Raw genomic sequence first — 55648 nt, forward strand, 5'->3', positions numbered from 1 at the left:
CAGCCACAAAGGCATGAAGCGCGCCGAATTCGACGCGATCATCGATGCGGAACTGCGCAAAGCCGGCGTCGAATATGTCGCGCTTGCCGGTTATATGCGCCTTCTGTCCGCCGAATTCGTGACAAGCTGGGCCGATCGGATGATCAACATCCATCCCTCGCTACTTCCCAAATATAAGGGTCTCGACACCCATGCCCGCGCGATCGAGGCCGGTGACCGCTTTGGCGGCTGTTCGGTGCATGTCGTCACGCCCGAGCTCGACGATGGCCCCGTCCTTGGTCAGCTTCCGGTCGCCATCCTGCCGGGCGACACGCCCGACACGCTCGCCGCCCGTGTGCTGATCGCCGAGCACCAGCTCTATTCGCGTGTGCTTGCCGATTTCGTGACGCGCGAAAGCCGCCCCGAATGGCTGCTGGAAAAAGTTCGCGCACTGGCGCTTGGGCTTCCTGAGGCAACCGAAAAGCTCTCGCACGGCACGCCTGCCTTTCACATCGCAGGCGGCAAGTTTTTCGCCTATTTCAGCCACGACCATCATGGCGACAGCATCACTTCGGTTCTGGTGAAGACGACCGGGCCGGAAGAACAGGCCATGCTGATCGATGCCGATCCCGACATTTATTACAAGCCGCCTTATCTGGGCCCTTCAGGCTGGGTCGGCATGCGTCTCGACGGCGGCGATGTCGACTGGGCGCATGTTGAGGAGCGCCTCACCGCAAGCTGGCGTATGGTGGCGCCGAAGAAGCTGGCGGCGTTTTTCTGATCGGATGAATTTGGCCTGCCCGTGCCTCAGACCGGGCGGGCCAGCACCTTGTCGTAAAATTCCCGGCCACCGACGGTGAAGTAGCGGTCGCCAATCTCCGAAAAGCCCATGCGCGCGTAAAAGCCCTGCGCCGGCAGATTCTCCGAGTAAACACCAAGCAGCACGCGCGTCTTGCCCATGGCGCGCGCAGCATCAAGCGCGGCATCGACCATACGACGTCCCAGCCCTCCGCCCTGGAAGCGGGAGAGGATGTAGATGCGCTTTATCTCGATATCCCCCGCCTGCAGCTCGACTGGGAGATCGGGCGTGGTCAACATTTGATAGCCGACAGGGGCCGTCGTGCTTGTCTCCGCGATCCAGCAGCGGCTTTCGGCATCGCCAAGCGCCTTGGCGTAATAGGCCGGGCCATGCTGCCCCTGGCAATGGGCGACGATATCCGCGCCACCAATCTGGTGTGCATAGCTTTCAAGGAAAGTCGCCGAGCCGACAAGCGAAAGCGCCTCGGCATCAGCCGATGTGCAGGCGCGAAGGGTGATGGGTGCAGTCATTGGGAGAAAACGGCCCGGCATAACCGCCGGGCCGTCCATCAAATTCAGCCAACGAGTTCTTCGGGCTTGAAGAAGTAGGCGATTTCGATCGCTGCGTTCTCGTCCGAGTCCGAACCATGGACCGAGTTTGCTTCGATCGACTCGGCGAATTCCTTGCGGATCGTGCCGGGTTCAGCGTTTTCGGGGTTGGTCGCGCCCATGATGTCGCGGTTGCGCTGAACGGCGTTTTCGCCTTCCAGAACCTGAACGACCACCGGCCCCGAGATCATGAAGCTGACCAGATCGTTGAAGAAAGGGCGTTCCTTGTGGACGCCATAGAAACCTTCGGCCTGTTCCTTGGTCATCTGGATGCGCTTCGATGCGACGACGCGCAGGCCGGCATCTTCAAGCTTCTTGGTGACCGCGCCGGTCAGGTTGCGGCGGGTGGCGTCGGGCTTGATGATCGAAAAAGTGCGATTGGCGGCCATTGCCGTAATCTCCATTGAAACGGGTTGCTGGGGGTTTTCCCGCGCGCCTTAGCGGCGCTTGCGCCTCATCGCAAGATTGTTGCTTTGGCAATCAGGCAGCACGGCTCCACTTGCCATTCTCATCCTGCCGCCAGAACCGGCGCTCCAGATCCTCGCGGTCGCCCAGAGCGCGCCATGCAGTTCGCGCCCCTTCCACCGTTTCCTCGTCGAACAGAAAGAACACGCGTTCGAACGTCAGCGCATCGTCGCGCCACTGCCCGTCGGCCAGCGCGATATTGCGGGCACCGTTCGCGGCACCGTTCGCGGCATCGGTCGCCATCTGCGCGCTCAGCAATATCGGCTGTTCGGCATCGACATCCTGCCCCGCTATCGCATGGGGCAGAAATCCGTCATCCCGGTAGCTCCAGAGCGCGCGGTCCAGCCTGTCGAGTACGGCCGAATGATCGGCCACGACAAGCAGGCGCGCGCGCTCCTCTACCAGCCGCTCGGCGATGCGCGGCAGCACCTGTTCGACCGGAAACGCCGAGAGCTGGTAGAAGTCGACTTTCATTCGGGCTTACTGCTCGAAATTCTCGGCGATGAACTGGTCAAGCAAGCGAACGCCATAACCGGTCGCGCCCTTGTCCCAGAGCGGACCCGGCTTATCGGCCCACACCATCCCCGCAATGTCGAGATGCGCCCATTTCACGCCGTCTTCAACGAAGCGCTGCAGGAACTGCGCCGCCGTGATTGAGCCCGCACCGCGCGGCCCGACATTCTTCATGTCGGCGATCGGCGAATCGATCAGCTTGTTATACGCATCCGACAGCGGGAAGCGCCAAAGCGGGTCGCCAGCCGCCTTGCCCGCCGCGAACAGCTGGTCGGCCAGTCCGTCGTCGTTCGAGAACAGGCCACCAAATTCAGTGCCCAACGAAATGATCATCGCGCCCGTCAGGGTCGCCAGATCGACCATCACCTTCGGCACATATTTCTTCTGCACCCAGGTCATCGCATCGCACAGGACAAGCCGGCCTTCGGCGTCGGTGTTGATGACTTCGATAGTCTGGCCCGACATCGACGTGACGACATCACCGGGGCGCTGTGCGTTGCCATCGGGCATGTTCTCGACAAGGCCGCAAATGCCGATGACATGCGCCTTCGCCTTGCGCAGCGCGAGCGCCTTCATGGCGCCTGCAACGGCACCGGCACCGCCCATATCCCACTTCATGTCTTCCATGCCGGCGGCGGGCTTGATCGAGATACCACCGGTATCGAAGGTCACGCCCTTCCCAACAAAAGCAACGGGTTCCTTGGCGGCACCACCCGTGCCATCCCAGCGCATCGCCAACAGACGCGGCGGCCGCGCGGAACCACGCGCCACGCCAAGCAGCGAACCCATGCCGAGCTTTTCCATCTCGTCCCAGCCAAGGACTTCGATCTCGACGCCCAGCTCCTTGAGCGCCGCGCAACGTTCGACGAAGCTTTCGGGATAGATGACATTGGCAGGTTCGGCCACTAGCGTGCGGGTGAACATGATGCCTTCGGCGAGCGCCGACCAGCGCGCCCACGCGGCGTCGGCTCCTGCAACACCGACGACGATCACTTCGTCCAGCGACGGACGCTGCTTGTCGCTCAACCGGGTACGGTACACATCATGACGCCAGCTGCGCAGCACCGCGCCGAAGGCGACGCGGGCGGCGTCATCCGCGCTGGCGCCAGCGCCCGACAGATCGACGACGAGGCGCTTTTCGCCGGAAGTCAGCAGGCGCGCGGCGAGCGCTGCACCAGCGCGCTCCCATGCCGAACCTTCAACTTTGTCACCCAGCCCGACCGTGATCACACGGCGCATCGTTTCACCCTGCGCCACCATCGTCTCGACGATTGCGGCGACATCGCCGTCGACGCGGGCGGCAGCCGCCGCCGCGCTCACCAGGGCGACCGCCGATGCATCGAGGCGGGGAAGATTGCCGGCGACCAGCCCACCCTTGCGAACCGGATAAGCCAAGGCGAATTCACCGTCGGGCTGCGCTTCAGCAAAAAGGACACGCATTTAACTCAGACCTTTCGAAACTTTTGATTGATCGCTTACTAGGCCGATGTTCGCCCGCTGGCAAAACCCGATTTGGATGGCCATTGCCTCACCCGAAGACGTTGCAGCAAAACGTTTAGAGTGCGATACGCGGCCTGCTGCGAACAAAGCGATATGCATGGGGAACAAGTGACGCGTCTAAACCTCTATTTCTCGGCAGCACTTCCCCTTGCGATGTGCGTGGCGACCTCGCCCGCATCGGCGCAGGACATTGCCCGTCAGCCAGAAGCGGCTCCGCCCGTGCTCGGCGACACGCCGACGCCTACCCATGAAAATGAAGTCACGTTCAGCGCCACCAATCTCGAATATGACAATGACGCGGATGTCGTCACCGCGTCCGGCGATGTGCGGATGTTTCGCGAAGGTTATCGCCTGCGCGCCGAAAAGGTCGTCTGGAACCGCAAGACAGGCCAGGTACAGGCGCAGGGCGATGTCGCCGTCGTCAGCCCTGGCGGGGATACTGCTTATGGCGACACCGTCGACCTGACCGACACGCTGCGCGACGGCGTGGTCGAAAATCTTCTCGTCGTCCTTGAAGATGGCGGCCGTATGGCGGCTCAACGCGGCACGCGCGAAGGCGATGTGTTCACGCTGCAGCGCGGCGTTTTCTCGCCCTGCCGTGTGGTCGATGAAAATGGCTGCCCGCGTGCGCCGAGTTGGAAAATCACCGCCGATCGCGTCACCTATGACGCCAAGGCAAAGCGCGTTCGCTATGTCGGCGCACGCATGGAATTGTTCGGTATTCCGATCATTCCGCTGCCCGGCCTCCGCCACCCCACCGGTAACGAAGCAGGATCGGGTCTCCTCGTCCCGAACATCCGCCTCGATCGCGTCAACGGGCTTGAGGTCGCCACCCCTTATTATCTCCGGATCGCGTCCGACCGCGACCTTACGATCACGCCGCATCTCTACACCGATGCCCTGCCGATGGTCGAAGCCCAGTTCCGGGCGCTGACCGACCTCGGAGCGTTTCAGGTAACCGGTTTCGGCACATATGGCCGCCGCCAATCGCTCGACACCACCGTTCCGGACACCAGCACGCGCGATTTTCGTGGCTATTTCGATGCGAGCGGACGGCTTCAGCTCGATCCCTATTGGAGCCTCAGCGGATCCGTGCGCGTGACAACCGACCGCACTTTCCTCAGGCGCTACGATATCACGCGCGAAGATCGCCTGCGTTCCACGATCAATGTCGAGCGGATCGACGACAGCAGCTATTTCTCGCTCGCCGGCTGGGCTGTGCAGACGCTGCGCGCGGGCGCGCGTCAGGGGCTTCAGCCGATTGCGCTTCCTGTGATCGATTATCGCAAGCGCCTCACCGATCCGCTGCTCGGCGGCACGATCGAATTTCAGGGCAACACCCTTTTCCTCACGCGCACGCACGGGCAGGACACGCAGCGTGCCTTTGCCGGCGTGCGCTGGGATCTGCGCAAGATCACGCCGATGGGGCAGGAAATCACCTTCACCGCCGCCACGCGGACCGATGCCTATCACACCGATGAGGTGCTGAGCACGCTCACCGAGGCTTATCGCGGCGATCCGGGCTGGAATTTCCGGTCGGCCAGTTCCTTTGCGGTCGACGTCCGCTGGCCCTTTGTCGGCCAGGCCTTTGGTGGCACGCAACGCCTCACGCCACGCGTGCAGGTTGTTGCATCCCCGGTTACCGGCAACATGCGCGTGCCCAATGAGGATGCCCGCGCCGTCGACCTCGAAGACAGCAACCTGTTCGCGCTCAACCGCTTCAACGGCTATGATCGCTATGAGAATGGCGCGCGCGTCACATACGGCGTCGAATGGGCACTCGACCGCCCCGGCCTTTCGATTTCCAGCATCGTGGGCCAGAGCTATCGCCTGACCGACAACAATACGCTTTTCCCCGATGGTACCGGGCTTTCCAGCCGCACGTCTGACATTGTCGGGCGCACCAAGGTCAAGTTCCAGAACCTTGTCAGCCTCACCCACCGTTTCCGCCTCGACAAGGATAATCTTGCCATTCGCCGGAACGAAATCGACGCAACGGTCGGCAGCAATTCCACCTATGCCACGGTCGGTTACATGCGGCTCAACCGCAATATCGGGCCAGAGCTCGAGGATCTGCGCGACAGCGAAGAAATTCGTCTGGGCGGCCGTGTACAGCTTGCACGCTACTGGTCGGTATTCGGGTCGACCACGATCAACCTCACCAATTCAAAGTCGGATCCCACCAGCATTGCCGACGGTTTCGACCCGGTCCGGCACCGGCTGGGCCTTTCCTATGAGGATGAATGCCTCGAGATCGGCGTAACCTGGCGACGCGATTATGCGAATGCCGGTGATGCGCGCCGGGGCAACTCTTATCTGTTCCGGGTAGCATTCAAGCAACTGGGTCGCTAAGCCTTCGTTCAGTCGCGCTGCTGCATGGGTGGCGCGAGACCAGATTTCATTGGAGTGAGCCACAGGATGATGGCAGGTTTTTCCGGTCCCCGAATTCGCCGCACCGCGCTTCTTCTTGCAGGAGCGATGCTCGCGGGGACCGCAATGGCACAAGGCGCGCCGGACGCTGACCAGACGCCCGGCAAAAAGCTCGACGTGCCGCAGAACGTAACCATTTTCGGCAAGACCGATCCCAATGTCTACAAGCCGACAGCGATCGTGAATGGTGAAATCATCACCTCCACCGATGTCGACCAGCGCCTCGCGCTCGTGCTGCTGGCCAATCAGGGCCGTGCCACCGCCGAGGAAACCGATCGATTGCGCCTCCAGGTACTCCGCAACCTGATCGACGAAACGCTGCAGATCCAGGAAGCCAAAGCGGCCGAAGTGGCGGTCGCGTCCGAGGAAGTGGACCAGCGCTATACGATGGTCGCGCAGAATTTCCGCCGCACGCCGAAGGAAATGTCCGAATATCTTCGTACGCAGGGTTCCTCGGATCGCTCGATCAAACGCCAGATCGAAGGCGAGCTTGCCTGGCAGCGCGTTCTCGGCCGTAAGATCACGCCCTTCGTCAACGTGGCGCAGGAAGAAGTCCAGTCGATCATCGACCGGTTGAACGCTTCCAAGGGTACCAAGGAATATCGGATCGGCGAAATCTATCTTTCGGGTACCCCCGAAACGATGCAGGAAACGCTCCAGAACGCGCAACGCATTATGGAACAGCTCCAAAAGGGTGGCTCTTTCGCCGCCTATGCGCGCCAGTTCTCCGAAGCGTCCACCGCCGCCGTCGGTGGCGATCTCGGCTGGATCCGCGCTGGCCAGCTGCCCGCGCAACTCGCCGAAGCCGCGCAGACCATGCAGGTCGGCCAGCTGGCAGGCCCAATTCCGGTTCCGGGCGGTATTTCGATCCTCGTCATGATCGACGAGCGCCAGGTCCTCACCGCTGACCCGCGTGACGCTGTGCTCAGCCTCAAACAGCTTGCCATCACCTTCCCCAAGGGGATGACTCAGGCGCAGGCCAGCCCGCTGGTTGCGCGCTTCGCCGAAGAAACGCGCAAGATCACCGGCTGTGGCGGCGCCAAGGCCGTGGCCGACAAGGTCGGCGCCGAGATTGTCGACAATGATCAGGTTCGTGTCCGCGATCTGCCGCCCCAGCTTCAGGACATTCTTCTGAAGCTTCAGGTCGGCCAGACGACGCAGCCCTTCGGTTCGCTTGAAGACGGCGTTCGCGCGCTCGTGCTTTGCGGCCGCGACGATCCCGAATCTGCAAACGGCCCCTCCTTCGACGCGATCATGGCGCAATTGGAAGACGAACGCGTCAACCGCCGTGCGCGGCGCTATCTGCGCGATCTTCGCCGCGACGCGGTGATCGAATATCAATAAGGAGCGCCCTCTCTTGAACCCTATCGCCGTATCGCTTGGTGATCCGGCAGGGATCGGACCGGAAATCACGGCGAAGGCCTGGGCGCAGCGCGCGCACCACGGCCTTCAGCCGTTTTTTGCGGTGGGTGACCCGCGCTCGGTGGAGGCCGTCTGGGATGGCCCGCTGGTGCGGATCGCTAACCCGGACGAAACCGCAGACGCTTTCGAACATGGCCTGCCGATCATTTCGCTCGACGCCGGTGGCACGATCACACCCGGTCAGCCCAATGCCGAAGGCGCACGCTGCTCGCTGGATGCGCTGGAACTCGCCGCCGGTATTGCCCGGTCGGGTGCCGCCGGCTCACTGGTCACCGCCCCGGTCTCCAAGAGCCAGCTCTACGAAGTCGGCTTCCGCCATCCGGGCCAGACCGAATTCGTCGCCGAGCGCTGCGGGGTTGCCCCTGAAAACGCGATCATGCTGCTTGCAGGCCCCTCGCTCAAAGTGGTGCCACTGACGACGCACATGCCCTTGAAGGCGGTGCCGGCCGCGATTTCGATCGAGATGATCGTCAACAAGAGCCTGGTCACCGCCAAGGGCCTGACGCGCAATTTCGGGTTGGAGGCACCTCGCCTCGCCTTTGCCGGGTTCAATCCCCATGCCGGCGAAGGCGGTGCGCTCGGCACCGAGGAAATCGAATATCTGATCCCGGCGATCGAAATCCTTCGAAACAAGGGGCTCGACGTAGTCGGCCCGCTTGCCGCAGACACCATGTTCCACGCGCGCGCGCGCGCCAATTACGACGTCGCCATGTGCCTATATCATGATCAGGCTCTGATCCCTTTGAAAACGCTCCATTTCGACGAAGGCGTCAACATGACGCTCGGCCTTCCCTTCGTCCGTACCTCACCCGATCACGGCACGGCCTTTGGTATTGCGGGGCAAGATATTGCCGAGCCCGGCGCCATGATCGCCGCGCTGCGCATGGCCGCCACCGCCGCTGCCCACCGCGCCGTCTGCCCGCTGTGAGCGACCTTCCCCCGCTGCGCGACGTGATTTCGCGCCACGGCCTCAATGCGAGCAAGGCGCTTGGCCAGAATTTCCTATTCGATGAGCAACTGCTCGATCGCATCGCGCGCATTCCGGGCGATCTGGAGGGCGAAAGCGTCTACGAAGTGGGGCCCGGTCCCGGTGGGCTGACGCGCGCGCTGCTGCGCGCGGGCGCCAATGTCGTCGCGGTTGAGCGCGATCATCGTTGCATCCCGGCGCTGGCGGAGCTTTCGGCGTGGAAGCCCGGAAAACTGCGCGTGATCGAGGATGATGCCCTCAAGATCGACGAAGCCCACGAGGCCGGCCACGCGCATATCGTCGCGAACCTTCCATATAATGTCGGCACCGCGCTGCTGGTCCGTTGGCTGGCATCTGAAAGCTGGGCGCCCTGGTGGAAATCGCTGACGTTGATGTTCCAGAAGGAAGTTGCCGAACGCATCGTCGCGCGCCCAGACAGCTCGGCTTATGGCCGCCTCGCGGTGCTCGCCCAATGGCGCTCGACCGCCAAGCTTGCGATGAACGTCCACCGTTCGGCATTCACACCGCCCCCCAAGGTGATGTCCGCCATCGTCCATATCGAACCCGCGGAAGCACCTGAGGGCGCAACGATCGGCACCATCGAACGGCTGACGGCCGGGGCATTTGGACAGCGACGCAAGATGCTGCGGCAAAGCCTGAAATCGGTTCCGGGCGCGCTTGAAGCTCTCGAAATGCTCTGCATCGACGCGACACGCCGCGCCGAAACGCTCACCGTCGAGGATTTCGTGTCGATAGCCCGCGCCATCGACACGAAAGCATGATCGCTTAGTTCTTTTCTTCGACCGGCGGTGTCGTGGGCGCGTTCTTCGCGGTCAGCACCGTCTGGGGCGGGCCCTTTGCAATCACCGCTGCCAGTTGCACCTGCTCGTCGCAGCGGTTGAGGCAGAGCTTTTCTATCCGCGCGAGATTTTCCTTCGCCTTTTCGACAGCGCCCTTGGCCACCATCGCCTCGCCCTGCCCGGCCAGTGCGCTCAGGTCATTCGGCTCGATCTTCAGGGCCTCACGGTAGAGGCGGATCGCCTTGCCGTTCAGTTCCTGCTTCTGCGCAATACGTGCAAGGCTGACATAGGCGGAACGATTGCGTGGATCGCGGACCAGCGCGCTTTCGATAAGGTCGTTGGCGCCGTCCAGATTGCCTTCTGCGGCCAGGGCATTGCCCTGCACCACCAGTTGCACCGAGCGTGGATCGAGTTGTGTGTCGGACTTCTGCCCGCTCACAACACTTGAAACGCAGGCCAGGCCCAACGCAAGGGCGCAGGTTACGGGCGTATAACGCATAACGATCTCCAAAAGCGGCGAGCGGCCTCCGCCCATCACGGCTTGCGAAGCCTCGCGACGTAAAATCCGTCGGTCCGGTCCCGTGCCGGGGTAAGCAGGACGCCGTCTCCCCATATGCGGCCAGCATGGTGCAAAGCGGTTTCCGGCGTCAAGGCGGAATGGCGCGCGCGCAGCGCTGCGATCTGATCACGCCCCTCGCTATCGAGCACCGAGCACACCGCATAGACCAGCAGCCCGCCCGGCTTCAGCAGCGGCACCGCAAAATCGATAATGCGCGATTGCAGCGCGTTGATCGCCGCAAGACGCTGCGGCGTCAGGCGCCAGCGCGCTTCGGGGTTGCGCCGCCAGGTGCCCGCGCCCGAACAGGGCGCATCGACCAGCACGACATCAGCCTGCCCCTCAAGGTCGCGCAATGCCTCGGCCTCGCGGCCACCGTCGAGCAAGCGGGGTTCAATGTTGGTCACACCGGCACGCTCGGCACGCGGCACCATGCGATCGAGTCGCGCCTTCACCGTATCGCAGGCGATGAGGCGCCCCTGACCTTCCATATCCGCGGCCAACGCCAGCGTCTTGCCGCCTGCACCGGCACAAAGATCGACGACCGTCATCCCCGGTCGCGCCTCGCAAAGCGCCGAGATGAGTTGGCTGCCCTCGTCCTGAACCTCGATCGCGCCACTCGCCCACAGGGGGTGCGCTTCCACGGCAAAGCCTTCGGGCAGGCGAACGCCCTGGTCGGAATAGTCGGTGGGCGTCGCCCCATCGATCGCGGTGAGCACGGCGTCCCGATCCGATTTCAGGCGATTGACCCGGATATCGAGCGGCGCGCGCCCAAGCAGCGCTTTCGCCTCGTCGGGGCCAAGTGCCTCGATATCGCGTTCCAGCCAACCGGGAACAGCCCGGCCTTCCGCAATCGCCTCGCCAGCAACCGGGGGCTGCGGTGCATGTGGCGATCCGTCGAACAAGGCCAGGAGTTCGAGATCCTCCCCGGCAACACCCAGCAGCGCGGCGCGCCCGGTTGCAGGACGGTCGCCACTACGCCGGATAGCGCGATAGACGAGATCGCGAACCGCACGCCGATCCTTCGACCCGGCATAACGCCGGACCTTAAAATAGCGCGCGATCAATGTGTCCGCAGCAGCACCGCCATCGCGTGCTGCGACGATGATCTCGTCCAGCAGGTCGATGGCGGCCTGCGCCCGTGCAGCGGGCGTCATCTACTCAGGCTCCTGTTCGGGGCGCCCCCTTAACGGGTCGGGTAGTTGGGCGCTTCGCGCGTGATAGTCACGTCATGGACGTGGCTTTCGCGCAGACCCGCATTGGTGATGCGGACAAAGCGTGCGCGCTTCTGCAGATCCTCGATCGTGCGCGAACCCGTATAGCCCATCGCCGCCTTCACGCCGCCAACCAACTGATGGATCACGTCGCGCGCCGGGCCCTTATAGGGCACCTGCCCCTCAATACCCTCGGGGACAAGCTTGAGCTGATCCTTGATATCCTGCTGGAAATAGCGGTCAGCCGATCCACGCGCCATCGCGCCGACCGAGCCCATGCCGCGATAAGATTTGTACGAGCGGCCCTGATACAGGAAGGTTTCGCCGGGTGCTTCCTCGGTGCCCGCAAGCAACGAGCCAACCATGACGCACGATGCACCGGCGGCGAGCGCCTTGGCAACGTCACCCGAGGTACGCAGACCACCGTCGGCAATCACCGGAACGCCCGACTTGGCAGCTTCGGCAGCCGATTCCATGACGGCGGTGAGCTGCGGAACGCCAACACCGGCGACAACGCGGGTGGTGCAGATCGAGCCCGGCCCAATGCCGACCTTGATGCCGTCGGCACCCGCATCGATCAGCGCGCGCGTGGCTTCTGCGGTTGCCACATTGCCCGCTACAACCTGAACCGAGTTGGAAAGCTTCTTGATCCGCTCGACTGCAGCCGAAACCATCTTCGAATGGCCGTGCGCCGTGTCGAGAACGATAAGATCGCATTCGGCGTCGATCAACGCTTCGGTGCGTTCAAATCCCTTGTCGCCCACGGTCGTCGCTGCGGCCACGCGCAGGCGGCCCGAGGCGTCCTTGGTCGCGTCGGGATAGTTGACGGCCTTTTCCATGTCCTTGACGGTAATCAGGCCGATGCAACGATAGGCATCGTCCACCACCAGCAGCTTTTCGATACGTCGCTGATGCAGCAGGCGGCGCGCTTCGTCCTGGCTGACGCCGGGCTTCACGGTCGCCAAATTCTGGCTGGTCATCAGCTCAGCCACAGGCTGACCAGGATTTTCGGCGAAGCGCACATCGCGGTGCGTGAGGACGCCCACCAGCTTGCCGCCATTTTCAACGACCGGGATGCCCGAAATCCGATGCCGTTCCATCAGCGCCATAGCTTCGGCCAGCGGACGATCCGGCGCGATCGTGATCGGGTTTACTACCATGCCGGATTCGAAACGCTTGACCTGGCGCACCGCGTCAGCCTGCTCCTCGATGGTCAGGTTGCGGTGGAGCACGCCCATCCCGCCAAGCTGCGCCATCACGATCGCCATATCGGCTTCGGTAACCGTATCCATCGCCGACGACAGGATCGGGATGTTCAGCCCGATATTACGGGTGATCTGAGTACGGGTATCCGCCTGACTGGGCATGACTTCCGATTCGCCGGGGCGAAGCAGAACATCGTCGAACGTGAGACCGAGGCTGATGTCCATGCGGTCTTATACTCCTTTGACGCTGATTGGGGCGGTGCTGATGGCGAACCGCGCGAGGGTTTCGAAAGATGTGGCCGCCCGGTTCCAAGCATGGAGGATAACAGACCGCTTCCGGCGAACGCACCCGCGCGCCATCGCAACTGCCCCTGAATGTCCATGATTTCGGCGGGACGATGCCAGCAGCCCGATATTCGAGCGCGGCGTCACCGGTGAAAGCCTCTTCATGGAAAGCCACTGACAGCAAATGCCATCAACTGCAAGGGGCCAGCCTGCATTTATGCTTTGCGCCAGGCATCGGTGCATGCACAATCCCACGCGGAATATGGGGGAATGTGGATGAGCCTTTTCTTTATCATCGTTGCGGTCCTCGCAATCGCCTTCGTTTTCGCGGGCGTCACCGTGGTGCGGCAAGGTTACAAATATACGATCGAACGCTTTGGGCGTTTCACCCATGTGGCGGAACCGGGCTTCAACCTGATCGTGCCCTTTGTCGATCGGGTCGGCCGCCGGGTGAACATGATGGAACAGGTTCTCGACATTCCCGGACAGGAAATCATCACGCGCGACAACGCGATGGTTGCGGTGGACGGCGTGGTATTCTTCCAGGTGCTCGATCCCGCAAAGGCGGCGTATGAAGTGTCAGAGCTGCAGATCGCGCTTCTCAACCTCGTCACCACCAACCTGCGCACCGTGATGGGCTCGATGGATCTGGACGAGACACTTTCGAAGCGCGACGAGATCAACGCACGTCTGCTTTCCGTCGTCGATCACGCCACCACGCCGTGGGGCGTGAAGATCACCCGCGTTGAGGTGAAGGATATCCGGCCGCCCGCCGATATTTCGAACGCCATGGCCCGTCAGATGAAGGCCGAACGCGAAAAGCGCGCGGTGATCCTTGAAGCCGAAGGCGCGCGTGCAGCGGAAATCCTGCGCGCCGAGGGGCAGAAACAGAGCCAGATCCTCGAGGCAGAGGGGCGCCGCGAAGCGGCGTTCCGCGACGCCGAGGCCCGCGAACGCTCGGCCGAAGCGGAGGCGCGCGCGACGCAGATGGTGTCGGAGGCGATCGAGCAGGGAAATACCCAGGCGATCAATTATTTCGTCGCCCAGAAATATGTCGAGGCGGTGTCCCAGTTCGCCAGCTCGCCCAATGCCAAGACCATCCTCTTCCCCGTCGAAACCACGCAGTTGATCGGCACGATCGGCGGCATTGGAGAGATTTCACGCGAGATCTTCGGCAAGGACACGCCCCCGCCCTCACCGACGCCGCCGCGCACCCGCCGCCCCGGCCCCTTCGAGCAGGCCTAAACGATGGCAGGCACTTTTTCGCTGGAAGCCCATTGGGTCTGGATGATCCTCGCCGCGATCCTCGGTGTAGCTGAAATCCTAGTTCCCGGGTTTTTCCTGATCTGGCTGGGTCTCGCCGCGCTGATAACAGGCGTCGTCACGTTGCTGATAGGCATCGGCGAACCCGCACAATTCGCGCTGTTCGCGGTCCTCGCCATCGCGGCCGTTTATGCGGGGCGGCGCTGGTTCGTGCTCAATCCCATCGAAACGAGCGATCCCAAGCTGAACGACCGCGTCGCACGACTGATTGGCGAGATTGTCGTCGTCGAAGATGCGATCGTGTCGGGATCTGGTCGTGTGCGCGTCGGCGATGGTGAATGGAACGCCACGGGCCCCGACACCCCCGCGGGCGTGCATGTGCGCATTATCGGGGCGAAGGATGGTCGCCTGATCGTCGAGCCGATCAGTTCGGAACCCGCGGGAAGGCCTTGATATCCGGCGTCAAATAGCCGCGTCTGGCGGCGATCGAAAACAGCCGCTCACGCGAATAGAAACGAAGCGGCCAATCGCGTCTACCCAACGGTGAGGCAAGCAGCGCATTCACGCTCGCGTGCAGCGGCTCGCTCCCCGGTCGCTCGGCAAGATGCAGCCGGACACCGATGATGAAGCTCTGGGTAATCGTCTCGTGATAGCCATTATGGTCATCGTTCACGCCGCCCAGAGCTTCGTTGAAGCGGCGGATGATGTCGGGCAGCGCGTTTTCAGTGCAGATGTCCGGGCGTTCGCGGACCAGCCACAGACAGGCCGCCAGATGCGCTTCATGAGTCCATTCGGGGCGGGTCAGTGAGCAGGCGAGCAGCCCCTCGCCGATATGACGAACGGCTGCATCGCTTTCAAATAATCTTGGGCAATATTCCGTCATTCCCGGGCCTTTTATGATCCGGCCCGGGAAGAAACCGGGCCTTATGCCGCCTTGGGTGCGGCGTTGCGGACGCCCTCATCGACATGTTCTTCGAACTGGGCGAAGTTATCGATGAATTGCTGCACCAGCTTCTGGGCAGTGGCGTCATATTCGGCCTTGTCGGCCCATGCTTCGCGCGGATCGAGGATTGCGCTGTCGACACCCGGAACCGCGACCGGTACCTGGAAACCGAAATTCGGATCGGTGCGGAATTCGGCATTGTTCAGACTGCCGTCGAGCGCCGCGTTCAGAAGCGCGCGGGTTGCCTTGATCGGCATGCGGCTGATTCCGGGCATTGTGGCCTTGCCACCGGTCCAGCCGGTGTTGACGAGCCAGCAATCGACACCGCCCTTGGCGATGCGTTCCTTGAGCAGGTTGCCGTAAACCGACGGGTGACGCGGCATGAACGGCGCGCCAAAGCACGTCGAGAAGGTTGCTTCGGGTTCGGTGACGCCGATTTCGGTGCCGGCCACGCGCGCGGTGTAGCCCGACAGGAAGTGGTACATCGCCTGTTCCGGCGTCAGCTTCGCGATCGGGGGCAGAACGCCGTACGCATCGGCGGTCAGCATGATCACGTTCTTGGGAACAGGGCCCATGTTCTTTTCCGACGCATTCGGGATGAAGTCGATCGGATAGGAACCACGGCTGTTTTCAGCCAGGCTGTTATCGTCGAGGTCGAGCTCACGGGTCACCGGGTCGATCACCACGTTTTCGAGCACGGTGCCGAAACGCTTGGTGGTGGCGAAGATCTCGGGCTCGGCTTCGGCCGAAAGACGGATCATCTTCGCGTAGCAGCCGCCTTCGAAGTTGAACACGGCGGTGTCCGACCAGCCATGCTCGTCGTCGCCGATCAGCGTACGGCTGGCGTCGGCCGAAAGCGTCGTCTTGCCGGTGCCCGAAAGGCCGAAGAAGATCGCCGTGTCGCCGTTCGGGCCGATATTGGCCGAGCAGTGCATCGGCATGATGCCATCGACGGGAAGCTTGTAGTTGAGAATGCCGAAGACCGACTTCTTCATTTCACCGGCATAGGCGGTGCCGCCGATCAGGATCAGCTTTTCCGACAAGTTCACAGCGATCACGGTTTCCGAACGGGTGCCGTGGCGCTCAGGATCGGCACGGAAGCTGGGAAGATCGATGATCGTGAATTCGGGCGCAAAATCGGCAAGATCGGCCGCTTCGGGGCGGACGAGCAGCGTGCGGATGAACAGGTTGTGCCACGCGAATTCGTTGATCACGCGCACCTTGACGCGATGTTCAGGCTGTGAACCGCCGAACAGGTCCTGCACGAAAAGTGTTTCCTTTTCGGCAACCGCCTTGAAGAAATCTTCCTTCAGCGCGGCGAAGTGCGCGGGCGTCATGTCGACATTGGTCTTGCCCCACCACACGCTGTTTTCGGTTTCGCCATCGCGCACGATGAACTTGTCCTTGGCCGAACGGCCGGTATGCTTGCCCGTGGCAACGACCAGCGGACCGTCCTTCGCCAGAACGCCTTCTCCCCGGCGAACTGCAAATTCCACAAGCGGTGCCGTCCCGAGGTTCCAGTGCACTTCCGCACCTGTTTTGATCCCTTGGTCGGCAAGCGTGAATTTGGGTGCGCGATCGGCCACCGTATCTCTCCTGAGCTCAGCAATATAGAACACCCCGGCCGAACGACCGAAGGGCGAAAACGAGACGCGCATATCTCCTGTAGCCCCTAGCGTCAAACGTCCAACTCAAAGGCGCTGTAATCCGTAAGAATTGCCCGACGAACCGGCTTGTTCTAGAGGGGAACCGAACATTGGGAGCTTCAGGATTCATGTCCGCAACGATCGCGCTCGTCGATGATGACCGCAACATCCTGACATCTGTTTCAATCGCCCTTCAGGCCGAAGGCTTTGTCACCCGGCTTTATACCGATGGGGAAAATGCCCTGAAGGCACTCATCGAGAACCCGCCCGACCTCGCTGTATTCGACGTCAAGATGCCGCGTATGGATGGCCTCGAACTGCTCCGCCGCCTGCGGGAAAAGAGCAATTTGCCGGTCATTTTCCTGACATCGAAGGATGACGAGCTCGACGAAGCGCTCGGCCTCGCCATGGGAGCAGACGATTATATCGCGAAACCCTTTTCGCAGCGCCTGCTGATCGCGCGCATCCGTGCGATCCTGCGGCGGACCGAACTGGCGACGCAGAGCACGGACGAAGAGCCGGAAGAGACCGAACTGCTCGTCCGCGGGCGGCTGGAAATGGACCCCGCCCGCCACCGCGTTCTGTGGAATGGGGAAGAAGTGACACTTACAGTCACCGAATTCCTGATTCTCGAAGCGCTGGCGCGCCGCCCCGGCGTCGTCAAATCACGCGATCAACTCATGGATGCGGCCTATCAGGAGGATATGTATGTCGATGATCGAACCATCGACAGCCATATCAAGCGCCTCCGCCGCAAATTCCGTCAGGCAGATGACCAGTTCGATGCAATCGACACTCTATACGGACGAGGCTACCGTTTCACCGAAGAATGAGCCCAGCGACCTCGCGCTCCGCTGGTCGGGGCGCCTGTCGCTCACGCGCCGCATTCTTGCGGTAAACATCTTTGCGCTCGCGCTCCTCGCGGGAGGATTTTTCTATCTCGACAGCTACCGCGCACGCCTGGTCGACGACCGGCGCGAGCAGGCCGCCAAGCAGATCACGATCATGGCCCGCGCCATTGCGATCGCCGGGCCGGAAGATCAGGACGCGCTTGTGCGCGGCTTCGCCCAGGATGGTGAAGGCCGTATCCGCCTCTACGATCCCAGTGGAAAGCTGATCGCCGATAGCTGGAAACTTGGGCCACCCACTTATGTACTGCGCGATCCGGCCACCGAACCGTGGCAACGCCATGTCGCGCGTTTTCTCGACAAGGTAATCGACGGCGTCGTTCGCGCCGAAACGGTATCGAAATATGTCGAGCCCGCCGTCGACACCACCAGCGCCTGGCCGGAACTGGTTGAGGCGGTGGCCGCAACCGCGCCCGCCACGCGCCTGCGCTACGCCCCCGATCGCACCCCGATGCTCTCGGCCGCAGCCCCGCTCCCCGCCGGCGCGGGCGCCGCGATCCTGTTTACCGAGAATGAGCGCGATATTACCCGCATTGTTCGTGCCGAACGCCTCCGGCTCGGCATCGTCATCGCCGTCGTCGCCTCGGTATCCATCCTGCTGTCGCTCTTCCTTGCACGCACCATCGTACGCCCGCTTCGCCGGCTGGCGCGAGCCGCTGTCCGCGTTCGACTGGGGCGCGCACGCGACGTGGAGGTGCCCCGCCTCCCCTCGCGCGCCGACGAGATCGGCATGCTCGCCCGCGCGCTTGCCGATATGAGCCATGCGCTCAATTCGCGGATCGACGCGATCGAGGCCTTTGCTGCCGATGTGACGCACGAACTCAAGAACCCGCTCGCTTCGCTCCGCTCGGCAGTGGAAGGGCTTCAGACCGTCAAGGATCCAGCACTTCAAGCACAATTGCTTGTCATCGTTCAGGACGATGTTCTTCGCCTCGATCGCCTGATCAACGATGTCGCCGACGCCTCACGTCTCGATGCCCAGCTTTCGCGCGCAGCGTTCGAACCGGTCGATCTTGGTAGCCTGATCGAATCACTGCTCAAGGCCCGCGAGGCGCGCGGGCTCGATGGCACGGTTCGGGTGGCCTATGCCCGGCCCCGCAAGGGCAGCGCGCTTGTCTCAGGCGATGCCTCCAAGCTCGCCCGCGTGATCGAGAATTTGCTCGATAATGCCGTGTCCTTTTCGCCGGCCACCGGGCTGGTTCGCGTCGATGCCACGCGCGACGGTGATCATATCCTGCTGACCATCGAGGATGAAGGCCCTGGCGTGCCGCCGCCGATGCGCGAAGCCATTTTCAGACGTTTCCACAGTGATCGGCCAGAACATGATGGTTTTGGACGACATTCTGGTCTTGGTCTGGCCATAGCCAAGACGATCATCGACGGGCATAACGGACAGATTGCTGTTCACGACCGTTCCGATTCCCGGCAGGGCGCACGGTTCGTGGTCACCCTTCCTGCTGCGGAGCATTGATTGATCATGGCCGGGTCGCCAGAAGAATTGCTGCATGCCTCAACCGTTGTAATCGATGGGCAGGCCGTATTGATCATGGGCCCTTCGGGCAGCGGCAAGTCGGACCTTGCCTTGCGCCTGATCGATCGCGGTGCCGGTCTGCTCAGCGATGATTACACCCGCGTCGCATTCCACGACGGCGAACTGGAGGCGGCCCCTGCCCCCAATATCGCCGGAAAGATCGAAGTTCGCGGTGTCGGCATCATCAAGCTGCCCTTCGTCCAGAAGGCGCAGGTCGCACTCGTCGTTACGCTTGGCGACTCGATCGAACGCCTGCCTCAGAGCGACAAATCGATCTCGATTTTGGGCAAAGAAGTGCGCGCAGCCATGCTCAACGGCTTGGAGCCATCCGCGCCGATCAAGGTTGAGATGGCGCTGCGTCAATGCCTCACGGAGGCCTCGTCATGAGCCACACGCGCCCGAAACGCATCCTGCTGGTTACGGGCATGGCCGGCGCCGGCAAATCGGTGACGATGAACTGCCTTGAGGATCTTGGCTGGGAAGCGGTTGAAAACCTGCCCCTCGGCCTGCTCGAGCGGCTGCTCGCAACCACCCAAGCGCTCGACGCCGTTGAGGATGATCGCCCGCTTGCTCTCGGGATAGATAGCCGCACGCGCGGTTTCGACGCCGAACGCATCATCCACCGCATCAAGCAATTACGCGATCAGCACGGGCTGGTCGTCGAAACCCTGTTCCTCGACTGCAGCGGTAGCGAACTGCAGCGCCGTTTTTCGGAAACCCGGCGCCGCCACCCGCTGGCGCAGGACCGCCCCGTCGGCGACGGCATCGCGCGCGAGCGCGAACTGATGGAACCGCTGCGGCACTGGGCCGAATATGTGATCGACACCAGCGAAACGTCGAGCAACGAACTGCAGCAACGCATTCGCGCCCGTTTCAGCGGTGCCGCCAGCGATGAACTGACGCTCACCGTCATGTCCTTCGGTTTTGCGCGCGGCGTACCGCGCAGCGCCGATCTGGTGCTGGATATGCGTTTCCTACGCAATCCGCATTGGGACAATGATCTGCGCCCGATGAGTGGGCTCGATGCGCCGGTAGGCACCTATATTGCCGAGGACGAGACCTATGCCACCGCAATGGAGCAAATTGAATCGCTCCTGAAACTTCTGCTCCCCCGCTATCGTCATGAAGGAAAATCCTATCTGACGATCGCGTTCGGATGCACAGGCGGGCGCCATCGTTCCGTGCATGTCGCTGAACGCGTTGCGCAACGGTTGCGCTCTGAAGGATTTTCGCCCACGGTCACCCACCGCGATCTGCGCTCGACTCCATCCGATGCGGTGGAAGGCAAGCCGGGCCGCGGGTCGTGATTTGAGGATACGGAAGTTTTCATGATCGGTTTGGTGCTTGTTACCCATGGCCTTCTTGCGAAGGAATTCGTGGTCGCCATGGAGCATGTCGTCGGGCCTCAGGAAGCCATTGCTTCGATCTGCATCGGGCCTGATGACGATATGGACCTGCGCCGGCAGGATATCGCCCAGGCGATCGCCGATGTGGACAGCGGCAATGGCGTAATCCTGCTGACCGATCTTTTCGGGGGAACCCCCTCCAACCTCGCGATTTCGTTGATGAAAACGGGACATGTCGAGGTGATTGCCGGGATCAACCTGCCGATGCTCATTCGGCTCGAAGGGGCACGGCGGACGATGAATGTGCGCGATGCAGTGGCCGCCGCGCGCGAGGCTGGCCGCAAATATATCAGCGTCGCCTCCGAAGTTCTGGGAGAATCCGCTTGAGCATCATCTCGCGCACTGTCCTGATTTCGAACAAGCGCGGCCTTCACGCGCGCGCCAGCGCCAAATTCGTGACCCTCGCCAGCCAGCAGAGCGCGAATATCGAGGTGGAAAAGGACGGCTCCACCGTCACCGGCACCTCGATCATGGGGCTCATGATGCTGGGCGCGGCCATGGGCGATCAGGTAACAATCAAGGCAAGCGGCACCGACGCGCATGCCGCGCTCGAGCTTCTGACCGAGCTGGTTGAGAACAAATTCGGCGAGGAATAACCGCGTGCCACGCGAAATTACCGGCTTTTCAAACCCACTGATCAAACGTGTCCGCAGCCTTCGGGAAAAAAAGCATCGCAAGCGCGAAGGCCATTTTCTCGCCGAGGGGCTGCGTATTCTCACCGAAGCCGAACAAGCCGGGCATTTGCCCGTTCTGCTGTTCTACGCTGCGGAATCGGCCGATCATCCGATCGTGCGGCGCCTTATCGCGGCAACCGAGGCCAATGGCGGTGAGGTAATCGAGACGATCCCCGACATCCTGCACAAGCTTTCGGGCAAGGAAAATCCGCAGACAGTGATCGGTGTCTATCCCGATCAGTTGACCCCGCTGGCGGCTCTCGATCGCTCGAAATCCGATATCTGGCTGGTGGTCCAGTCGATGCGCGACCCCGGCAATCTGGGCACGATCCTGCGCACGGGCGATGCCGTCGGCGCAGGCGGCGTGATCATGATCGACGATTGCGTCGATCCCTTCTCGGTCGAGGCGGTGCGCGCGAGCATGGGTGCGCTGTTCACCCAGTCGATCACCACCGCGCGCTGGGAAGAATTTATGGAATGGCTGCGCAGCGGCCCCGGCCAGTTGGTCGGCACCAGCCTCAACACCACGCATGACTATCAGGGGCCGCGCTACGACAGCCCTACCTTCCTGCTCGTCGGTAACGAAGCGAAGGGCCTGCCGCTCGACTATGAACAGAGTTGCGACCTGTTGGTGAAGATCCCCATGCTCGGCAAAGCCGACAGCCTCAATGCTGCGGTTGCGACCGCAGTGATGGCCTATGAAATCCTGAACCAGAAACGGGACCGCGGCTGACGGGAACCTTTGCTCCAGATCATTGTTGAGGCGATATGAAATATCGCTTTGCCAATATCTTATCATTCACCGCTGCCATGGCCGCACTCAGCGCCTGTGCGACCGTTCCTTCGGCTGACACGCCCGATTCCGGTGGCGGAGAACAGGTCTATCGAGCGGTGGGCACCGAACCCGGCTGGACGCTCTCGATCACCTCCAATCGCCTCGACTATGCCGGCGATTACGGCGAAACGCGGATCAGCCTGCCCCGCCCCGAACCGCGCACCAGCTTCAACGGCCATCGCTACGAAATCAGCGAAGGTGGGCATAGCCTGACGGTGGACATCACACATGCCCGGTGCAGCGACGGTATGAGCGACCGGATCTATGCCGACAAGGTCATGGTCATCGCCGACGGCAAGACCGTAAACGGATGCGGAGGAGACATCGTGCCCCCCGGCAAGCTCGACAAAAGTTCCTGGAAAATCATCTCGATCGGCGGCACGCCCGTAGGCGATACAAGCAGAGCCAGCCTCGCATTTGCCGATGGGCGCGTCAGCGGGTCTGGCGGTTGCAACCGGATCGCCGGCGGCTATTCCGAAACGGCGGACACGCTGAAGGTCGGCATGCTCATGTCGACCCAAATGGCCTGCCCCGGGGCCTTGATGGAACAGGACGATCGCCTCACTAAAATCTTGTCGGGCGAGGTTGCCATGCGTTTTGAGGGGGGCGACCGGCTGATCCTGACCGGGGCGAATGGCAAGGAGGCGGTGCTTCAGCGCAGCCACTAAGGCTGCGCCCCGTTCTCCCTACTCGACAGGATCGCGCTCAACCACGGCCGCGTCTTCAAGCGCGGGCACACGTTCTACGGGCTGGCGCGCCAGTGCATCGACGCTTTCGAGCGCTTCGATTTCCTTGGCGCCCGCCTCGATATTCAGGTCGCGGAACTTGCGCCCGGTCACGAGCACCCGGCCTTCAAAGCTCGACACGAACTTGTTGTAATTGTCGACGGCGCTGTTGAGGCCAGTGCCCACGCGCTTGAGATGGCCAGTTGCTGTTGCGAGCCGTTCGTACATCTCCTTGCCGAGCGCGCCGATCTGCTGTGCTTCTTCGGCCAGTTTTTCCTGGCGCCACACACTCGCCACCGTCCGCGCAATCGCGACCAGGTTGGTCGGCGTTGCCATCAGGACGCGGCGTTCGAACGCCCATTCCCAAAGATTGTCATCCTGTTCCAGCGCGGCGGACAGGAAATGTTCTCCGGGAATATACATCACCACATAATCCGCCGCGTGGCCGAAGCGCTCCCAATAGCTCTTTTCGCTCAACTGCTTCACATGGGTGCGGATTGCATTGGCATGCATCTTCAAGTGGCCAAGCCGCGCGGCGTCATCGACTTCCTGAGCCGCATCGAGATAGGCGTTGAGCGAACATTTCGCGTCCACCACCAGCTTGCGCCCGCCCGGCAAGCTGACGATCACGTCGGGACGAAGCCGCCCTTCCTCGGTATCCACCGAAACCTCGGTACGAAAATCGGCATGTGCGGACAACCCAGCCTGCTCGAGCACGTTGCGCAGCGACTGTTCGCCCCAGCGGCCGCGCGCCTTGGGGCTGGAACGCAGCGCATTGACGAGCTTCGCTGCCTCTTCCTTCACCTGCCCCTGTCCGACGCGAACCTGCTCCACCGCCTCGCGCAGCCCCGCATAGCTGTCGACGCGCTCCTTCTCGACGCGCTGAAGCCCCTCTTCATAGCGCTTGAGCGTGGTTTCGACGGGCATCAGCAACGCCTTCAATTGCGCTTCGCTCTTTTCGCCCGCCTGATGGAAACGCTGGTCGGCGCGCTCCAGAAACTGGCGTTGCGCCTCGCCCAAGAGCTTCGCACCGACTTCGCTGAACTGCGCGGAAAGTTGCTCCTTCGCCTCAAGCAAGGCGCGGATCTGATCGGCCAGCGCCTGCTCGCGCGCTTCCGCCGATGCGCGCAGACTTGCAGCCTCGGTCCGCGCTGCCTCGCGTTCGCTGATAGCCGACGACACTTGCTGCTGGAGTTGCGGCACCGACCGCGCACGTTCCTCAGCCGCTGCCAAGTCGGTGATCGCCTTGCGGAAATTGTCGAGATGCATGTCACGCTCGGCACGCGTTACAGCCGTGCCTCGCCCGCCCAGAAACCAGCCTAGGGCAACGCCAATGGCCATGGCCAATATCGCAGCGATCATCGTCTCAACCATTTCCACCAGCCCGCAAAGAAGAACATTTTAGGAACCTTTGCCGTGTTGGGATGCTCTTGGCAAGCACCCCGACGGCGCGGCACGCCCATCTAGCACCCATCTCACGAAAAAGGCAGAACAGCATCAAGGGCCTAGCGCACGCAGTTCGGACGCGGCAGGATCGCGACCATGCGAATCCACTTTCCCCTTGTCGCCCTGCTCGCAACGCTCAGCGCGTGCAACTCATCGCCATCGGATCAAGAACAGGCCTCCAACCGGGCGGTGAACACCGCCACGGTCGATGCGAACGCGACAAACATGACAAATGCGACCAGTACGCCGGCTGACGGCCTGCGTTTCATCGGCCGCTGGGCGGCCGCGCCCAATCTGTGCACCGACGGTGCGTGGAACTTCACCGAACGCGGGCTTGAAACAGCCGGCGAGGTTTACTGCGAATTCGAGCATATCGAGGCCGTTCCCGAAGGATATGACATCGATGCGATGTGCACGACCGAAGGTGATGAGCAGAAGGAGCAGTTGCGCCTGCGTCTTGGCGCGGACGCCAAAGCGATGAAGGTGGAAACCAAACGGGTGCTTGGCCCCGTGGACCTTGCACCCTGCGGCGCGCCCTAACGTATAGGATATTTTATCCCGGTGCCATTCTCGGCACCGGGACTATCGGACTGATTACGCGACCCGCTTGCGCGCCTTTGCCAGCTTCTTGAGGATCATGTCCTTTTTCAGCTTGGACAGGTGATCGATGAACAGAACGCCTTCTAGGTGATCCATCTCGTGCTGGAGGCAGGTCGCCAGAAGACCGTCCAGACGCTCTTCATGCTGCTTGCCGTCGCGGTCCAGCCAGCGCGCGGTGATCTTTTCGGGGCGCAGCACATCGGCATATTGATCGGGGACCGAAAGGCAGCCCTCAGTATAGACCGACTCTTCTTCCGACGGATCGAGGATTTCGGGGTTGATGAAAACCATCGGCTTGCGCACGGGCTTGCCGTCTTCTTCTTCCGGTTCCTGAAGATCGATCACCAGCACGCGCTTGGGCACGCCCACCTGAATGGCGGCAAGACCGATGCCGGGCGCATCATACATGGTTTCGAACATGTCATCGATCAGCGTGCGCAGTTCGTCATCGACGGTTTCGACCGGCGTGGAAATGACGCGAAGCCGCGGATCGGGCGTTTCAAGAATGGGAAGGATGGCCATGGCGCCTAGCTAGTCGCGCAAGGCCCGGTTTTCAACCGTTCGCACAGGCACTGACGGCGATTTCAGCGGGACCCGGCTTTGCATACGCGCAAATTTACGCCTAGGCGAAACCCATGGATAACAGCAATCGCACGGTCGCGCTGGTCGTGGCCGCCGGCAAAGGCGAACGCGCCGGGGGGGCGACACCCAAACAGTTCGTGCCGCTGGCCGGAAAGCCTGTCGTCGCGCACAGCGTCGATCGGTTCATCGCCCATGCCGGTATAGATGCTGTCTTCGTGGTGACGGCGACCGAGCGTTTCGGAGAGATGGCACAGACACTTGGCACCCGCGCGGTAAAGCCGCTGGTCGCAGGCGGCGCCTCGCGCCGGGAGTCTGTCGCCGCCGGGCTGGCTGCAATTGCCGCAGACGGCGGCGCTGCACGGGTGTTGATCCACGATGCGGCTCGCCCGCTCCTCCCCCATGTCGTTATCGACAGGCTTCTTTTCGCACTGCGCTCCGGCGAAGCCGCCATCCCGGCACTGCGCGTCGCGGATACGCTCGCACGGGCAAACGAGACCGGAGATCTTGGTCCCATCGTGCCGCGCGACGAACTCGTCCGCGTACAAACGCCGCAGGCCTTTCACTTTGCGGCCATTGAGGCGGCCCATACCGCCTGGCCGGATGACGCCGAGGCGACTGACGACGCGCAAATGGCACGCGCCGCGGGATATGACGTTGCAATCGTTTTCGGGGACCCGATGTTGGAAAAGATCACGACCGCCGAGGATTTTTCGGGTGCAGAAGCGCGGCTTGCGACGCAGGCGTCCTTCCGTACTGGCATGGGCTATGATGTACACCGTCTGGTCGCCGGTGAGGAACTCTGGCTCGGCGGCATCAAGATCGCGCATGACCGTGGCCTTTCGGGGCACAGCGACGCCGATGTCGCGCTCCATGCCCTGACCGATGCGCTGCTGGGTGCGGTCGCCGCCGGCGATATCGGCCAGCACTTCCCACCATCGGACCCGCAATGGCGCGGGGCGTCGTCGGACCGTTTTCTCGTCCATGCCGCCGGGCTCGTCGCGTGCGCCGGAGGGACGATCGAGCATGTCGATCTGACGATTATCTGCGAAGCGCCCAAGATCGGCCCGCACCGCGATGCGATGCGCGCGCGGATCGCGAGCTTGTTGCAGGTCGATCCGGCGAGGGTTAGCATCAAGGCAACGACGACCGAGCGACTGGGTTTTACCGGGCGAGGCGAAGGCATTGCAGCGCAGGCCGTCGCGACGGTCAAGCTTTTGGGGGAATGATGAAAAACTGGCAAAAATCGGCAGTGGCAGTCCTCGCGTTGGCAGCGTTCCCTGGGCCCGCGCACGCCGCCAATGCCTCCTGTCTCTCGGGTGAGGAAGCGCAGGCGATCGCGCTCGCGCTGCTGCCCGAAGCGCTGGAGGCAACCGCCCAGACCTGCGCGCCGACCCTGCCCGAAGGCTCGCTGCTGAAGCGCGCCGATGCGCCGCTGTTCGAACGCTACCGCGCAAGCCGCGAACCGGCGACGCCGCTGGCTCAGTCGGCCATAGCGCGCATTACGGGCATGGCCGGTAACAAGCAGGTGGCCGCCGCCAGCCTCGATCTCGTCCGTGCGATGATCCTTCCCAGCCTCTCCAAGGAAATCAAGACCCAGGATTGCGGTGCGATCAACAGGATGATCGAATTGCTCGAGCCCCTGCCCCCGGAAAATCTTGCGGGCGTTTTCGCGACGATCCTGCAGATCACGGCGCGCGATGAAGCCCGCAAGGCCGCGCGCGAAGGAAAGCAGCCTGCCGACAAGAGTGGCCTCAATATCTGTCCCATTGGCGAAACGCGGTAACGCATCATGGATCAAATTCTTCCCGATGAACTGGTGGCGCTGGCCCGCAAGGTGATCGAGGCGAACCGCGCGGCGGGTCGCACCATCGCGCTCGCCGAAAGCTGCACGGGCGGGCTGGTTAGCGCTGCGCTTACCGAAATTCCGGGCTCATCCGACGTGTTTGAAGGCGGCTTCGTAACCTATTCGAACGAAGCGAAGATCAAGCAGATCGGGGTCAGCCTCGACGTTCTCGAAACCTTTGGCGCGGTTTCGATCGCGGTGGCCTGGGGCATGGCGCGCGGCGCGCTGGAACGCTCCGGCGCCGATGTTGCCGTGGCGATCACCGGGATTGCCGGGCCTGACGGTGGCACCGAGAAAAAGCCCGTCGGAACCGTCGTTTTCGCGCGCGCGGAAAAGGGCGGAGACCCCGAAAACGTCGTCGCCGACAGCCGCCAGTTCGGGGATCTGGGGCGTGCCGGCGTCCGCCGTCAGGCGGCGCTCGTCGCGCTCGAACTGCTGATGCCCGACGCGGCCCCCGCGCCCACATCGCTGCCGTAAAGAACGGCGGCGCGTTCCTCGAACGCGCCGATCATCTTGCGCAGGGCCCGGTCGAACATCTGGCCCGCCAGATGTTCGAAGATCGCGGACTTGAACGCGAAATCGACGCTGAAATCGACGAGCGTGCCACCCTGCTCGTCCGGACGGAAAGCCCAGTGATTGTGCAGATGCTTCAGCGGCCCGTCGAGATAGTCGACCTCCACACTGTGCGGCCTTTGCTTGATGACGCGCGAGGTAAAGCTTTCGCGCAGCGCCGAAAAACCGACGATCAGATCGGCGATCATCTCGGTCTCGGTGTTCGAGCGCACGCGTACCGCGCTGACCCAGGGCAGGAATTCACCATAGCGCGCGACGTCCGACACCAGATCATACATCTGCTCGGGGGAATAGGGCAGATGGCGGGTTTCACTATGACGCGGCATCAGCCCCTCGCCAATTTCGCTTCGCGGGCCGCACGCAAACGCTCGAAATCGTCGCCAGCGTGATAGCTCGAGCGGGTAAGCGGCGAGGCCGCCACCAGCAGAAAGCCCTTGGCACGTGCGATCGCGGCATAAGCGCTGAATGCCTGCGGGGTGACGAAATCCATCACCTTGGCATGCTTGGGCGTGGGCTGGAGATACTGGCCCATGGTGAGGAAATCGATATCCGCCGAGCGCATGTCGTCCATCACCTGGTGCACCTCGAGTCGTTCTTCGCCCAGCCCGAGCATCACACCCGATTTGGTAAAGATCGACGGATCGTGCCGCTTCACCGACTCGAGCAGGCGCAGCGACGCATAATAGCGCGCGCCCGGGCGGATCGTCGGATAGAGCCGCGGTACGGTTTCGAGATTATGGTTATAGACGTCGGGGCGCGCGGCCACGATCGCCTCGACAGCAGCCTGTGTCTTATTCCGGAAATCCGGGGTCAGGATCTCGATGGTGGTCTTCGGCGTTGTCCGGCGAAGTGCCTCGATTACCTTGACGAATTGGCTGGCGCCGCCATCGGGAAGATCGTCGCGATCGACCGAGGTGATGACGATATGCTCCAGCCCCAGTTCGGCGGCGGCGTCAGCCGTGTGCTGCGGTTCAAGCGGATCCACCTTGCGGGGCATGCCCGTCTTCACATTGCAAAATGCGCAAGCGCGGGTGCAGACATCGCCCAGAATCATCACGGTCGCGTGCTTTTTGGTCCAGCACTCGCCGATATTGGGGCATGCGGCCTCTTCACAGACGGTCGACAGATTAAGTCGTCGCATCAACGCCTTGGTTTCAGAAAAGCCTGCGCTTGTGGGGGCTTTTACGCGGATCCAGTCGGGCTTGCGGATACGGACGGGACGCGATTCGGGGATCGGGTTGGGGTCAGCTTCGCTCATGGGGCGCAGATAGCGATTTAAAGAAGCAGTTGCCACCCCCGCCATCTCCGTTCTAGGGGGCCGTTTCATGTCAGACTTCTCAGACCTCGTCGCCGGCTATCATCGCTTCCGCTCCACTGGCTGGGTACAGCAGCGCGAGCGATGGTCTGAACTAGCTGTCGGCCAGAGCCCCAAAGTCATGGTCATCGCCTGCTCGGACAGCCGAGTCGATCCCAGCCAGATCTTCGATGCCTCGCCGGGGGAGATCTTCGTCGTCCGCAACGTCGCCAATCTCGTCCCCCCCTTCGAAGTGGGCGGCGGCCGCCACGGTGTATCCGCAGCGCTCGAATTCGCAGTAACTCAACTCAATGTTTCCGAAATCGTTGTAATGGGTCATGGCCAGTGCGGCGGCGCGAACGCCGCGCTGTCGCGCCGCTTCGAACATGCCGCTCCGGGGGAAGGCGGCTTCATCGCGAACTGGATCGGCTTGCTCGACGATGCCCGCGACCGCGTGATCTGTGAACATGGCACCGGCCCCGAGGCCGCGCGCGCCATGGAAATGGAAACGGTGAAGGTCAGCATCGAAAACCTGCGCACCTTCCCGTGCATCCCCATTCGCGAAAATGCCGGATCGCTCCGCATTCACGGCGCCTATTTCGCGATTGCCGATGGGCTTCTCCACCTGCTGGACGAAAAAACGGGCGCCTTCAAACCCGCTTGATGGAATTTCGATACGTTTTCTCGTCTGAAAACATTAATGAAATTTTTTCTAAGCACGCTTATTTTGACTGTTGCGCCAAAGCTCGTTAAGGGCCAAGGCGCAATTTCCATGAGAGGGTGGAGTAGATAATAATGCGTTTGCTCGTAAGTTCAGTTTCCGCACTGCTCGCGCTTAGCGCGCTGACGACTCCTGTCGCCGCTCTGGCGCAGGCATCGGCCAAGAATGGCGTCACGATGTATTCGTCGGACGGCAAGCGTCTCGGCAAGATCAACCGCGTCGCCGACGGCGTCGCCACGATCATCTTTGACTCGCGCTTCGTCCGCGTTCCCCTGAGCTCGCTGACCGACTCGGACGGCAAGCTCGTGACCAGCCTCGATTACGCGGCGGTCCGCAAGCTCAAGTAAGAGCTTGGCCAGATTGCGGGCGAACATGTGTTTCGCCCGCCATCCAGCCATTAGAGACGACTAAGCGCCCCTCCTGTCGTTTCCGCCCCCCCTTGGGTGTTTTCAGGCGCCTTTTCCTAAAAACATACTGTTCGCCATACGGTGGCAATCCGGCCGCAAATCAGCACCTGCCGGCGTTCGACCGTGCGTGATGCCTTTTTTACAAGGCTCAGATGTTCTGGTGCAGCCAAAGAAAAACGCGCCGGAAAGCGTGATGCTCTCCGACGCGTTCGATTGGCTTTGCCATGAGGGGCTTAGCGCGTGAGCTTCTTGTAGCTCATCCGGTGCGGACGATCCGCCTCGTCGCCAAGGCGGCGGCGCTTGTCTTCTTCATAGGCTTCGAAGTTACCCTCGAACCATTCGACATGGCTGTCGCCTTCAAAGGCGAGGATGTGCGTTGCAAGACGATCGAGGAAGAAGCGATCGTGGCTGATGACCACGGCGCAGCCCGCGAAGTTCTCAAGCGCTTCTTCAAGCGCGCGCAGCGTTTCGACGTCGAGATCGTTGGTCGGTTCGTCGAGCAGCAGCACGTTGCCGCCCTTGCGCAGCATCTTGGCCATGTGGACGCGGTTGCGCTCACCACCCGAAAGCTGCCCCACCTTCTTCTGCTGGTCGACGCCCTTGAAGTTGAACGCGCCGACATAGGCGCGCGACTGCACCTCATGCTTGCCGAAGGTGAAGATGTCGTGCCCTTCGGACACTTCTTCCCACACATTCTTGTTGGGATCGAGCGCATCGCGGCTCTGATCGACATAGCCGAGGTGAACCGTGGGGCCGATCTTCAGTTCGCCGCTGTCAGGCTGTTCCTGGCCGGTGATGAGCTTGAACAGCGTGGTCTTACCCGCACCGTTGGGGCCGATCACGCCGACAATGCCGCCCGGGGGAAGCATGAAGCTCAGGTCTTCGAACAACAGCTTGTCGCCGTAGGATTTGGTGAGGTTCTTGGCCTCGATCACCTGGCCACCCAGGCGCTCGGGCGTCTGGATAAGGATCTGTGCCTTACCGGGCGCGCGCTCATTCTGCTTTTCGACGAGTTCGTCGAACGCCTTAATACGCGCCTTGGACTTGGTCTGGCGGGCCTTGGGGCTCTGCCGGATCCATTCCAGTTCTTCCTTGATCGCCTTCTGGCGACCGGCTTCTTCGCGGTCCTCCTGCGCCATGCGCTTGGCCTTGGCTTCAAGCCATGCCGAGTAGTTGCCTTCGAACGGAATGCCGCGGCCACGGTCGAGTTCGAGCACCCAACCCACGACATTGTCGAGGAAGTAGCGATCGTGGGTGACGAGGATGACGTTGCCCGGATAATCGATCAGGTGCTTTTCGAGCCACTGGACGCTTTCGGCGTCGAGGTGGTTGGTCGGTTCGTCGAGCAGCAGGATGTTGGGCTTTTCGAGCAGCAGGCGGCACAGCGCGATGCGGCGCTTTTCACCGCCCGAGAGATTTTCGACGCTCCAGTCGCCCGGCGGGCAACGCAGTGCGTCCATCGCGATTTCGAGCTGGTTGTCGAGCGTCCAGCCATCGACCGCGTCGATCTTTTCCTGAAGCTCGCCCATTTCCTCCATCAGCGCGTCGAAATCGGCGTCGGCCGGCGGATCGGCCATGATGTTGGAAATTTCGTTGAAGCGATCGACAAGGTCCGCCACCGGGCGCACGCCGTCCATCACATTCTGCTTCACGGTCTTGGTCGGGTCGAGCTGCGGTTCCTGCGCCAGATAGCCGACGGTGATGCCTTCACCGGCCCATGCCTCACCCGTAAAATCGGTGTCCATGCCGGCCATCACCTTCATCAGCGTGGACTTACCCGCGCCGTTGACACCGATGATCGCGATCTTGGTGCCCGGATAGAACTGAAGATTGATATTGTTGAAAACGGGCTTGGGCTGGCCCGGGAAGGTCTTGGTCAGACCCTTCATCACAAAGCTGTACTGCGCGGCCATCGGCACGGAACTCCGTTAAGAAACACTGCTGAAATTTGGGCGATGCCCTAGCCGAGCGACGTTCGCTTGGCAAACAGGGGATGAAGGCCCTGCAATCGCGATCCATTTGGGGTTCACGCGCGCGCGCGTCAACAGTAGAGACCATGGGCATGAAAAAGCTCATCCTTCTCGCGGCCGTACTGCCGACGATCGCCTTTGCCGCCCCGGACCAGACCGCCCAGTTGCGCGACGCCGCGCTGAAGGATGATGTCGCCTGGGACATCACCGAGGGCCTCACCACCGAAATCGGCCAGCGCATGCCCGGCACCGAAGCGGAAGCGCGGGCACGCGACTGGGCGGTAAAGAAGCTCGCCGGACTCGGCTTCGCAAATGTCCGGATCGAGCCCTTCGACATGCCCGTCTGGGTGCGCGGCGAAGAAAAGGCCGAGGTCATCGCCCCCTTCCCTCAACCCCTCACCATCACCGCGATCGGCAATAGCGGCGCTACGGCGAAGACCGGGCTTGAGGGCGAAATCGCCTTTTTCCCGACCTTCGAAGATCTGCAGGCCGCGCCCGATGCTGCAGTGAAGGGCAAGATCGTCTTCGTCAGCCATGCGATGAAGGCCACGCAGGACGGATCGGGCTATGGCTATTATGGCAAGGCGCGCTTTGTCGGCCCCAATGTCGCCGCGCGCAAAGGTGCTGCCGCCATCATCATCCGTTCGATCGGCACCGACAGCCACCGCACGCCCCATACCGGCAACACAAATTTCGACGCCGATGTGAAGGCGATCCCGGCCGCTGCCTTGTCCAACCCCGATGCCGACAATCTCGAACGCATGCTCAAGCGCAGCCCCAATGTGCGCCTGAAGCTAACGCTCACCCCCCGGAACATCGGCGTGCGCCAGTCGGGCAATGTCGTGGCCGAAGTACCCGGAAGCGATCCCGACGCCGGGATCGTGCTGATCGGCGGCCATCTCGACAGCTGGGATCTGGGCACAGGCGCCATCGACGATGCCACCGGCGTTGCGATCACCGCCGCCGCTGCCAAGCGCGTGATGGATGCCGGCCAGCCACGCCGCACCATCCGCGTCGTCTGGTTCGGGGCCGAGGAAGTCGGCGTGTTCGGCGGCAAGGCCTATTTCGAGCGCCACAAGGACGAGAATCACGCCATCGCCGCGGAATCGGATTTCGGGGCGGACAAGGTCTGGCGCTTCTCGACGAAACTGCCCGACTCGGCCGCTGGGATTAATGATCGACTCGCAAAGGCGCTGTTTCCGCTCGGAATCGTGCACGGAAAGGACGTTGCCGGGGGCGGTGCGGATGTCGGCCCGGTGATCCGTTCGGGCGTGTCCGCCATCGACCTGGATCAGGACGGCACACGCTACTTCGATTTACACCATACCGCCGACGATACGCTGGATAAGGTGGATCCCGAGGCATTGCGACAGAACGTCGCAGCATGGACGGCGATGCTCTCGATCGTGGCCAATGCCCCTGAGAATATTGCCTTCAACCGGCCGTAACAAAGAATTTATCGTTGACCGTCGCAGAATCCCCGCTATCTGGGTGGCTCGCGAACGGCACACGGGCCGGTACGCGAATTTTTTTGCTTGGGAGCAAATCGAATGAAGAAAGTAACGTTCGTTCTCGCTGCCGCCGGCCTGATGTCCCTGGCCGCCTGCAACGGTGAAAAGCCGGCTGAAAACGCAGTCGAAAACGCTGTTGAGAACGTTGAAGACGCTGCTGCAAACCTTGACGCAGCTGCTGAAAACGTCACCGAAAACGTTGCTGCAGACGCAGCGAACGTAGCTGACAACGCTGCAAACGTTGTCGAAAACGCTGCGAACGTTGTCGAAAACGCGACCAACGCGCAGTAATTACGTTTCCGCCTTTCGGGGCGGAGCAACGTGATGAGAAACGGGCAGTCCTCACGGATTGCCCGTTTTCTTTTGTCTACTAAGAAACTTTGAATGTTGTATCGCAGCCCCTCATCGGCGCTTTTGGGGCGCTCCAACTAACGGCTCCATGGCCGACCATGTTATCGCTTCTGGAGCCTTGGGCAGCAGCGGGGAGATTATCGGATGTGCGGCATAGCGGGCTGGTACCGCCGATCGGGAACGGTCGACGAAAGCCAGATTACAGCGCAATGCGACGCGATCTTCCATCGTGGCCCGGACGATAGCGGCGTTTTCGTCGACGGCGATTTCGGCTTCGGCATGCGGCGGCTCAGCATTGTCGATCTGGCGGGCGGGCACCAACCGATCATCAGCGATTGCCGCCGCTATATCATCGTCTTCAACGGCGAAATCTATAATCACCTTACCCTGCGCCGCGAGCTATCCGCAGCCGGGCGCAATTTCCGCACCCGCAGCGATACCGAGACCATATTGGTCGCCTTTCAGCATTGGGGGGACGACGCCTGGGCACGGCTCGAAGGTATGTTCGCCGTCGCCATATGGGATCGTGAGACGCGCCGCCTTCGGCTTGCGCGCGATCCGCTCGGCATCAAACCGCTTTATCTCGCCCGCCATGCCGGCGGCCTAGCCTTCGCCTCCGAGCTCAAGGCGCTCGCCCCCATTCCGGGCCTTGCTTTCGACGTCGACGCGCGCGCGGCGCATGATTTCTTCAGCTTCGGCCATATTCGCAGCCCCCGTTCAATCTACCGCGACATCTCGACGCTCGCCCCCGGACACCTGCTGACGCTCGATCCCATGGGCGAACCGGCGGTTCGCGCCTTCTGGGAACCGCGCTACAGCGTCGCCGAGGCGCGCAGCGAGCAGGACTGGATCGAGGAATTCCGCGCGCTTTGGCTCGAAACCGTCGAATCGCACATGCTTGCCGATGTTGATGTCGGGGTATTCCTGTCAGGCGGCGTCGATTCCTCGGCAGTCGCCGCCGCGATGAAGCGCCTCACCGATCGCCCGATCAAGGCGTTCACCATCGGATTTCCCATCGCGCGTTATGACGAGACCCCCTACGCCGCCGAGGTGGCGCAGCATCTCGGGCTCGATCATGTCTGCCGCGTGGTCGATCTGCGCGCGGCGCAGGATATCCTGCCGCAAATCCAGCACTGCTATGACGAACCCTTTGCCGATCCCGCTGCCGTGCCAACCTGGTATGTCAGCAAGATGGCGGCCGAGCATGTGAAGGTCGTCCTCGCCGGCGATGGCGGCGACGAACTCTTTGCCGGCTATAAGCGCCACCGGAACGAGGCGCGCATGGCACGCAGCCGCGGGCTGATGGTCGCCGCAGGCCCGCTTGCCGCCGCGATCGACGCGCTACCCGCCACGCCTTGGCGCAGCGTCAACCATCTGCGCCAGCGGCTCCGCCGCTTTCGTAATTCGGCTCTACTACCCGACGGCTTTTCGCGCTTCTTCGCCAAGACGCAGATCACATCGCCCGACCTGCGCGAGATGCTGTACGGCGAACGCCTTCGCGATTTCGTCCAGCGCGACGAATATGAACGGCTGCGCGCGGAATATTTCCCCGATCCCGAGGCAATTTCAAGCGATCCGCTCGAACAGTTCCTGTTCGCCGACATGACGCTCAACCTTCCCGGCGCCATGCTCACCAAGGTCGACCGCGCCACCATGGCGCATTCGATCGAGGCGCGCGTCCCCTTCCTCAGCCACCGCATGGCGGACTGGGCGATGCAATTGCCGCTCGACATGAAGCTGCACAGCGGCACCGGCAAATATGTCGTGCGCAAGGCGGTCGAACCCTGGCTTTCCGAAGGCATCCTCGATCGCAAGAAACAGGGATTCCAGATGCCGCTCAGCCAATGGTTCGCTGGCGACTTCGGCGCCTATGCGCGCAGCCTGTGGCATGATTCCGGCGCGGCACACTCAGGCTGGCTGGCGCCGCAAGCCGTGGAGCGGCTGTTCACCGAGCACCGCCATGGTATGCGTGACCACGGCAAGCTGCTCTATGCGCTCGCCATGTTCAGCCTGTGGTGGGCCAATCGCCCCAATGCGTCCGCGAACACCGCGCCATGAAGCCGTTCGCCGTCATCTATTCGGTTGACGACGAAAGGCGCGAAATCTAAGGCCTTTGCAAGGTCCGGGGAGTAGCGCAGCCTGGTAGCGCATCTGCTTTGGGAGCAGAGGGTCGCAGGTTCGAATCCTGTCTCCCCGACCATTAATCACCCACATCAAAATCCGCGGTCGCGGCGATCATTAATGATCCAACCGGAGCAGGTTGGATTGCACGGCCCGAACGAGATCGGCTTGCCGCGCCAAACCCATCCTGCCCAGCGCGCGTTTGCAATAGGTGCGGATCGTCGCAGCCGTCACACCCATTTCCACCGCCGCATCAGCAAGTGTCATGCCATGCGCCAGATAATGCGTCAGCCGCGCCTCCGCCCAGGACAGGCCGAAACGACGGCGCAGCGCTTCTATATCCAGTTTTGGAAGCGAGGTGGAGCTTTCGACATGCACCATATAGGCCGCGCCGCAGCCGATACCGTCCATCGTGCCGCTCCGGGGCGTAACTAGAATGAAGAATGGCTGCCCCGCCACTTCCTCTTCAAACAGCAGATTGCCCTGCAACCCCTTGCGCAGAATATCGCGAAAGCGCCTTTGCACTTTCCCACCGATATGCAGCCGACCCTTGAATTCATAGCATGGGCCGCCTTCCATCAGTAGCGCGTCGGCCAGCCGGTTGCTCCCCAATATTTGTCCATCCGCCGCCAGGACAAAGCTGGCCGTGCCCAGATCAGCCAAGGCATCTGCAAAGGCGCGGGCAACACACCGATCGGTGTCCCGCATCAGTTGGATGGACGCCGTGCGGTATAGGTGGGGCATCAGGTTGATCAGACCGCGCATTTCGTCGTCATCGAATGCGCCCTGTTTCTCGTCGCGGCTGATCGACAGCCACATCCGCATGCCACGATTTTCACCGAGATAGGCGAACAGTGCATTCGCCGCGCCTATGCTCTGGCAAAACGCCATATATTCCGAATGGCGACGGTCCTGCCCCGGCGAAAGCAATGTCGGCAGATCATAAACCGTATCGCTCCGCATCGCGCGGTGGCAGGTTGGATCGAGATGGCGGTAGACGTTGTTATAGGCGGGCCAGTTTTCGCACAGCGCGGGCGTCGCATCATATATGAAGCGCGCACCATCCCCATCGTCCGCCACGGGGGAAAGTTTGAATAAGGCACCGGTTGCGTTGAAATGACTGCGTATCCGCCCCGCCATGGATTGCCACGGCTGTTGTGCGTCCACACAATCATAAATGGCGCCAATAATATCGGTGTCCATCGCCCCTCTCCCTCGCAGATTGTCCGCAAACGGGGACAGTCGCGTCGATCAGCTCCGATTATTTCATGAGAATATCGCAGCGATCGGAAGAGCCAAGCCATGAATGCCACCTCCCTGCTGATGCCGGATGTCGATTTCGCCCATGATCCCTTACCAGACCTCCACGAACGGCTGGCCGAACTGCGGCTGCATGGGCCCGTAGTCCCCGTAAGGCACCATGGCGCGCGCGCCTGGCTGATCCTCGATCATGCCCTGCTCAAACAGGCGTTCGAGGATTATGTCCATTTCGACGGCGCCGAGGGATATCAGCAGATCGCCGGCCCATCGATGGGGCGCACGCTCCAGACGATGACCGGCGATGAACACCGGGTCAGCCGGGCACTGGTAGTCGCGCCCTTCCTGCCCGCCAGCGTGCGCAGCTATGTCGAAGGCCTGATCGAGCCAATTGCGTATGAACTGCTCGATCGGATCGCGGGGCAGCGCGAAGTTGAATTCGTCTCGGCCTTTGCCCGCCCCTATCCCTTCCTCATCATCACCCGGCTGCTCGGTATTCCGGTCGACGACGAAGCGCGTTTCCTCGAATGGGCGGTCAAGCTCATCGATTTTCCGTGGGATCCCGAAGGCGCGCTTAGGGCCAAGAACGGGTTCTACGCCTATATGCAGGCGATCATCGACGAACGTCGACGCAATCCGCAGGGCGATTTCCTCTCACGCCTCACCAGCGCCGAATTTGAAGGGCAGCGCCTGTCGGACGATCGAATCCTCGCCTTTATCGCGCTGCTCTTCCCCGCCGGGTCGGACACCGCGTACAAAAATGGCAGCAGCCTGTTCGCCAAGGTTCTGGCCACGCCGGAATTGCGCGAAATGGCGCGCAAGGGCGACAAGGAACGCGACGCGATCGTGACCGAAGCGCTGCGCTGGGAACCGCCCACCGCGCTTCTCCCCCGCATGGCCAGCGCGGATGTCACCCTTGGTGGGGTAAAGATTGCCAGGGGAGACTGGACCTTGTTCGGCATCAGCGCCGCGAACAGCGATCCGGCGATATTTGCCGATCCGCGCAAATTCGATCCCACGCGCGACAATCGCGAAATCCTGACCTTCGGCCGCAGCAGCCATTTCTGCCTCGGCATGCACCTTGCGCGGCGCGAGCTTTCGACGGCGTTGAAGCTTGTCCTCGAACGCTTCCCGAACATGTCGGTCAAACCCGGGCAAAAGATCGAGGCGGTCAGCGCGGTGCTGCGCGGCGTGCCCGAACTGATCGTCCTTCCCCACGGAGACTAAAGACCATGCATATCCGTTTCATCGATGCTGCGGGCAATACGCATCTGGCAGAGGGCGAGGTCGGTGAAAGCGCCATGCGCTGCGCCACACGCGCACTTATCCCCGGTATCATCGGCGAATGCGGCGGCGCCATGGCCTGCGCCACCTGCCATGCCTATGTCACCCAACCCAATGATCCGATCTTCCATGCCACCGATGCGCAGGAACGCGAAATGCTCGGCGGCTGCATCGATGTGCGTCAGAACAGCCGCCTGACCTGTCAGGTCATGCTCACCGCCCAATCCGACGGGATGACCTTCACCATTCCCGCATCGCAGGTATGAAGGCAATCCACGCCGGATCGAGCGGGCATATTATCCCTGCAGCCCCGCAAACGCCGCAAAGCCCGTCATAAACTTGCCGATGCGCTCGCGCGTGGCTTCGTCCGACAACCGCCCCTCGGCATCGAACAACCCGGACGCGCGCGATACGAGCAGTCGTCCCTCAAACCATGGCCGCGTCCCGAGCGTGCGCAACACGCTCAGCCAGGCATCCTGCGCCAGCAGCGTGCCGAAACCGCCGGGCGATGCGCCGATCACCGCCACCGGCCGATTGCCGAACACCCGGCCGATATCGTCTGCGGGGCGAGACATCCAGTCGATCGCATTTTTGAATACGCCCGGAATACCGTTATTATATTCGGGCGTGGCGAGCAGAAGCCCGTCTGCTCGCGCAATAGCATCTTTCAACGCAACCACCGCAGGCGGCAGCCCGTGCGCCGCCTCTTCATCGGCATTGTAGAGCGGGATGCCTGCGATGGTATGAACTTCCATCGTGGTGCCTTCGGGCATTTGCTTTTCGGCAGCGCGCAACAGTCCGGTGTTGAACGAATTCTGCCGGAGGCTTCCGGAAAGGCCAAGGATATGTGTCATATCAGATAGGCTCCTTCGCTGATCAAGACATCGCCGGCGCGGACGGCGCCGGATCTTCCGGAAGCGGAATGAATTCCTTGTCGTCCGCATCGGGCAGTTTCATCCGCCCCGCGCGCCAGTCTGCGGCCGCCTGTTCAAGCCGATCCTTCGAAGAGGAGACGAAGTTCCAGTACAGGAACCGCTGGCCCAGCGGTTCACCGCCCAGCACCATGATCGTCGACGGCTGAACTGCGGTAAAATGCGATGCCTGCGCACTCAGCACCAGCATCTGCCCGGTCGCATAGCGCATGCCTCCCACCTCGATCTCGCCCGCCGCGACATACAGCGCGCGTTCGGCATGGCCCGACGGGATTTCCGCCTTCGCCCCGCCATCCAGATCAAGATGCGCATAGAAAAGCGGCGAGTGCGTCTTCACCCCGGCAGTCAGCCCATAAGCATTGCCCGCGATCAACTGTCCGCGAACGCCCGCAGCCTCCCATTGCGGCAGGTCTGCACCTTCATGATGCGAAAAGGACGGATCGGTTTCCTCAAATTCGGTGGGCAACGCCACCCAGGCCTGAATGCCGTGCAAATGATCACCTTCGGCCCGCGCCTTTTCAAAGCGCTCACTGTGCGTGATGCCGCGCCCCGCCGTCATCCAGTTCACTTCATGCGGTCGCACCGCCAGTTCAGAACCCACGCTGTCGCGGTGCATCATCTCGCCCGCGAACAAATAGGTCACGGTCGAAAGACCGATATGCGGATGCGGGCGGACATCAACGCCCCGGTCCACGCCGGCTGCAAGATCGAGCGGGCCCATATGGTCGAAGAACACGAACGGCCCAACCATCCTGCGCTTTGCGAACGGCAGTACCCGGCCGACTTCCAGTCCGCCGCCAAGGCTGCGCCGGCGCTGTTCGATCACCATCTCAATCACGGTAAAAACTCCTATCGGATCAGGACGACATAGTGCCCAGCCAAGGGGGGGATGGGCAAGCCATCCATTCGCCTCTGGCGGAACATCGCCTCAAAACCCAGTGAAATGGGCAATCGGCGAAAAACTGCGAAAAATTGCAATAAAATGATCACAACAGGGGTTGCGCTCCCTCGCCTTCCCCCGTAGAGGACGCCCCACACCGCGCGCCCGTAGCTCAGCTGGATAGAGCACCAGACTACGAATCTGGGGGTCAGAGGTTCGAATCCTTTCGGGCGCGCCATTCTCCTAAAAGCATCGTGATGTACCCGGCGCTCAGCCGAGCGAACGATGTCGAGAAATTCAGTCGAATGTGATGATCACGCGCCCCTGCCCTGCACCGGAGGCGTACAAACCGTGCGGCCCTTTCAAATGCGCCGCAAAGGGCACGATTTCGGCGAAACCTATCGGCAATTCTCCCAGCACAAGCCGTTCAACGCGGCGACACGAGGCATGGCTTGAAAAATAGCGTGCTTTCCAAACTGTCCTGCCTCGAACATGCGCGTCGCCGCCCTCGTACAATTCGATGTGGTCGATGCACGGCGGGCTCCGCTTCCAGAAGAAGCCGTCCGACTGGCTGAGCGTGGCCACATATTGGTCGCCATGACGCGCCACCTCGAATTCGATGGCCGGCGGCTGACATGACGCCAGCAGGAAAGCCGCAGAGACTACGGCAACCGGTGCAAATTTCATCCATCCCCCCAAGGCGGTCGCCCAGCAATCACATCCTGCGATGTACACCGCGACATTCAAGCATTGAAGGGAAGAGTTGGTGGGCCCGGCAGGACTCGAACCCGCAACCTAGCCGTTATGAGCGGCCAGCTCTAACCATTGAGCTACAGGCCCCACCTGTCTGCGCCCGCGATAGCGGAGGGACGTTGCGCATGGCAAGCGGTCAAATCACCGGCTGACGCAAGGTTTTTCGTGCGTGTCATGCGCCTTCGTGCACGGCCTCGTCGCGCAGCACACCTTCCTCGCGTGCCAACGGTAGAACCAGTTCGAACCGGTCAGCGCGGATGACGAACTGGCCGCCCGCCGCTTCGGCGAGATTGCGGACCAGCCGCAGCGCGAAGCCGAGGCCGAGCAACGGCGCATCCGGCCAATCTCCATCGGGGCTATATGCGGGATCGAGCAGTTCATGCTCGTCCTGCGCGCGCAGCGCTTCGGGGCGGTCGACGCGCAGGCGCGCCACCTCCCCCTCGCCCGCAAACGCGACCGTCAGCGCCTCGCCTTCGCCCGACACCGCGACCAGCGCCGACAAGAGCCGTGAATAGATGCGATCCAGCGCCACCGGGTCGACCGACAATGCGCCGATATCGAGCGGCGCAGAAAGCTGCAGTTCCACACCGCGCTCGCGCGCCAAAGGGCCAAGATCGTCACAGATCCGGCGAAGCGCCGCCGCGCCATCGACATGCGCATGCTCCAGCCGAAGCGCGTTGCTGTCCACCCGCGCGGCGGTGTCGAGATCGTCCACCGCGACAAGCAGACGACGCGCCTCGTCGGCGATCTCGAGCGCCCGGGCGCGGTAATCGCGCGCGGCGGGACCAAGGATCTGTCCGTCGATCATCTCGGCAAACCCCAGGATCGCGTTGAGCGGGGTGCGCAATTCATGCACCAATTGCCGCAGGGATTCTGGGCGAAATACCGAACCATAGAGCCCGTTCGCCGAACTTGTGCGGGTTATTTCATCAAGCCGTGGGCGGCGCGCCGTCCCGCGATAGCCCGCAAAACGACCATCCTGCTGTCCGAAAAACGGTACCGCCGAAATCCGCCATTCGCCCGTCGCCACGCCCGTTCCGGGCACCGTCAACCGTGCATCGCGAAACGGCGCGCGGCGACGAAAGGCGCCCACCGCATAGCCATCGACGCCGTATTCAGGCGAGCCCGCCGTCGCGGCAATCGAAATGCCGACCAGCGGTTCCCGCGGAGCGCCGTCCACCCAGATAAGCGTCCCATCGGCACCGGTCTCGAAACGGAAATGCTCGGCGCGTAGAGGCATTTCCTCCGCAGCGGCGGCGGCAGCGGGAAGCATCTCCATACCAGTCTCGCTCAGCATCACGTCCCCCGCCGGCACGATATCAATCGCATCCGGTTCGATACTTTGGGTATCTGCTTTCTTCGTCGCAGGAAATGGCGAGCGAATGACCGGCTTTGGCGGCGGGCGATCTCGACGAAACGCCTCGATCCGCATCATCAGATCGCGGATCTGCGTGCCCGAATCCTCATCAGTGTCGGCAGCCGCAATGTCCGCCGCGATCGTTTCGGCCGAAATCGGCGGTGCACGTACAACATGCGGTTCGGGGTCGACCATCGCAGCCATTTCCGGCCCCGGCGAAACCGGCCCGGAAATGATGCGGTCCGCCGCGCCGAACACCGCAAGCGCACGGCGAGCCTCCTCATCAAAATCATCGCGGTGACGCAACAGCGCACGCACGGGGGGCGGCAGCATAGGCAGCAAGGCGCGCCATTCGGCGCCCTCGAACTGCACCGCACGCGCCAGCCCCTGGGTAACCGACAGATCATCCTCGGCGAAAAATGCGAACAATGCCGTGGGGATTGGACGCCCAATCAGCGACTCGGCGGTACGCCGGCGGCGCTCCAGCGAGACAGATCCGCGCCACGATCGCAGCACGGCATAAACATGCCCCGACTCATCCGAATTGGCCCGTCGCTGCGCAGCGAGATCCACCAGTTGCTGCCACGCAATGGCGCGTGCATCCTTGCTGATGTCAGCCCGCGCGATCACCGTGGCCGCCATATCGTCGAAACGCACGCAAAATCCCCCCGAAACCAGCCTTTGGAATAGCGAAAGCGCCTTCCGATAGGAAGTCGCGATACTGGCACAAGAAGGTTGACGGACAATTGCAATGCGCCGCAATTTAATTATAAGCCGACGCAGGTTTACAGCTTGGAAGTTCTCTGGAATGGCGCATTTGGCAATAGACGATATCGACAAACAGATTCTGGCACATCTTCAGGACGACGGGCGCATGACGAATGTGGACCTCGCCGCGAAGATCGGGCTGACCGCCCCGCCCTGCCTGCGCCGCGTTCGCAGCCTTGAAGATGCCGGCGTTATCCAGGGCTATAATGCCCGTCTCGATCAGGCGGCGCTTGGCTATGGCATCACCATTTTCGCGATGGTCAGCCTCAAAAGCCAGGCCGAGGGCGACCTGCAGGCCTTCGAGCAGCACATCGCCCATCTGGCCGAAGTCCGCGAATGCCACATGCTCAACGGCGAGATCGATTTCCTGCTCAAGATCGTCGCCAAGGACCTTCAGAGCTTTCAGGATTTCCTGACCTCCAAACTGACCCCAGCGCCCAATGTCTCGAGCGTGAAGACCTCGCTGACAATCCGCCGTTCGAAATATCAACCCGGCGTGCCGCTCGACGTCTGAGCAGGTAGCAATGAAACAAAAAAGAGGGGCGGCGGATCATATCGATCCACCGCCCCTTTTCTTGTTCGTTCAGCCTCAGGCCTTGTCGCAGTAAGCCGTCCAGAGCTGCGCCAGACCTTCGCGCTGGCCCTTGATGCCCGCGAACAGCTTCTTGGCTTCTTCCTTCTGGCCCTGCATCGCCAGCGCGATGCCGAGGCGCATATTCACTTCATCATTGTCGACACCGCCCTTGGTGAGTGCGGTGCGGAACAGCGCCGCAGCACGACCATATTCGCCGTAACCGAGCAGCGCGTTGCCGGTGCCGGCCGCAAGAACGCCGTTCGCCATGCCGTTTGCACGCTTTTCTTCAGCGGCAAGCCCCGACTTGTCGGCCGCAACCTTGGCCGAGGCTTCACGATGCAGTTCGTTGATTGCCGGGCTGACATTCGCGCTCTTTGCCTTCAGCAGGTCGAGGGCAGCGACCGCTTCGCCCGGGAAGCCCTGCTGGTTGGCGATGAATGCATAATCATAATGATCCTTTTCGCCAGCGAGCGCCCTGGTGGCGCGCATCAGGCGGAACAGGTCGAGTTCGATCTTCGAACCCAGCTTCTGGGTGTCGCGATAATTGACGAGCGCCGAACGCCAGTTTTCAGGCGTCGGATAGTCCTGCACATGCATCGAGGTCCAGCGTGCAAATGCCGGGCCGCTGTTCGACTTATAGGCTTGGGCGATGCCGAACTTGTACCAATCCTCGGGCACCGGCTTGCCGGCGGCCTTTTCGCCCTGCACGGCCTTTTCGAGCACGGCGAGCGCCTGCGGCGAACGATTGGTCGACGAATAAAGGCTCGCCTGCGTCAGGTACAGGTCGGTCGAGGTGTAGCCAGCGGCGCCCGCTGCGTTCAGCGCGGCTTCTGCCTTGGCATAGTCCTTTGCCTCGATCGAGAATTTCGCGAGGTAGAACTGGAACTTGCCAGCCTCTGCTGCGGGAACGAGGCCGCTCGACAGCATACCGTCGAGCGCCTTGGCGCGGACCTTGTTGTCTTGCAGCTTGTCGCCCGCGTTCAGGCGGTACTGGTTGAGCGTGTATTTTTCATCGGGCGTCGTGGCGGTGGCTTCAACCTGGTCCGTCAGGCTCACCACCTTTGCGAAATCGCCGGCCTTCAGCGCAGCGTCGACCGGAGCCATCGCTTCGCGGAATTCCTTGCTCAGCTTCAGCGAAGGTGCCTTTGCCGGCTTTTCCTTCTTCTGCGCCTGGGCGGGCACTGCCGCCATCATCGTCACGGAACCGACGGCCAGAGCCAGTCCAAGTGCCGTTTTCGATACCAACTTCATCGACATAATCTCCTGCTGCAACCGAGCCCGCATGCCGCACGCACACGTTTCCGTCTGCCTAATCGTGCAAGACACGACACACAAGCCTCACAACCGCCTTGTTCAGATGGAGTTCCCGGGCTGAACAGGCCTTTAACATGCAGCCACCGTGCTTGCGCTTTGACTGAACGGCGGCGCTTGGGCTACCCGCCCTGCATGCTTGCCTTTCTTTCTCCTGCAAAATCGCTCGACTATAAATCCGCAATCCCCGAATTCGCGACGACCGAGCCCCGTTTTCACGACGAATCGATGCAACTCGCCGCTGCCGCTGCCCAGCTTGGCGCAGCGCGGCTTCAGGTGATCATGGATATTTCCGAAAATCTCGCCGTGCTGAACGCCGAACGCTACAGCAATTTCGAAAATTTACCGACGCGCGCCGCGATCTATGCCTTTGCCGGCGACGTCTATGTCGGGTTCGAGGCCAAGAGCCTCGCCGAAGAAGCCGTCCTGTTCGCGCAGGATCATGTCCGCATGCTCTCTGGCTTGTACGGCCTGCTCCGCCCGCTCGACGAAATCCGCCCATACCGGCTTGAAATGGGCACACGCTGGGCGCCCGAAAGCGGCGACCTTTACGGCCATTGGGGCACACGTATCGCCGAACTGACTGCGGCCGATCTTGATGCTGAAGGTTCAGACACGATCATCAACCTTGCCAGCAAGGAATATTGGGCGGCCGTCGATGGCAAACTGCGCAGCGACATCCGCGTCATCACCATCGATTTCCGCGATACCGGCTCCGATGGCAATCTGCGCTTCAACAGTTTCGCCGCCAAGCGCGCGCGCGGCTATATGGCACGCTATATCTGCGAGCACCGCCTGACCGATCCCGAAGCCTTGAAGGGCTTCGACACCGATAGCTACGCCTTCGAGCCCGAAGGGTCCGACGACAAGCTCTGGCGCTTCGTCCGCCGATGAGTGGTTCTGCCGTCGTCATCGGCGCAACCGGCGCGATCGGCGCCGCGCTGGAGGCCGCGCTGATCGACGAAGGCGGCCATGCGCGTGTCTACGGGTTCGCGCGCAGCCGCGGCGGGGCCGATCATCTCGATTTCACTGATGAAGCGAGCATTGCCACCGCCGCCGCGCGCGTGGCGGCCGGCCCCGCCCCCACACTCATCCTCGTTGCCACCGGCCTACACGAGACGGACGACGCGCGCCGGGAGGACATCGACGCCGATCTGATGACGCGCCAGTTCGTGGTGAACAGCATCGGCCCGGCGCTGGTCGCCAAGCATTTCCTGCCGCTGCTCGCCACATCGGGCACACCGATCTTCGCCGTGCTGTCCGCGCGCGATGGCAGCATTGGCGACAATCGTCTGGGCGGTGCTTATGCGTTGCGCGCATCAAAGGCCGCGCTCAACATGGTCGTAAAGACGCTCGCGGTGGAAGCCGCCCGCGACAAGCAGCGTGCGGTCATCGTCGCGGTCGATCCGGGCGCCGGTTCCGATGCCGAACGCAGCGCGCTGCAACTGCTCGATCTGCTTGAGGAGATCGGCGTCAAGGACAGTGGCAAGTTCCTGTCGTGGGACGGTAGCGAAATCACCCCCTGATCGGCGCAGAAATCGCCTTCACGCGCACACGCGTACGCGCGCGAGGGACTGGTAATGGTGCCCCCCATGCTTTAGAGGTAGTCGATCAACGGATTCACTATCTGAAAGCAGCACTTTGAGCACCGACGAGACACTGCTCGCCGATCCTTCGGACATTACCCCCATCAACATCGTCGACGAGATGAAGTCGAGCTATCTCGACTATGCGATGTCGGTGATTGTCAGCCGCGCCCTCCCCGATGTGCGCGACGGCCTGAAGCCGGTGCACCGCCGTATTCTCTATGCCTGCCACGAAGCGGGCTATGTCGCCGGGCGACCGTATCGTAAGTGCAGCCGCATCGTCGGCGACGTGATGGGTAAATATCACCCGCATGGCGACAGCGCGATCTACATGGCGCTTGCGCGTCTGGCGCAGGACTGGTCGATGCGCGTGATGCTCGTCGACGGTCAGGGCAATTTCGGCTCGATGGACCCAGATGAACCGGCGGCCATGCGTTACACCGAAGCGCGGCTCGCCAAGGTTTCGAACGCGCTGCTCGAAGATCTCGACAAGGATACCGTCGACTTCCAGCCGAACTATGACGCTTCGGAAAGCGAACCGCAGGTGCTGCCGGCGCGCTTCCCGAACCTGCTGGTCAACGGTGCCGGCGGCATCGCGGTCGGCATGGCGACCAATATCCCGCCGCACAATCTGGGCGAAGTCATCGCCGGCTGCCTTGCCTATATGGATAATCCGGCGATCACCGTCGAAGATCTGATCCAGATCATCCCGGGCCCCGATTTCCCGACCGGCGCGACGATCCTCGGCCAGGCGGGTGCACGCTCGGCCTATCACACCGGTCGCGGCTCGATCCTCGTCCGCTCGAAATATGATATCGAGGAAGGGCGCGGCGATCGCCGATCGATCGTCCTCACCGAGATCCCCTATCAGACCGGTAAGTCCGGCCTCGTCGAGAAGATCGCCGAAGCCGCCAAGGACAAGCGGATCGAGGGCATCAGCGACATTCGCGACGAATCGAACCGCCTCGGCGTTCGCATCGTGATCGACCTGAAACGCGACGCGACGCCCGAAGTCGTGCTCAACCAGCTCTGGCGCCACACCCCGGCCCAGTCGAGCTTCCCGGCCAATATGCTCGCCATTCGTGGCGGCCGTCCGGAAACGCTTTCGCTGCGCGACATCATCGAATCCTTCGTGAAGTTTCGCGAGGAAGTGATTACGCGGCGGTCGAAATTCGAACTGCGCAAGGCGCGCGAACGCGCGCACATCTTGCTCGGCCTCGTCATCGCCGTCACCAATCTCGACGAAGTCGTGCGCATCATCCGTGGTTCGTCGAGCCCCGCCGAAGCGCGCGCCAGCTTGCTCGCCCGCGAATGGCCGATCGCCGAGATCGCACCCTATATCCGCCTCGTCGAAGCCGTCGATCACGAGGTCGAGGGCGATACCTACACGCTCTCCGACATTCAGGTCCGCGCGATACTCGATCTGCGCCTCCACCGCCTCACCGCGCTTGGCCGCGATGAAATCGGCAACGAGCTTGAAGGTCTGGCCGCAAGCATCGCCGAGCTGCTCGCCATCCTCGCGGACCGGGTGAAGCTCTATGCGGTGATGCGCGAAGAGCTCGAGGCCGTGCGCGACGAATTCGCCACCCCGCGCAAGACCAAGATCGCACCAGCCGCAGACGGCATCGATGACGAAGACCTGATCGAACGCGAAGAAATGGTCGTCACCGTCACCATGGGCGGTTACATCAAGCGCACCACGCTCGACAGCTTCCGCGCGCAGCGTCGCGGCGGCAAGGGCCGCGCCGGCATGTCCACCAAGGACGAAGATGTCGTCACCGAATTGTTCGTGACGTCCACCCACACGCCGGTGCTGTTCTTCTCGAACCACGGCAAGGTGTACCGCATGAAGGTGTGGCGCCTGCCCGAAGGCGGCCCCGCCACGCGCGGCCGTCCGCTCATCAACCTGCTGCCGCTTGCTGCAGGCGAGACGATCTCGACCGTGCTTCCGCTCCCCGAGGACGAAAATGAATGGGGCAAGCTCCATGTCATGTTCGGCACCGCCAAGGGCTCGGTGCGCCGCAACTCGATGGATGCGTTCACCAACGTCCCCTCGAACGGCAAGATCGCGATGAAGTTCGAGGGTGAGGACGAAGATGATCGTCTGATCGGCGTCGCCCTGCTCGATGAGAATGACGACGTCCTGCTCGCCACCCGTCAGGGCAAGGCGATCCGCTTCCCTGGCACCGATGTTCGCGAATTCCAGAGCCGCAACTCGACCGGCGTCCGCGGCATCCGGCTGGCTGATGGCGACGAGGTCATCTCGCTCTCTATCCTCCACCGCGCCGGGATGAAGGATCAGGAGGAACGCGACGATTATCTGCGCTTCGCCCCCTGGAAGGCCGAGAAGGAAGGTTCGCCCGAAATGGCGCCCGAACGCTTCGCCGAACTTCAGGAACGCGAACAGTTCATCCTCACGGTCTGCGCCAACGGCTATGGCAAGCTCAGCTCGGCCTATGAATATCGCCGTACCGGCCGTGGTGGTCAGGGCATCACCAATATCGACAATATCAAGCGCAACGGCCTTGTCGTCGCGAGCTTCCCTGCGGTTCAGGCCGAACAGCTTATGCTCGTCACCGATCAGGCCAAGATGATCCGCATGGGTCTCAACACCCTGCGCGTCATCGGTCGCGGCAGCGCAGGCGTCCGCCTGTTCAACGTCGCCGACAATGAACATGTCGTCTCCGCCGCCAAGATCAACGAAAGCGATGAGGAAGAAAACGCCGAAGACATCGCTGAAGACGGCGTCGACACCATTGACGGCGGCGAATCCACCGACGGCGAGGCATGAGCGCAGCCACCGCGCTCAAGATACTGACGGCCCAGCAATGGGCGACGTTCCAGTCCACCGGCCGCTTTGAAGGCGCGCCGGTGGATCTCGCCGATGGCTATATCCACATGTCGACCGCCGATCAGGTCGCCGAAACGCTGAGCAAGCATTTCGACGGACAGGATGATCTCGTGCTGGCCCGGATCGCCCTCGCCCCGCTTGGCGATGCGCTGAAATGGGAAGTCTCGCGTGGCGGACAGCCTTTCCCACATTACTACGGCGTTCTGACGCTTTCAGACGTCACCGCCCATGCGCCGATAATGCTCGGCGCAGACCGCCGGCACATCCTGCCAGCGCTTTAACGGTGCACGTGCGGCTGCACGCCGTGCATCGCTCCTATTTCGTCATCGCGCGCCAAATGCCGTCCCACGCCGTGGGCGGCGTCGAGGCCAGTTGCTCGGTCCGCGCGAGCATCGCCTTGGCGGGGCCATCGTCGGGGCACAGCGCCAGGCACTGCGCAAAGCCCTTGCGCGCGATCGCCCAGGCCCCGCGCGCATAGGCATCATAGGCCGCTTCATACAGCCCGATCAGTTCCACGCCGTGCTGTGTCTCCGTACCGCGCATCCCACGCAGCTCATAGATCGCCCCGGCCTCGCTCAAACCCTTCAACACCGCCCGGTCGATAAAGCGCACATCGATCGCGTCGCTCGCCATCTGGCGCGTCTGCTCATCGATCAGGATACGCGTGCCATAGAAACGATTGGCCTCCTCCAGCCGCGATCCGGCATTGGCCACATCGCCCATCACGGTAAAGCTGCGCGCCACATCCGATCCGATGCTGCCGACGATCGCGTCCCCGCTCGAAAGCCCGATCCGGATGCTCATCGGCGGCAGGTCGCGCCGCAGCCCCATCAGCTCGGGCAATTCCTGTTCGAACCGCGCCAGCCGCTCAAACTGCGCCAGCGCCGCGCCGCACGCCTCGATTGCCTGCGTCTCGGGGGAAACGAACGGCGGCACCCAAAAGGCCATGATGCCGTCGCCGATATATTTGTCGATGATCCCGTGATGCTCGCGGATCGCGTTCGACATCTGGGTGAAATAGGCATTCATCATCGTCACCAGCCCGCCCGGCGTCAGCCGGTCGGCAATCGGGGTGAAGCCGGCGAGATCGGAAAAGAACACCGTCACCCGCTGTTTTTCGCCCGAAACGGAGCGCGACGCCTCATCCTCGATCAGGCGCGATACGATGCGCGGATCGACATATTGACCGAACGTCGCCTTGATTTCCTCTTTCGCACGCAGATCGGCCAGCATCGCGTTAAAGGCGCGCGTCACGTCGCCGATCTCGTCGACCGTCGTCACCGCCACTTCGCTGTCGAGCCGGCCGGACTGTACGGCCAGTGCCCCATCGCGCAGCCGGTGGATCGGCACCGTCAGCCCGCGTGAGACGACATAGGCAAGATAAAGCCCCACCAGCGCCGCCACGCCGACAAGGCTGAGATTGGCGATCAGCGCGTGCCGCTCGTTTTGCTCGACGACATGAAAACTCTCGCTGACAAACGTCCCGAGATCGTCCTTCAATACGGTCAGGCTTTCCTCAAGCTCGACGACACGGGTACGCACTAGCAGCATTTCCGCCGCCACTGTCTGCGCGTCGGGCGCCGCGCACAGTGCGTGTACCTCCTTGACCAGCGTCTCATGCATCGTCCGGATCTGCGACAGCGCGGGGCCAAGCTCCGCGAATTTCAGGCGGTTGCGTTCCAGCTGCGCCAGTTCGCTTCCCTGCTCGCGGTACCGGAATGCCTGCGTAATCAGCTTCTGGCTCTGTTCGGCACGCGCATCGAACCCCTTGGAACAGGCGCGCCGCCCATCGTCGTGCAATTGCTCGCGCTCGCTGATCATTTCGGCGCGCAAATTCCCAAGCGTCAGCGCCAGCGGAAACAGCCCTTCCGAAAAGGCCGCAAGCTGCTTGTTCACCCGTGCGGTGGAAAAGGCGGACCAGATCGATGTCCCGATCATCGCGAGCAGCAGCGCCGCCGCAATCGCGAATATCTTGAACCGGATCGATTGCCTCAACGCCACCATAGCCAACACCCCTTCCGCTGCCGTGATGCAACGAAAGCGTGAACATGGCCTTAACTATTTCATTTTCATCCTATTTTCTGAGCGTACGGAGCACGCCCATGCAGATCAGAAACTGCCCGCCATAATAAAAGGCCCAGACCGCAAAGCTCACCCAGCCCGCCCCGGTAAGTACGCCCATCCGCGCGAAGATGAGAAGGTCGGAGACCAGAAACAGCATCGCGCCAATCCCCGTCCAATAGCGCGGAAACCGACTGATCCACGCGCACGCTGCCATCGCCGCCACCGTGACGGTATAGACGGAGACGCTGGCCGCCATCATGCGGTCCGTCGGTAGCGTCCACGCGATCCAGGCCGATAGCGGCACGACGAGGATCGCGAGCGCCTTCTGACTGGTCGTCAGCACCGCCCGCTGATTGCGCAAATAAAGCCAGATCGCAAAGCCGTGCCCGATCGCAAAGGCGATCGCGCCGCGCACAAGGCTTTCGACCAGCAGCACATCGCCCACCGCACCGCAGGCCAGCACGATTGCGAGCAGCAACCCATCGGTATCGCGCGCCGCATTCATCGCGGCGAGCGCCAGAAATCCGACGCCCGCCCCCTTCCACAGAGTCAGCGCAAGGGCCGGCCAGGCCAGCCCCCAAACCATTGGATATGTAATGCCGAAAAACAGGCTGATCCCCACCAGCCCCGCCGTCATGCGGTTCAAAAGCCCCTCCCCCGTTGCCTGGCCTCAACCCTTGTTTTTCCGGGTCGATGGACAGGCTCGTCGATGATCACTCTGATGGCACAGAAAACGGCGCAAACGCTTGAGATCGGTTCTCCGATTTCCCCACACGCTGTTTTGTCAGGCAAAAAGATCAATCACTTGCGCGTCCTTGGCAACTGATTTCAACAACAGCGTCCGGTGGCAGATCGCCGGGTCACGCTCAAAGCACAGCAGCGCGCTCGGCTTTTCGGTCGCAAGGTCGCGCATCATCGCGGCCTCGGCGATTGCCTCGGGCAGTTCAAGCTGATGCGCATAAACACGCTCCAGCACGGCGCGATCATTTTTGCGCGCGGCGTAGCGCCCTTCCGGCGGGGTGCCCAGCGCGCGCAGATGGACGTAATCGATCCCTGCCTCGCGCAGGCCATTCGCCAATATATTCTTTGAAAACCCGGCCTTGCGCGAAAGCGGCACCGCGCGGACATCGATCACGCGCTCGACGCCCGCCGCCTTCAGCGCCGCGATCAATTCGGGCTGGGTCGCGCCCTGATATCCGATCGTGAAGATCTTCATGGCAGCCAGCTTAGCGCAGCAGTAGCCTTTGGCCAGCCTTCTGTCGTAAAGGGCGCGCTTGAATATCGACGCGTGAATTTAAGGGCAGATTTTGAGCACTCATCAGATCCACATCATCGGCGGCGGACTTGCTGGCTCGGAGGCTGCCTGGCAGCTTGCCAATGCGGGCATCAAGGTACGTCTTTCGGAAATGCGCGGCACCGGCGAAATGACGCCCGCGCACCAGACCGATCATCTGGCAGAACTCGTCTGTTCGAACAGCTTCCGCTCGGACGATGCCGAACGCAACGCCGTGGGGCTGCTCCACGCCGAAATGCGCGCGCTTGGTTCGCTCATCATGGCCAAGGGCGATGAATATAAGGTGCCCGCCGGCTCGGCCCTCGCCGTCGATCGTGACGGTTTTTCCGAAGGCGTCACCCAAGCGCTCGCCAGCCACCCCAATATCGAAATCGTCCGCGAACGTGTCGATACGCTGCCCGACGGCCCCGCCATCATCGCCACCGGCCCGCTCACCGCATCAGGGCTGGCCAGCGCGATCGGGGCTGAAACCGGTGAGGACTCGCTCGCCTTTTTCGACGCCATCGCCCCCATCGTCCACCGCGACAGCATCGACCTGGATACCGCCTGGTTCCAGTCGCGCTGGAACAAGGGCGAAGGCAAGGACTATATCAACTGCCCGATGGACAAGGATCAGTATCTGGCCTTCCATCAGGCGCTGATCGACGGCGAAAAGGGCGACTTCAAGCAGTGGGAAAAGGACACGCCCTATTTCGAAGGCTGCATGCCGATCGAGGTGATGGCCGAACGCGGCGTCGAAACGCTCCGCTTCGGACCGATGAAGCCGGTCGGGCTTGACGATCCGCGCACCGGGCGCTGGCCCTATGCCGTCGTCCAGCTGCGGCAGGACAATGCGTTCGGCACGCTCTGGAACATCGTCGGTTTCCAGACCAAGCTGAAATATGCCGAGCAGGTCCGCATCTTCCGCATGATCCCCGGCCTCGAAAATGCCGAATTCGCGCGGCTGGGCGGGATGCACCGCAACACCTTCATCCAGTCGCCCAAGCTGCTCGATCCGCAGCTGCGCCTGAAATCGCGCCCCAATATCCGCTTTGCCGGGCAGATCACCGGCTGTGAGGGCTATGTCGAATCCTCGGCGGTGGGCCTGCTTGCCGGGCGCTTCGCCGCGGCCGAACTGCTCGGCCACGAAATGCCCCTGCCCCCATCGACCACCGCACTCGGCGCGCTTCTCGGCCACATCACCGGCGGGGCGGAGGTAGAGAGCTATCAGCCGATGAACGTCAATTTCGGTCTGTTCCCGCCCATTCCGGGCCGGACCAAAAAGGCAGATCGCAAGCTTCTCTACACGGCGCGCGCGCGCGAAGCGCTCGCCGAATGGGAACAGACGCTGCCCACCGCCTGATCATTCGTCATCGCTGTCCGCCGGCGGTTTCGTCGTCGGCGGGCAGTCGATGCGCTTGGGCGCGGCCTTGCGAACGGGTGCCGTCGTCTGAAATTCGCCTCGCGTCAGGCTTCGTGATCGGTCCGTATCCGCCTTGCCAAATTTCTCGCGCGTCTTGGCAGCCCATTCGTCGAAGCTCAGCCGGCCGTCGCCGTTCACGTCCAGCTTGGCAAAGGCCTTGCGCCGGCTCGCCAGATATTCCTCTTCGGAAATAATGTCGTTGCGGTCCTTGTCGTAACGGTCGAACCGCTTTTGCTCGCGCGTCCGGTCGGTCGCGCGCGGTGGCTCGGGCGCAATCAGCGCCTCGGGGCTCAGCGCCGCATGGCGTGCCAGCGGCGCGGCCGGCAAAACCGGTTCAGCCTCGCTGCGGCTCTGCCACCAGAAAAAGCCTGCCGCCATCAGCGCCAGCGCGGATCCCACCCCGGCCAGAAAACGCCCCATTTCGCCCTCCCCCGTATTGCCGGGAGAAGCTGTATCGTTTCGCTTTCGATATCAAGCCGTCAACGGCCGGTCAGCCGATGACGCAGCATCCGCACCACCCTGCCCGGCGATCCGATCCGACGCGGGGCATCAAGCCCAGCCTGCGCATCGCGCAGCGCCATATGCGCGAGCGCGCCGACCGCCCGCATCGGCTTTGGCCAGCGCATCGCCAGCGTGCCCTCCAACCTCTTGCGCGCGATTACCAAGGCCGCTTCGGCGGTCTCCCGATCGCTGCAGCGAAAGGCGAAATCGACAAGCGCCCAGCCCTCACCCGCCTGCGCAAAACGCGGATCCTCGGGCGCCCCCGTCACCACCGCCAGCGCGGCGAACAGCGAGCCGCCGCGCAGCCGGGCATGCTCATCCAGCGCCTCGGCGGCTAGCGGCATGGGATCGAGCAGCACGACCCAGCCTTCCGCCATGTCCGACAGCCGCGCGAAATCCAGGCCCATCGGCGAAAGCGCGGCGGACAGCGCCTGCAACAACGGCTCGTCCGGCGCCCGCGCCTGCCCCAGCGCCTCGATCGCATCACGCCACCAGGTCAGCCGCATTGTCCCGATCATCGGCTCGGTCGTCGTGCGCACCACATTGGCCAGATGCAAGTCGAGCCCGAACAACAGCTCCCAGGCTTTACGCGCCGATACAGGCACATAGGTGGCAGCCAGCAGAACTTCGGGATCGTTGATATCAATCCAGCTCATTACGCGCACGAAATCCTTCCAATTTGCAAACCAGATGTTAACCAGAACGCCCGATTATTAATGGCCGAAACTAATACTCGTGACA

General features: G+C 62.2%; 57 protein-coding genes and 3 tRNA genes (1 of these 60 cut by a window edge). 34 read left to right on the forward strand and 26 right to left on the reverse strand.

Going from position 1 to position 55648, the window contains the following annotated elements:
- Positions 1 to 760: the 3' portion of a phosphoribosylglycinamide formyltransferase gene (purN, locus tag QYC26_RS01570; RefSeq protein ID WP_317513655.1), read on the forward strand. Its footprint begins 179 nt before the window's first position; 760 of the gene's 939 nt are visible here — the last part of the coding sequence; the start codon falls outside the window, past its left edge; the stop codon is at positions 758 to 760.
- 26 nt (positions 761 to 786) lie between these two features.
- On the opposite strand, the gene QYC26_RS01575 is transcribed toward purN, so the two are convergent.
- The 4 genes from QYC26_RS01575 to QYC26_RS01590 all read right to left on the reverse strand — a co-directional run bounded on the left by QYC26_RS01575 (position 787) and on the right by QYC26_RS01590 (position 3804).
- Positions 787 to 1308, reverse strand: coding sequence for an N-acetyltransferase (locus tag QYC26_RS01575; RefSeq protein WP_317513656.1), 522 nt, complete (start codon positions 1306 to 1308; stop codon positions 787 to 789).
- Positions 1309 to 1352: 44 nt separating this feature from the next.
- A complete protein-coding gene (ndk, locus tag QYC26_RS01580) occupies positions 1353 to 1775 on the reverse strand; it encodes a nucleoside-diphosphate kinase (protein ID WP_317513657.1) in 423 nt (140 codons plus the stop codon).
- A 91-nt stretch (positions 1776 to 1866) separates the two neighbouring features.
- Positions 1867 to 2325, reverse strand: a complete 459-nt coding sequence (locus QYC26_RS01585; protein ID WP_317513658.1) for a DNA polymerase III subunit chi — start codon at positions 2323 to 2325, stop codon at positions 1867 to 1869.
- 6 nt (positions 2326 to 2331) lie between these two features.
- Positions 2332 to 3804, reverse strand: a complete 1473-nt coding sequence (locus QYC26_RS01590; protein ID WP_317513659.1) for a leucyl aminopeptidase — start codon at positions 3802 to 3804, stop codon at positions 2332 to 2334.
- Positions 3805 to 4017: 213 nt separating this feature from the next.
- On the opposite strand from QYC26_RS01590, the gene QYC26_RS01595 reads away from it, so the two are divergent.
- The 4 genes from QYC26_RS01595 to rsmA all read left to right on the forward strand — a co-directional run bounded on the left by QYC26_RS01595 (position 4018) and on the right by rsmA (position 9465).
- Positions 4018 to 6216, forward strand: coding sequence for an LPS-assembly protein LptD (locus tag QYC26_RS01595; RefSeq protein ID WP_317514974.1), 2199 nt, complete (start codon positions 4018 to 4020; stop codon positions 6214 to 6216).
- Positions 6217 to 6282: 66 nt separating this feature from the next.
- Complete coding sequence (locus QYC26_RS01600; protein ID WP_411197616.1) at positions 6283 to 7638, forward strand: peptidylprolyl isomerase; 1356 nt, start codon at positions 6283 to 6285, stop codon at positions 7636 to 7638.
- A gap of 13 nt (positions 7639 to 7651) precedes the next feature.
- Positions 7652 to 8644: a 4-hydroxythreonine-4-phosphate dehydrogenase PdxA gene (gene pdxA / locus QYC26_RS01605; protein WP_317513661.1), complete on the forward strand. Its 993-nt coding sequence runs from the start codon at positions 7652 to 7654 to the stop codon at positions 8642 to 8644.
- Entirely contained in the window at positions 8641 to 9465 is an 825-nt protein-coding gene (rsmA, locus tag QYC26_RS01610; protein WP_317513662.1) for a 16S rRNA (adenine(1518)-N(6)/adenine(1519)-N(6))-dimethyltransferase RsmA, read from the forward strand. The genes pdxA and rsmA overlap by 4 nt, the downstream gene beginning before the upstream one ends.
- A gap of 4 nt (positions 9466 to 9469) precedes the next feature.
- On the opposite strand, the gene QYC26_RS01615 is transcribed toward rsmA, so the two are convergent.
- Genes QYC26_RS01615 through guaB form a run of 3 tightly spaced genes read right to left on the reverse strand, consistent with a single transcriptional unit; the run spans position 9470 to position 12683 of the window.
- Positions 9470 to 9982, reverse strand: coding sequence for a tetratricopeptide repeat protein (locus QYC26_RS01615; protein ID WP_317513663.1), 513 nt, complete (start codon positions 9980 to 9982; stop codon positions 9470 to 9472).
- Positions 9983 to 10017: 35 nt separating this feature from the next.
- The gene (locus QYC26_RS01620; protein WP_317513664.1) at positions 10018 to 11196 is read right to left on the reverse strand and encodes an RsmB/NOP family class I SAM-dependent RNA methyltransferase; all 1179 of its coding nucleotides are present in this window, start codon (positions 11194 to 11196) and stop codon (positions 10018 to 10020) included.
- Between the two features lie 29 nt (positions 11197 to 11225).
- Positions 11226 to 12683 carry an IMP dehydrogenase gene (gene guaB, locus QYC26_RS01625; RefSeq protein WP_317513665.1) on the reverse strand — a complete coding sequence of 486 codons (1458 nt, stop codon included), beginning with the start codon at positions 12681 to 12683 and terminating at the stop codon, positions 11226 to 11228.
- Between the two features lie 336 nt (positions 12684 to 13019).
- Between guaB and QYC26_RS01630 the strand changes: the two genes are divergently transcribed.
- Both QYC26_RS01630 and QYC26_RS01635 read left to right on the forward strand, forming a co-directional pair.
- Entirely contained in the window at positions 13020 to 13988 is a 969-nt protein-coding gene (locus QYC26_RS01630) for an SPFH domain-containing protein (RefSeq protein ID WP_317513666.1), read from the forward strand.
- Between the two features lie 42 nt (positions 13989 to 14030).
- Complete coding sequence (locus QYC26_RS01635) at positions 14031 to 14459, forward strand: NfeD family protein (RefSeq protein ID WP_317513667.1); 429 nt, start codon at positions 14031 to 14033, stop codon at positions 14457 to 14459.
- Here QYC26_RS01635 and QYC26_RS01640 read toward each other — a convergent pair.
- Positions 14431 to 14889, reverse strand: coding sequence for a hypothetical protein (locus QYC26_RS01640; protein ID WP_317513668.1), 459 nt, complete (start codon positions 14887 to 14889; stop codon positions 14431 to 14433). The genes QYC26_RS01635 and QYC26_RS01640 overlap by 29 nt on opposite strands.
- Positions 14890 to 14930: 41 nt before the next feature.
- Positions 14931 to 16535 carry a phosphoenolpyruvate carboxykinase gene (locus QYC26_RS01645; RefSeq protein WP_411197617.1) on the reverse strand — a complete coding sequence of 535 codons (1605 nt, stop codon included), beginning with the start codon at positions 16533 to 16535 and terminating at the stop codon, positions 14931 to 14933.
- 188 nt (positions 16536 to 16723) lie between these two features.
- Here QYC26_RS01645 and QYC26_RS01650 point away from each other — a divergent pair, with 188 nt between their 5' ends.
- From QYC26_RS01650 to QYC26_RS01685, 8 genes are read left to right on the forward strand one after another with little or no spacing between them, the layout of a single operon-like run.
- Positions 16724 to 17428 (forward strand): response regulator transcription factor, encoded by a 705-nt coding sequence (locus tag QYC26_RS01650; RefSeq protein ID WP_317513670.1) that lies wholly within the window; start codon positions 16724 to 16726, stop codon positions 17426 to 17428.
- Entirely contained in the window at positions 17367 to 18974 is a 1608-nt protein-coding gene (locus QYC26_RS01655; RefSeq protein ID WP_317513671.1) for a sensor histidine kinase, read from the forward strand. Before QYC26_RS01650 ends, QYC26_RS01655 begins: the two co-directional genes overlap by 62 nt.
- Positions 18975 to 18980: 6 nt before the next feature.
- On the forward strand, positions 18981 to 19421 hold the full coding sequence (locus QYC26_RS01660) for an HPr kinase/phosphatase C-terminal domain-containing protein (RefSeq protein WP_317513672.1): 441 nt from the start codon (positions 18981 to 18983) through the stop codon (positions 19419 to 19421).
- On the forward strand, positions 19418 to 20341 hold the full coding sequence (gene rapZ, locus QYC26_RS01665) for an RNase adapter RapZ (protein WP_317513673.1): 924 nt from the start codon (positions 19418 to 19420) through the stop codon (positions 20339 to 20341). Before QYC26_RS01660 ends, rapZ begins: the two co-directional genes overlap by 4 nt.
- Before the next feature lie 21 nt (positions 20342 to 20362).
- On the forward strand, positions 20363 to 20767 hold the full coding sequence (locus QYC26_RS01670) for a PTS sugar transporter subunit IIA (protein WP_317513674.1): 405 nt from the start codon (positions 20363 to 20365) through the stop codon (positions 20765 to 20767).
- Positions 20764 to 21036 carry an HPr family phosphocarrier protein gene (locus QYC26_RS01675; protein ID WP_317513675.1) on the forward strand — a complete coding sequence of 91 codons (273 nt, stop codon included), beginning with the start codon at positions 20764 to 20766 and terminating at the stop codon, positions 21034 to 21036. The genes QYC26_RS01670 and QYC26_RS01675 overlap by 4 nt, the downstream gene beginning before the upstream one ends.
- 4 nt (positions 21037 to 21040) lie before the next feature.
- Positions 21041 to 21847, forward strand: coding sequence for an RNA methyltransferase (locus tag QYC26_RS01680; RefSeq protein WP_317513676.1), 807 nt, complete (start codon positions 21041 to 21043; stop codon positions 21845 to 21847).
- Positions 21848 to 21882: 35 nt separating this feature from the next.
- Complete coding sequence (locus QYC26_RS01685) at positions 21883 to 22617, forward strand: META domain-containing protein (protein WP_317513677.1); 735 nt, start codon at positions 21883 to 21885, stop codon at positions 22615 to 22617.
- 18 nt (positions 22618 to 22635) lie between these two features.
- Here the strand turns inward: QYC26_RS01685 and rmuC are convergent, their stop codons facing one another.
- Entirely contained in the window at positions 22636 to 24048 is a 1413-nt protein-coding gene (gene rmuC, locus QYC26_RS01690; RefSeq protein WP_317513678.1) for a DNA recombination protein RmuC, read from the reverse strand.
- Between the two features lie 168 nt (positions 24049 to 24216).
- Between rmuC and QYC26_RS01695 the strand changes: the two genes are divergently transcribed.
- Positions 24217 to 24660: a hypothetical protein gene (locus tag QYC26_RS01695; RefSeq protein ID WP_317513679.1), complete on the forward strand. Its 444-nt coding sequence runs from the start codon at positions 24217 to 24219 to the stop codon at positions 24658 to 24660.
- 54 nt (positions 24661 to 24714) lie between these two features.
- On the opposite strand, the gene def is transcribed toward QYC26_RS01695, so the two are convergent.
- Positions 24715 to 25242 carry a peptide deformylase gene (def, locus tag QYC26_RS01700; RefSeq protein WP_317513680.1) on the reverse strand — a complete coding sequence of 176 codons (528 nt, stop codon included), beginning with the start codon at positions 25240 to 25242 and terminating at the stop codon, positions 24715 to 24717.
- Between the two features lie 113 nt (positions 25243 to 25355).
- Here def and QYC26_RS01705 point away from each other — a divergent pair, with 113 nt between their 5' ends.
- Genes QYC26_RS01705 through QYC26_RS01715 form a run of 3 tightly spaced genes read left to right on the forward strand, consistent with a single transcriptional unit; the run spans position 25356 to position 27622 of the window.
- Positions 25356 to 26528 carry a bifunctional 2-C-methyl-D-erythritol 4-phosphate cytidylyltransferase/2-C-methyl-D-erythritol 2,4-cyclodiphosphate synthase gene (locus QYC26_RS01705; RefSeq protein WP_317513681.1) on the forward strand — a complete coding sequence of 391 codons (1173 nt, stop codon included), beginning with the start codon at positions 25356 to 25358 and terminating at the stop codon, positions 26526 to 26528.
- A gap of 38 nt (positions 26529 to 26566) precedes the next feature.
- Entirely contained in the window at positions 26567 to 27085 is a 519-nt protein-coding gene (locus QYC26_RS01710) for a hypothetical protein (RefSeq protein ID WP_317513682.1), read from the forward strand.
- A gap of 6 nt (positions 27086 to 27091) precedes the next feature.
- Complete coding sequence (locus QYC26_RS01715; protein WP_317513683.1) at positions 27092 to 27622, forward strand: CinA family protein; 531 nt, start codon at positions 27092 to 27094, stop codon at positions 27620 to 27622.
- Here the strand turns inward: QYC26_RS01715 and QYC26_RS01720 are convergent.
- Both QYC26_RS01720 and lipA read right to left on the reverse strand, forming a co-directional pair.
- Positions 27553 to 28044, reverse strand: coding sequence for a type II toxin-antitoxin system RatA family toxin (locus QYC26_RS01720; RefSeq protein WP_317513684.1), 492 nt, complete (start codon positions 28042 to 28044; stop codon positions 27553 to 27555). The genes QYC26_RS01715 and QYC26_RS01720 overlap by 70 nt on opposite strands.
- Positions 28044 to 28976: a lipoyl synthase gene (lipA, locus tag QYC26_RS01725; protein ID WP_317513685.1), complete on the reverse strand. Its 933-nt coding sequence runs from the start codon at positions 28974 to 28976 to the stop codon at positions 28044 to 28046. Before lipA ends, QYC26_RS01720 begins: the two co-directional genes overlap by 1 nt.
- Positions 28977 to 29043: 67 nt before the next feature.
- Between lipA and QYC26_RS01730 the strand changes: the two genes are divergently transcribed.
- Both QYC26_RS01730 and QYC26_RS01735 read left to right on the forward strand, forming a co-directional pair.
- Entirely contained in the window at positions 29044 to 29676 is a 633-nt protein-coding gene (locus QYC26_RS01730; RefSeq protein WP_317513686.1) for a carbonic anhydrase, read from the forward strand.
- A gap of 131 nt (positions 29677 to 29807) precedes the next feature.
- A complete protein-coding gene (locus QYC26_RS01735) occupies positions 29808 to 30080 on the forward strand; it encodes a hypothetical protein (protein ID WP_317513687.1) in 273 nt (90 codons plus the stop codon).
- 293 nt (positions 30081 to 30373) lie between these two features.
- Here the strand turns inward: QYC26_RS01735 and ettA are convergent, their stop codons facing one another.
- Positions 30374 to 32053: an energy-dependent translational throttle protein EttA gene (ettA, locus tag QYC26_RS01740; protein WP_317513688.1), complete on the reverse strand. Its 1680-nt coding sequence runs from the start codon at positions 32051 to 32053 to the stop codon at positions 30374 to 30376.
- A gap of 149 nt (positions 32054 to 32202) precedes the next feature.
- On the opposite strand from ettA, the gene QYC26_RS01745 reads away from it, so the two are divergent.
- The 4 genes from QYC26_RS01745 to QYC26_RS01760 all read left to right on the forward strand — a co-directional run bounded on the left by QYC26_RS01745 (position 32203) and on the right by QYC26_RS01760 (position 36172).
- On the forward strand, positions 32203 to 33558 hold the full coding sequence (locus QYC26_RS01745) for a M20/M25/M40 family metallo-hydrolase (protein ID WP_317513689.1): 1356 nt from the start codon (positions 32203 to 32205) through the stop codon (positions 33556 to 33558).
- A 102-nt stretch (positions 33559 to 33660) separates the two neighbouring features.
- Positions 33661 to 33912 carry a hypothetical protein gene (locus tag QYC26_RS01750; protein WP_317513690.1) on the forward strand — a complete coding sequence of 84 codons (252 nt, stop codon included), beginning with the start codon at positions 33661 to 33663 and terminating at the stop codon, positions 33910 to 33912.
- A gap of 204 nt (positions 33913 to 34116) precedes the next feature.
- Positions 34117 to 36030, forward strand: a complete 1914-nt coding sequence (asnB, locus tag QYC26_RS01755; RefSeq protein ID WP_317513691.1) for an asparagine synthase (glutamine-hydrolyzing) — start codon at positions 34117 to 34119, stop codon at positions 36028 to 36030.
- Between the two features lie 65 nt (positions 36031 to 36095).
- Positions 36096 to 36172: transfer RNA gene (locus tag QYC26_RS01760), tRNA-Pro, on the forward strand.
- A gap of 38 nt (positions 36173 to 36210) precedes the next feature.
- Here QYC26_RS01760 and QYC26_RS01765 read toward each other — a convergent pair.
- The gene (locus tag QYC26_RS01765; RefSeq protein WP_317513692.1) at positions 36211 to 37296 is read right to left on the reverse strand and encodes a hypothetical protein; all 1086 of its coding nucleotides are present in this window, start codon (positions 37294 to 37296) and stop codon (positions 36211 to 36213) included.
- A 99-nt stretch (positions 37297 to 37395) separates the two neighbouring features.
- Here QYC26_RS01765 and QYC26_RS01770 point away from each other — a divergent pair, with 99 nt between their 5' ends.
- Positions 37396 to 38577 (forward strand): cytochrome P450, encoded by a 1182-nt coding sequence (locus QYC26_RS01770; RefSeq protein WP_317513693.1) that lies wholly within the window; start codon positions 37396 to 37398, stop codon positions 38575 to 38577.
- A gap of 5 nt (positions 38578 to 38582) precedes the next feature.
- Positions 38583 to 38900 carry a 2Fe-2S iron-sulfur cluster-binding protein gene (locus QYC26_RS01775; RefSeq protein ID WP_317513694.1) on the forward strand — a complete coding sequence of 106 codons (318 nt, stop codon included), beginning with the start codon at positions 38583 to 38585 and terminating at the stop codon, positions 38898 to 38900.
- 30 nt (positions 38901 to 38930) lie between these two features.
- On the opposite strand, the gene QYC26_RS01780 is transcribed toward QYC26_RS01775, so the two are convergent.
- Together QYC26_RS01780 and QYC26_RS01785 are read right to left on the reverse strand one after the other, a co-directional pair.
- The gene (locus QYC26_RS01780) at positions 38931 to 39488 is read right to left on the reverse strand and encodes an NADPH-dependent FMN reductase (protein WP_317513695.1); all 558 of its coding nucleotides are present in this window, start codon (positions 39486 to 39488) and stop codon (positions 38931 to 38933) included.
- A gap of 22 nt (positions 39489 to 39510) precedes the next feature.
- The gene (locus tag QYC26_RS01785) at positions 39511 to 40404 is read right to left on the reverse strand and encodes a pirin family protein (protein WP_317513696.1); all 894 of its coding nucleotides are present in this window, start codon (positions 40402 to 40404) and stop codon (positions 39511 to 39513) included.
- A gap of 203 nt (positions 40405 to 40607) precedes the next feature.
- On the opposite strand from QYC26_RS01785, the gene QYC26_RS01790 reads away from it, so the two are divergent.
- Positions 40608 to 40684, forward strand: a tRNA-Arg gene (locus QYC26_RS01790).
- Positions 40685 to 40743: 59 nt separating this feature from the next.
- Here QYC26_RS01790 and QYC26_RS01795 read toward each other — a convergent pair.
- The 3 genes from QYC26_RS01795 to QYC26_RS01805 all read right to left on the reverse strand — a co-directional run bounded on the left by QYC26_RS01795 (position 40744) and on the right by QYC26_RS01805 (position 43213).
- Positions 40744 to 41133 carry a hypothetical protein gene (locus QYC26_RS01795; protein WP_317513697.1) on the reverse strand — a complete coding sequence of 130 codons (390 nt, stop codon included), beginning with the start codon at positions 41131 to 41133 and terminating at the stop codon, positions 40744 to 40746.
- A gap of 77 nt (positions 41134 to 41210) precedes the next feature.
- Positions 41211 to 41286 (reverse strand) — tRNA-Ile (locus QYC26_RS01800).
- An 85-nt stretch (positions 41287 to 41371) separates the two neighbouring features.
- On the reverse strand, positions 41372 to 43213 hold the full coding sequence (locus QYC26_RS01805) for a HAMP domain-containing sensor histidine kinase (protein ID WP_317513698.1): 1842 nt from the start codon (positions 43211 to 43213) through the stop codon (positions 41372 to 41374).
- 151 nt (positions 43214 to 43364) lie between these two features.
- Here QYC26_RS01805 and QYC26_RS01810 point away from each other — a divergent pair, with 151 nt between their 5' ends.
- Complete coding sequence (locus QYC26_RS01810; protein WP_317513699.1) at positions 43365 to 43838, forward strand: Lrp/AsnC family transcriptional regulator; 474 nt, start codon at positions 43365 to 43367, stop codon at positions 43836 to 43838.
- A 75-nt stretch (positions 43839 to 43913) separates the two neighbouring features.
- On the opposite strand, the gene QYC26_RS01815 is transcribed toward QYC26_RS01810, so the two are convergent.
- On the reverse strand, positions 43914 to 45149 hold the full coding sequence (locus tag QYC26_RS01815; protein WP_317513700.1) for a hypothetical protein: 1236 nt from the start codon (positions 45147 to 45149) through the stop codon (positions 43914 to 43916).
- Positions 45150 to 45344: 195 nt separating this feature from the next.
- Between QYC26_RS01815 and yaaA the strand changes: the two genes are divergently transcribed.
- From yaaA to QYC26_RS01835, 4 genes are all read left to right on the forward strand, one after another.
- A complete protein-coding gene (gene yaaA, locus QYC26_RS01820) occupies positions 45345 to 46103 on the forward strand; it encodes a peroxide stress protein YaaA (RefSeq protein WP_317513701.1) in 759 nt (252 codons plus the stop codon).
- Entirely contained in the window at positions 46100 to 46735 is a 636-nt protein-coding gene (locus tag QYC26_RS01825) for an SDR family oxidoreductase (protein ID WP_317513702.1), read from the forward strand. Before yaaA ends, QYC26_RS01825 begins: the two co-directional genes overlap by 4 nt.
- A 181-nt stretch (positions 46736 to 46916) precedes the next feature.
- Positions 46917 to 49586, forward strand: coding sequence for a DNA gyrase subunit A (gyrA, locus tag QYC26_RS01830; RefSeq protein ID WP_411197640.1), 2670 nt, complete (start codon positions 46917 to 46919; stop codon positions 49584 to 49586).
- A complete protein-coding gene (locus tag QYC26_RS01835; RefSeq protein WP_317513704.1) occupies positions 49583 to 49927 on the forward strand; it encodes a DUF952 domain-containing protein in 345 nt (114 codons plus the stop codon). Before gyrA ends, QYC26_RS01835 begins: the two co-directional genes overlap by 4 nt.
- Positions 49928 to 49961: 34 nt before the next feature.
- Here the strand turns inward: QYC26_RS01835 and QYC26_RS01840 are convergent, their stop codons facing one another.
- From QYC26_RS01840 to QYC26_RS01850, 3 genes are all read right to left on the reverse strand, one after another.
- A complete protein-coding gene (locus QYC26_RS01840; protein ID WP_317513705.1) occupies positions 49962 to 51650 on the reverse strand; it encodes an adenylate/guanylate cyclase domain-containing protein in 1689 nt (562 codons plus the stop codon).
- A 70-nt stretch (positions 51651 to 51720) separates the two neighbouring features.
- Positions 51721 to 52347, reverse strand: a complete 627-nt coding sequence (locus QYC26_RS01845) for a lysoplasmalogenase (protein ID WP_317514975.1) — start codon at positions 52345 to 52347, stop codon at positions 51721 to 51723.
- A gap of 147 nt (positions 52348 to 52494) precedes the next feature.
- A complete protein-coding gene (locus tag QYC26_RS01850) occupies positions 52495 to 52926 on the reverse strand; it encodes a DUF488 domain-containing protein (RefSeq protein ID WP_317513706.1) in 432 nt (143 codons plus the stop codon).
- A 91-nt stretch (positions 52927 to 53017) separates the two neighbouring features.
- On the opposite strand from QYC26_RS01850, the gene trmFO reads away from it, so the two are divergent.
- A complete protein-coding gene (trmFO, locus tag QYC26_RS01855; RefSeq protein WP_317513707.1) occupies positions 53018 to 54346 on the forward strand; it encodes a methylenetetrahydrofolate--tRNA-(uracil(54)-C(5))-methyltransferase (FADH(2)-oxidizing) TrmFO in 1329 nt (442 codons plus the stop codon).
- On the opposite strand, the gene QYC26_RS01860 is transcribed toward trmFO, so the two are convergent.
- Both QYC26_RS01860 and QYC26_RS01865 read right to left on the reverse strand, forming a co-directional pair.
- Complete coding sequence (locus QYC26_RS01860; protein ID WP_317513708.1) at positions 54347 to 54826, reverse strand: EF-hand domain-containing protein; 480 nt, start codon at positions 54824 to 54826, stop codon at positions 54347 to 54349. It abuts the gene before it with no gap.
- A 59-nt stretch (positions 54827 to 54885) separates the two neighbouring features.
- A complete protein-coding gene (locus QYC26_RS01865; RefSeq protein ID WP_317513709.1) occupies positions 54886 to 55563 on the reverse strand; it encodes a squalene/phytoene synthase family protein in 678 nt (225 codons plus the stop codon).
- Positions 55564 to 55648: the final 85 nt, after the last annotated feature.

The sequence above is a fragment of the Sphingomonas sp. C3-2 genome, from assembly GCF_033025475.1.
GTDB lineage: Bacteria > Pseudomonadota > Alphaproteobacteria > Sphingomonadales > Sphingomonadaceae > Sphingobium_A.

Excerpts from the sequence above, each read along its gene's own strand:
- QYC26_RS01575 (WP_317513656.1), bottom strand. The coding sequence starts at position 1,308 with ATGACTGCACCCATCACCCTTCGCGCCTGCACATCGGCTGATGCCGAG.
- ndk (WP_317513657.1), bottom strand. The coding sequence starts at position 1,775 with ATGGCCGCCAATCGCACTTTTTCGATCATCAAGCCCGACGCCACCCGC.
- QYC26_RS01585 (WP_317513658.1), bottom strand. The coding sequence starts at position 2,325 with ATGAAAGTCGACTTCTACCAGCTCTCGGCGTTTCCGGTCGAACAGGTG.
- QYC26_RS01590 (WP_317513659.1), bottom strand. The coding sequence starts at position 3,804 with ATGCGTGTCCTTTTTGCTGAAGCGCAGCCCGACGGTGAATTCGCCTTG.
- QYC26_RS01595 (WP_317514974.1), top strand. The coding sequence starts at position 4,018 with ATGTGCGTGGCGACCTCGCCCGCATCGGCGCAGGACATTGCCCGTCAG.
- QYC26_RS01600 (WP_411197616.1), top strand. The coding sequence starts at position 6,283 with ATGATGGCAGGTTTTTCCGGTCCCCGAATTCGCCGCACCGCGCTTCTT.
- QYC26_RS01615 (WP_317513663.1), bottom strand. The coding sequence starts at position 9,982 with ATGCGTTATACGCCCGTAACCTGCGCCCTTGCGTTGGGCCTGGCCTGC.
- QYC26_RS01620 (WP_317513664.1), bottom strand. The coding sequence starts at position 11,196 with ATGACGCCCGCTGCACGGGCGCAGGCCGCCATCGACCTGCTGGACGAG.
- guaB (WP_317513665.1), bottom strand. The coding sequence starts at position 12,683 with ATGGACATCAGCCTCGGTCTCACGTTCGACGATGTTCTGCTTCGCCCC.
- QYC26_RS01630 (WP_317513666.1), top strand. The coding sequence starts at position 13,020 with ATGAGCCTTTTCTTTATCATCGTTGCGGTCCTCGCAATCGCCTTCGTT.
- QYC26_RS01635 (WP_317513667.1), top strand. The coding sequence starts at position 14,031 with ATGATCCTCGCCGCGATCCTCGGTGTAGCTGAAATCCTAGTTCCCGGG.
- QYC26_RS01640 (WP_317513668.1), bottom strand. The coding sequence starts at position 14,889 with ATGACGGAATATTGCCCAAGATTATTTGAAAGCGATGCAGCCGTTCGT.
- QYC26_RS01650 (WP_317513670.1), top strand. The coding sequence starts at position 16,724 with ATGTCCGCAACGATCGCGCTCGTCGATGATGACCGCAACATCCTGACA.
- QYC26_RS01655 (WP_317513671.1), top strand. The coding sequence starts at position 17,367 with ATGACCAGTTCGATGCAATCGACACTCTATACGGACGAGGCTACCGTT.
- QYC26_RS01660 (WP_317513672.1), top strand. The coding sequence starts at position 18,981 with ATGGCCGGGTCGCCAGAAGAATTGCTGCATGCCTCAACCGTTGTAATC.
- rapZ (WP_317513673.1), top strand. The coding sequence starts at position 19,418 with ATGAGCCACACGCGCCCGAAACGCATCCTGCTGGTTACGGGCATGGCC.
- QYC26_RS01670 (WP_317513674.1), top strand. The coding sequence starts at position 20,363 with ATGATCGGTTTGGTGCTTGTTACCCATGGCCTTCTTGCGAAGGAATTC.
- QYC26_RS01685 (WP_317513677.1), top strand. The coding sequence starts at position 21,883 with ATGAAATATCGCTTTGCCAATATCTTATCATTCACCGCTGCCATGGCC.
- rmuC (WP_317513678.1), bottom strand. The coding sequence starts at position 24,048 with ATGGTTGAGACGATGATCGCTGCGATATTGGCCATGGCCATTGGCGTT.
- QYC26_RS01695 (WP_317513679.1), top strand. The coding sequence starts at position 24,217 with ATGCGAATCCACTTTCCCCTTGTCGCCCTGCTCGCAACGCTCAGCGCG.
- def (WP_317513680.1), bottom strand. The coding sequence starts at position 25,242 with ATGGCCATCCTTCCCATTCTTGAAACGCCCGATCCGCGGCTTCGCGTC.
- QYC26_RS01705 (WP_317513681.1), top strand. The coding sequence starts at position 25,356 with ATGGATAACAGCAATCGCACGGTCGCGCTGGTCGTGGCCGCCGGCAAA.
- QYC26_RS01715 (WP_317513683.1), top strand. The coding sequence starts at position 27,092 with ATGGATCAAATTCTTCCCGATGAACTGGTGGCGCTGGCCCGCAAGGTG.
- QYC26_RS01720 (WP_317513684.1), bottom strand. The coding sequence starts at position 28,044 with ATGCCGCGTCATAGTGAAACCCGCCATCTGCCCTATTCCCCCGAGCAG.
- lipA (WP_317513685.1), bottom strand. The coding sequence starts at position 28,976 with ATGAGCGAAGCTGACCCCAACCCGATCCCCGAATCGCGTCCCGTCCGT.
- QYC26_RS01730 (WP_317513686.1), top strand. The coding sequence starts at position 29,044 with ATGTCAGACTTCTCAGACCTCGTCGCCGGCTATCATCGCTTCCGCTCC.
- QYC26_RS01735 (WP_317513687.1), top strand. The coding sequence starts at position 29,808 with ATGCGTTTGCTCGTAAGTTCAGTTTCCGCACTGCTCGCGCTTAGCGCG.
- ettA (WP_317513688.1), bottom strand. The coding sequence starts at position 32,053 with ATGGCCGCGCAGTACAGCTTTGTGATGAAGGGTCTGACCAAGACCTTC.
- QYC26_RS01745 (WP_317513689.1), top strand. The coding sequence starts at position 32,203 with ATGAAAAAGCTCATCCTTCTCGCGGCCGTACTGCCGACGATCGCCTTT.
- QYC26_RS01750 (WP_317513690.1), top strand. The coding sequence starts at position 33,661 with ATGAAGAAAGTAACGTTCGTTCTCGCTGCCGCCGGCCTGATGTCCCTG.
- asnB (WP_317513691.1), top strand. The coding sequence starts at position 34,117 with ATGTGCGGCATAGCGGGCTGGTACCGCCGATCGGGAACGGTCGACGAA.
- QYC26_RS01765 (WP_317513692.1), bottom strand. The coding sequence starts at position 37,296 with ATGGACACCGATATTATTGGCGCCATTTATGATTGTGTGGACGCACAA.
- QYC26_RS01770 (WP_317513693.1), top strand. The coding sequence starts at position 37,396 with ATGAATGCCACCTCCCTGCTGATGCCGGATGTCGATTTCGCCCATGAT.
- QYC26_RS01775 (WP_317513694.1), top strand. The coding sequence starts at position 38,583 with ATGCATATCCGTTTCATCGATGCTGCGGGCAATACGCATCTGGCAGAG.
- QYC26_RS01780 (WP_317513695.1), bottom strand. The coding sequence starts at position 39,488 with ATGACACATATCCTTGGCCTTTCCGGAAGCCTCCGGCAGAATTCGTTC.
- QYC26_RS01795 (WP_317513697.1), bottom strand. The coding sequence starts at position 41,133 with ATGAAATTTGCACCGGTTGCCGTAGTCTCTGCGGCTTTCCTGCTGGCG.
- QYC26_RS01810 (WP_317513699.1), top strand. The coding sequence starts at position 43,365 with ATGGCGCATTTGGCAATAGACGATATCGACAAACAGATTCTGGCACAT.
- QYC26_RS01815 (WP_317513700.1), bottom strand. The coding sequence starts at position 45,149 with ATGAAGTTGGTATCGAAAACGGCACTTGGACTGGCTCTGGCCGTCGGT.
- yaaA (WP_317513701.1), top strand. The coding sequence starts at position 45,345 with ATGCTTGCCTTTCTTTCTCCTGCAAAATCGCTCGACTATAAATCCGCA.
- QYC26_RS01825 (WP_317513702.1), top strand. The coding sequence starts at position 46,100 with ATGAGTGGTTCTGCCGTCGTCATCGGCGCAACCGGCGCGATCGGCGCC.
- gyrA (WP_411197640.1), top strand. The coding sequence starts at position 46,917 with ATGAAGTCGAGCTATCTCGACTATGCGATGTCGGTGATTGTCAGCCGC.
- QYC26_RS01835 (WP_317513704.1), top strand. The coding sequence starts at position 49,583 with ATGAGCGCAGCCACCGCGCTCAAGATACTGACGGCCCAGCAATGGGCG.
- QYC26_RS01840 (WP_317513705.1), bottom strand. The coding sequence starts at position 51,650 with ATGGTGGCGTTGAGGCAATCGATCCGGTTCAAGATATTCGCGATTGCG.
- QYC26_RS01845 (WP_317514975.1), bottom strand. The coding sequence starts at position 52,347 with ATGACGGCGGGGCTGGTGGGGATCAGCCTGTTTTTCGGCATTACATAT.
- QYC26_RS01850 (WP_317513706.1), bottom strand. The coding sequence starts at position 52,926 with ATGAAGATCTTCACGATCGGATATCAGGGCGCGACCCAGCCCGAATTG.
- QYC26_RS01860 (WP_317513708.1), bottom strand. The coding sequence starts at position 54,826 with ATGGGGCGTTTTCTGGCCGGGGTGGGATCCGCGCTGGCGCTGATGGCG.
- QYC26_RS01865 (WP_317513709.1), bottom strand. The coding sequence starts at position 55,563 with ATGAGCTGGATTGATATCAACGATCCCGAAGTTCTGCTGGCTGCCACC.